The following is a 57,321-nucleotide window of genomic DNA, read 5'->3' as shown; positions in this document are numbered from 1 at the left end:
GTTCCACCCGCCGCGCCCGGCCGCCCGCCAAGATCGCCAGCGGCCGGGCCGCCACCCGCAGGGCAACGCCACCCGGCGAGGCCCGGCCACCAGCCGGGCCGTCAGCCGGCCGGATCGCCATCGGGCCGGCCGTCGGCCGGTGGGGCCACCACCGGTCGGGCCGTGGGCTCCTCCGCGTCGGCCGGCGGCCAGGCGAGGCTCAGCGTCACCTCCGGCGGACGGGGCAGCCGTTCCGGCTCGTCAAGGTCGGCGAGGGTGGCCGGGCGGGCACCGATCGCCGACCGGGACCGCTCCGCCGCCCCGGCACCGACCGGGGTGAGCTGACGTACCGGCAACGGCTCGGCCGGCTCGGGTTTCCGGGGGCCCAGGCCACTGAGCGACGTGACCCCGAGGCGGCCGGCGAGCACCGGCACCTGGTCCGGCTCGACCACGAAGATCACCTCGCGTGGGCGCAGCGGTCGCAGCAGGAGCAGCACCGCGCCCACCACCAGCAGCACGCCGACCGCCAGCAGGCCCCAGGCGGCCGGACCGGTCCACCCGACCTGCAACTCCGCGCGCAGGTCCAGGGCCAGGTCGGCACCGCCGTCGGGGCGCATCACCACCAGGCTCATGGGTTCGCCGGCGAGGTCGTCAGCGCTCCACTCCAGCGAGCCGATTCCCTCGCGTACCCAGAAGGGCCGACCCAGCGGCGTGACCAGCCCGTCGGCCGTCGCGGTGCCCGGCGGGTCCGTGCGCGGGGTGTCGATGGCCGGTCCGGCCGGGTCGAGCCGGACCGGCAGCGGCCCCCGGGCCAGCGCCACCCGGCGGACCGTGGCGTGCGGCACCGCCGCCAGCCAGCCACGCACCTCGGCGGTGGGCGCCAGCCCGACGAACGCCGGCCCGCCGGTGGTGCGGGCGTCCAGGTGCAGCCGGGCCTGCGCGGTACGCGCGAAGGGCGCCTCCTGTCGCAGCAGCCGGTCGAGGTCGGTGACCACCACCGCGTGACCGGGCGTGCGGACCGTTTCGAAGCGGGCGGCGAAGACCCCGCCGGGGTCGGCGTGTCGGGTCACCAGCCACAGCCCGCCACCGGCGAACAGCGCCGGAATTCCCACAACCAACAGCAGCATCCCGGCGATCGCCCGCACGAACCGCATCCGCACCGTCCCCCTCCGTAGCCAAATACCCGGCCGACCTTACCGACGCAACCCGCCTGATCAGGGGATATCCACGGCACGGCCGACTCCGACTGCGGAAAGCACGCTGGCCCGCCGGATGATCCGGCGGGCCAGCGGTTGGGACAGGGGTCAAGCCTTGGCGACCGGCTCCCGGCGCGTCCGCGTGAACGCCAGCCCACCCAGCACCAGGCCGGCGAGGCCGGCGACGAGACCGGCCACACCGAGGCCGACAGCGAGCCCGTTGCCGTCGTCGTCATCAACGTCGGGCATCGCGACGGCGGTGCTCGGCGAGGCCGAGCCCGCCGGCGCGGCCGCGGCGGCCAGGGTGAGCACCGGAGCCGGGTGCTCCGGCTCCTCGGCACCCGCAGCCACCGGTTCGTCGATCCAGCGCGAGATGTTGCCGTCCGAGTAGGTCTGCAGGGTCTTGAAGATCATCGAGTCGACCTGCGGCAGCGGCCCCAGCGACACCGGGAACTCCTGGAACTGCCCCGGCTTCACCCCCGCGTCACCGGAAGCCGTCCAGGTGATCTTGGAGACCGCCTCGGTGAGCTGACTGCCGTGCACCTCGATCGGCGGGTCCACCTTGCGCTTCTCCGTGGTGACCGTCCAGCCGGGCACCGGCATCGTCGACACCGAGCCGACCGGGGCGTTCTCCGGCAACACGACCTCCAGCTTGGTGGTCGACGCGGTGTCGCTCTCGTTCGGCACCCGGAACGCCACCCGGGCGTAGCCGCCCTGGGTCGCCTCCTTCGGGTTCACCGTGACGTGCGCGGACGCCGGCCCGGCGAAGCCGAGCACAGCGGTGGCGGCGGCGGTGAACGCCAGGGCGGCAGCGGCGGTTGCGGTGCGCCGGAATCGGGTCATGGGTTTCGCGAACCTCTCTAACGGATGGGCACGGTGGCGGTCACCGTGGCCTGGTCGATGTCGGTCGTTCGGGCGGTGACCTTCAATTGCCACTCGCCGGCGGTCGGCAGGCTGATGTCGCCGTAGGCGTGACTGTCCGTCAACCGCAGCAACGGCACCTCGATCGGCTCGATCCCGGCCGAGGGCAGCGCGACTGTCGCCTTCCACTCCGCTACCAGCAGTGGCTGGTTGCTCTTGTCGTACGCGTACAGGTGCACCGAGTTGTTGCCCCGCTCGGCCGGGCTCACCTCGACCTCGACGGACACCAGCGGGTTGTCCAGCCTGGTGCTGAAGAAGCCGGACTCGGACCCGGCGGCCGGGCCGGCCACGGCGGTGCGGGCGGGCGTGGTCTGCACGAGCGTGGCGGACACCGCCAGCACCACCACGGTGACTGCCAACTCCACCAGGACCGCCCGGCGCACCGGCACCGGGCGTTGCGCCGCGACCCGGCTGCGCACCAACTGCCGGGAGTACGCGGCCACGGCGATGACAATCGCGAACAGCCCGATCTTGGCGAGCAGCAGACGCCCGTACGTGGTGTCGATCAGCGCCCGCGGGGTGGCCACCTCGATCAGCGCCTGGACGGTGCCGGCGAGCAGCAGCGCCGAGACGGCGAGCGCCGCCCAGCGCGACCAGATCGGCAGGATCGCGCCCAACTCCCGTTCGTCGGCCTGACGCAGCAGGAAGACGGCGAGCATGAGCAGACCGCCCAGCCAGACCGCCATGCTGCCCAGGTGGACCGCGTCGACCACCACCGACACCGCCGGCGCCGGGGAGGCCGCCGGGTGCCCGGCCAGCGGCCAGGTCAGCAGGGCGGCACCGCCGAGCACGGCCAGGATGATCGCGTCCGCCCGGCCGGCGGGCCGGGCCAGCAGCGGGCGGAGCAGGAAGACCGACGCCGCCAGCAGGCCGAGCCGGACCAGGTGGGCGGCGCCGAAGGCGCTGCCGAAGACACTGCCGAACCCCTCACCGGTGACGTCGAAGAGACCACCGCCGGCGGTGTAGGGCACCTGCAACCACAGGTCGGCGAGGGTGGCGAAGGCCACCAGACCGAGGCCGGTCCAGGCCAGCCGGGTCGGCCCCCGCCGGGAGAGCCGGCGCGGCCAGAGCGCGGCGAGCACCAGCGCCGGCCCGACCAGCAGCACCAGACCCGCGTAGCCGAGGAAACGGGCCACCTTCACCGCCGTCCCCACCACCGGGTTCGCGCGGCTGTCCGTGCCGGAGTCGACGGGCGGGGTCGAGGCGGCGCCGACCGAGTAGGTGAACGCCCCGGAGACCGGGTGACTGTCGGCAGAGATCACCCGGAAGCTGACCAGATAGGTGCCGCGCGCGCCGCCCGGGTCCACCGGGATGGTCACCACGCCGCCGCTGAACGACGGTTCCCCCCGGTCGGCCCGGGACCCGTCCGGCGCGATGACCCGGATCTTGCCGGGCACCTTGCGGACCGACTCACTGAACGTGAGGACCACCTCGGACGGCCCGCTCGGCACGACGGATGAGGCAGCCGGACTGCTGCTCTGCAGCACCGCGTGGGCGCTGGCGGAGGTGGCTGGCGCGATCAACAAGGCGACGACGGTGACCAGGAGGCCGGCGACGGCGGCCAGCCGGGCGGCCCAGCGGCGGGGGGCGACAGTCATGCCGGCCATGGTCGCCGATCGGTGTCCCGTTCGGCGACCCGAGGGGGGTGGCCGCGTCGGAGATCGCACGTCATGAACGGGTAGTCGGCCCGGGTCGGGGAAAAGTTCCCGACGTGGCGCAGACCATCCAAGGGCCGAACGACCCTGACGCGTCGCCCGGTGCCGCGTAACCTGGTGTGTCGTGATCCCTGTCCCGCGTGACTCCGGTGCCGCCGGTCCGGCGGTCCCGGTCGACGACGTCGCCCGGGACCCGGCAACCGGGTGGGCGTTGACCGCCCGCGACGGTGACCCCACCGCCCAGGCGGCGTTCGTCCGGCTGACCCAGGCCGACGTCTGGCGGTTCGCCGCCGCCCTGGTCGACCCGGACAGCGCCGACGACCTGACCCAGGAGACCTACCTGCGGGCGTTTCGGGCGCTGCCCGCGTTCGAGGGTCGCTCCAGCGCGCGCACCTGGCTGCTCGGCATCGCCCGGCGGGCCTGCGCCGACCACCTGCGCACGGTCATCCGACGTCGGCGGCTCGACGAGCGCCTGGCGGCGAACGCGTACACCGACCGACCGCACCCGGACCCGGCCGGCCAGCTCGGCGCCGCCGACCTGGTCCGCCGCCTCGGCCCCGAGCGGCGCTCCGCGTTCGTGCTCACCCAACTGCTCGGCCTGTCGTACGCCGAGGCCGCCGCCGTCGAAGGGGTGCCGGTGGGCACCATCCGTTCCCGGGTCGCCCGGGCCCGCGACGACCTGGTCGAGGCGGTCGGCGACGCCCTGACCGGCTGACAGTGGAACTTCCGGCGCGGACGGGACGACAAATGAGCGTGACACCTTCCACCCGGGGCGGCCGGTGGCCAGTGGTCCGCCCCTGGCTCGGCATCGCCGCCCGACTCGGCCTCGCCGCCGTCTGGTTGGTCGCCGGCGCGTCGAAGGTCAGCGATCTCGCCGCCTCCGGACGGGCGGTCAACGCCTACCAGGTGCTGCCGTACGACGTGGCGACAGTGATCGGCGCGGCCCTGCCCTTCGTCGAGCTGGCACTGGGCGTGCTGCTGCTGCTCGGGCTGGCCACCCGGCTCGTCGCCGGGGTCTCCGCCGCGCTGCTGGTGGTCTTCATCGCGGGGATCGCCTCGGCCTGGTCGCGGGGGCTGGCCATCGACTGCGGCTGCTTCGGCAGCGGCGGGCAGCTGGCGGCCGGGCAGGCACCCAGTTACCTCCCGGAGATCCTCCGGGACCTGGGATTCTTGGTTCTAGCCGGATTTCTGCTGATCTGGCCGCGTACGCCGGTATCGGTGGACGGGTGGTTGTCCGGCGAACCCGTTGTGGAGGACGAGGATGAGTAGTCGCAAGGGGCAGCGGGACGCCGCCCGGGTGGTCCGCGAGCAACTGGCCCGCGAACGGCGTCGCCGCCGCACGATCTGGGTCTCCGCCGCCGCAGTCGTCGTCCTGGTCATCGCCGGCGTCGTCGGCTGGGCCGTCTGGTCCAACCAGCGCTCCGACGACTTCACCACCCCGCCCGGCGCCAACAGCGCCGGCACCGGCATCGTCACCGGCAACGGCCCGGTCACCGTCGACGTCTACGAGGACTTCCTCTGCCCGGCCTGCAAGCAGTTCGAGCAGACCAGCGGGTCGACGCTCGAACAGCTGGTGGCCGAGAACAAGGCGACTGTCGTCTACCACCCGGTCGCGTTCCTCAACCGCTTCTCCACCACCGAGTACTCCACCCGCTCCTCGGCCGCCTCCGGCTGCGCCGCGGCCGGCGGCAAGTACCACGAGTACGCCAAGGCGCTCTTCGCCCAGCAACCACCCGAGGGCAGCGCCGGGCTCACCGATGACCAGCTGATCGACATCGGCACCAGCGTGGGCCTCGACCGGGGCTCCTTCGGCACCTGCGTGAAGGACCAGACGTACCGGACGTGGACCGAACACGTCACCGACGACGCCGGCCGGAACAAGGTCACCGGCACGCCGACCGTCAGGGTCAACGGCCAGCCCGTCGAGAACCCCACCCCGGACGCGCTCACCGCAGCCGTGGCGGCGGCCGGCAAGTGATCCGTACCCTGCTGGGCCGCGCCGGCCTGGTCGCGGCCGCAGCCGGCCTGGCGACAGTGATCAGCGCGGCGCCCGCCGCCGCGCACGGCGCGGACGCCCCGGACGGCACCGACTACCGCACCCGGACCACCGGCGTCGCACCGGCGCGGCCAGGACTTGAGGTACGCGTCATCGAGGCGGGTGCCCGACTGGAGCTGACCAACCACACCGGCCGCACCATCGAGGTCATCGGCTACTCCGGCGAGCCCTACCTGCGCGTCGGCCCGGACGGGGTCTTCGAGAACAGCCACTCCCCCGCCACGTACCTCAACAGCACCATCACCGGGGAGACCGCGCTCCCGGCCGAGGCCGACCCGGCCGCCGCACCGGTCTGGCGGCGGATCGCCGACGGCACCACGGCACGATGGCACGACCAGCGCGCGCTGTGGCAGGAGTCCGCTCCACCGGCCGCCGTCCGCGCCGCACCGGAGCGCGAACACCGGGTCCGGAACTGGAGCATCCCGCTGCGCGACGGCACCGACCCGGTGGCGATCGGCGGCACGCTGGACTGGGTGCCGCCACCGGACGCGTACACCTGGTGGGCGGTGACCATCGTGGGACTGCTCGCGGTGGGCGCGCTCGGCCTGCTCCCCGCCGCCGGCCCGGCCGGCGCCCGCGCGCTGTCCGCGCTGGGCGTGCTGCTGATGGTCGGCGGCGCGCTGGCCGTCGGCTACCCGGTGGGACGCGAGTTGGACGCCGGCGCCCAGGGCGTGGGCGGGGTGCTGGTCGGGCTGCTGTCCGGGCAGATCTGGTCCCTGCTCACCGGCCTCGGCGCGATCGCCGCCGGCTGGTACGCGCTACGCCGCCGCCCGGCCGCCGACTTCGTGGTCGCGCTCGCCGGGGCCTGCCTGGCGCTCTTCGCCGGAGCGGCGAACGCCGCCGTGTTCGCCCGCGCCATCGCCCCGGTTCCCTGGCCGCCGACAACCGCCCGCGTGCTGGTGGCGCTCTTCCTGATCACCGGCGCCGGCGCGACAGCCGCCGGCATCCTGCGCCTGCACGCCGCCTCCCGCGACACTGCGGCCGCAGCGCGGGTCGAGCCCGCCGAGAGTGGGTCTACGGCTGCGGGGTGAACCCGTAGGGCAGTTCCAGGCGGTGCCGTGCCAGCAGGGTGGGATCGTTGAGCAGGGTGTTGGTGGGGGCGTCGGCGACGATCCGGCCGCCGTCCAGGATCACCGAGCGCTCACACAGCTCCGCCGCGTACGGCAGGTCGTGCGTGACCATCAGCAGGGTCACCGGCAGGCCGCGCAGGATCTCGGCCAGCTCACGACGGGCCGCCGGGTCCAGGTTCGACGACGGCTCGTCGAGCACCAGGATCTCCGGGTGCATGGCGAGCACCGTGGCCACCGCCACCCGGCGGCGCTGCCCGAACGACAGGTGCTGCGGGGCCCGGTCCCGGTGCTCACCCATCCCCACCGCGGCGAGGGCCTCGTCCACCCGGGCGGCCAACTCGGCCCCCCGCAGACCCAGGTTCGCCGGCCCGAACGCCACGTCCTCCGCCACCGTGGGCAGGAACAACTGGTCGTCCGGGTCCTGGAAGACGATGCCCACCCGGCGACGCACCTCGGCCAGGGTGGCCCGATCCGGTGTCACAGTCAGCCCGCCGACGCTCACGCTCCCCTCGGTCGGGCTGAGGATGCCGTTGAGGTGCAGCACCAGCGTGGTCTTGCCGGCGCCGTTGGGCCCGAGCAGCGCCACCCGGTCGCCGCGCGGCACGACCAGGTCAACCCCCTGCAGGGCGACGTGCCCGTCCGGGTACGCGTAGCGGACACCCCGAACGTCCAGCGAGACAGCGGTCTGCACGACACCGATCATGACAGGACGACGGCGGTGGCGGCGATGGAGGCCGCCACCACCGGCACGGTAGCCGCGACCAGCCACTGACCGGCGCTCGCCGCACCCTCGCCCTGCCACACGGCCGGCATCCGCCCGGTGTAACCCCGGGACAGCATCGCCAGATAGACCCGCTCGCCGCGCTCGAAGGCGCGCAGGAACAACGCCCCGATCCCGGCGGCGAAGCCACGCAACTGCCACAGGAAGCGCGGGTCGTCGCCCCGGGAGATCCGGGCCACCCGCATCCGCCGCGCCTCGCCCACCAACACGTCCAGGTAGCGCAGCATGAACGTGGCGATCTGGGTGAGCACCTGCGGGCAGTGCAGCCGGTCCAGCCCCACGATCAGATCCCGGGTGGTGGTGGTCGCCGCGAGCAGCAGCGAGGCGAGCACCCCCAGGGTGCCCTTGGCCAGAATGTTCCACGCGCCGTGCAGCCCGTCCTCGGACAGCCGCAGACCCAGCACCTCGACCCGGTCGCCGCTGCCGAGGAACGGCAGGGCCACGGCGAACAGCACGAACGGCAGCTCGATCAACGCTCGGCTGAGCAACCACCGTGGCCCCACCCGGGCCAGCGCCGCCACCACGGCCACCAGCACCGCGTACGCGCCGAAGGCCCAGAACGCCTCGCGCGGGGTGGCCACCACGGCGATGGTGAAAACCACCATCGCCACGATCTTGACCTCGGGCGGGAGCCGGTGCACCGGCGAGTCCGACTCGCGGTACAGCACGTGCCCGTGACCGGCACCCATCCGCGTACCCCTGCTCAGCTGGCCGTGCCGGCGCGCGACGCCGTCGCGTCACCGTCGGTGGGCGTAGGCACCGTCGCCTCATCGTCGGTGGGCGTGGACGTCGGCGCGGCACCGTCGGTCGGCGTGGTGCCCCGGCGGCGGAGCAGCCAGAACCCGCCGGCGCCGATCGCGAAGGTCACCAGCACACCGAGCACCCCGGACAGGCCGGTGGAGACGAAGCTGTTCTGCACGCCGCGGACGCCGTAGTCGGCGAGCGGGCTGTCGGCCAACTCGTGGTCGCGGGCCTGCTGCGCCGGGCAGCTCCCGCCGACGATGGTGTCGTCGGCGTCGACGGTGCAGCCCTTGAGCAGTGACGAGTCCAACCCGTCCGGGTGGGACGAGGCGTAGTTGCTGACCACACCGGCGAGCAGCAGGGCGACCAGCAGGCCGCCGGCCAGGAAGGCCCAGGAGCGGTTCTTCATCGGACACCTCCGGCGACCGGGACGACGGGGACAGCGGGCGTACGCAGGGAACGCAACGCGTACACCAGGTCGGGGCGCACCTTCGCGACGGTGAGCACGGTGGTCGCCGTGATCAGGCCCTCGCCGATGCCGATGAGCAGGTGGACGCCGGCCATTGTGCCGGCCAGCCCGGCCAGGTTGCCGCCGAGGTCGGTGGTGCCGCCGAGCCAGTACTGCAGGACGAAGCCCTGCGAGGCGACGACCACGCTGAGCATCGCGGCGACGAACGCGGTCACGGCCAGGCCGGCCCGCGTGCGGGGCAGCACCCGCAACAGCAGCGCGATCAGCGCGTACGCAGCGGCGGTGCCGAGCAACGCCATGTTCGTGATGTTGAGGCCGAGCATCGCCACGCCGCCGTCGCCGAAGATCAGCGCCTGCACGACGAGCACCACTGCCACACAGAGCGCGCCGACCCACGGGCCGACCAGCATGGCGGCGAGTGCGCCGCCGAGCAGGTGCCCGCTGACACCGGCCGTGAAGATCGGGAAGTTGAGCATCTGGACGGCGAAGATGAACGCCGCCACCAGGCCGGCCATCGGGGCCAGTCGGTCGTCCAGGTCGCGTCGGCCGCGCAGAACGCAGACGGTGAGCGCGGCCAGAGAGAGCGCAGCGAAGACCGCTGCCACGGGACCGTCGATGATCCCGTTCGAGATGTGCATCGCCAGTGTCTCCACGCGACCTCCCACGCCTGAGCGGACCCGACCGGGCCGGCAGGGGTCAGCCTATTTCCCAAGCCTCGTTGTTGCCAGACTCTGGCAACAAGGCATGGGCTTGATCACCTTTCCAGGTCAGGTTTTCCCGACCGCCTGCTGCTGGTCGCCGGCGCGGCACCCCCCGGCACGGCGGTAGGGTCGGGGCCATGACCGCGCCCGACCGCCTCTCCCCCGGTGACCCCGCCCCCGAGTTCACCCTCGGCACCGACACCGGCGACCAGCTCTCCCTCAGCGACCTGCGAGGCCGCAAGGTCGTCCTGTACGCCTACCCGGCCGCGATGACCCCCGGCTGCACCAAGCAGGCCTGCGACTTCCGCGACTCGCTCGCCTCGCTCCAGGCCGCCGGCTACGAGGTCATCGGCATCTCCCCGGACAAGCCGGAGAAGCTGGCGAAGTTCCGCGAGCGCGACGCGATCACCTTCCCGCTGGTGTCGGACCCGGACAAGGCGGTGCTGATCGCCTACGGCGCGTACGGCGAGAAGCAGCTGTACGGCAAGACCGTCACCGGCGTGATCCGCTCTACCTTCGTGATCGACGCCGACGGCAAGATCGAACGGGCGCTCTACAACGTCAAGGCCACCGGGCACGTCGCCAAACTCCGCCGCGACCTCGGCCTGGACTGACCTGTCGTACCGGTTCGCTACGGTCCGTCAGTGGTTCGATACAAGTACACGCCGAAGCGCTGGCCGCCGCTGCTGCCGCCGCCGCCCGCAACATCACCGAGGTGATGCGGCTGCTCGGCGTACGCGTCAGCGGCGGCTCGCACGCACACATCAGCCGCCAGCTCAAGCGGTTTGGCATCGACACGTCACACTTCACCAGGCAGGCACACAACAAGGGCCGCAGTGGTCAACGGCGCACCACCTCAGCCCAGCTTCTGGTGATGCTGACCGAAGGGTCCCGCCGGACGCCGGGCGTGCGACTGAAGTGGGCGCTGGGCACACTCGGCGTACCGGAGGAGTGCGAGGAGTGTGGGATCGGCCCGGTGTGGCGAGGCGCGCCGCTCATCCTGCACGTCGACCACATCAACGGGAACTTCCTCGACAACCGGCCACCGAATCTTCGGCTCCTCTGCCCGAACTGCCACAGCCAGACCGCCACCTACGCCGGCCGGCGGAACCGGGCCCGTGACCTCACCGTTCCCGTGGGAACGGCGGCAGGCAGCGAGGAGCACTCGTACGAGGCAGCGGGTTCCGACCGCAAACCAGCAACGCGGGGAGAACTCCTCGACCTGTTCGGTCGAGTCGACGCGCAACAGATGACAGCCCTCGATGCCGCACGACACCTGGGCTGCCACCCGGCATACCTGTACGAGGTTCGGCGCAGCCTTGAGCAGGAAGGCGTGCTGACACCGCGCCCGGACCGCAGTTGGCGTTCAAGGGCTCATCGCGACACGGTGATCGAACAGGCGCTGGCCAATCCGGATGCCGGGCCGAAGCGGCTGTCGGGGATCCTCCGCAACCTGCCTGACGGGCCGTGCAAGGTAAGTCACGGCACGATCTCGACGATTCTCAAGGAGGCCGGGCTCAACACCGTCGGAGCGAGACGTTCTAGACTCAGCGGGTTGGCGGGAGTGGCGTAACGGCAGCCGCGATAGGTTTAGGTCCTATTGTCCGAAAGGGCGTAGGGGTTCGAATCCCCTCTCCCGCACAAATCAACGCATTGCACGGGCTGTCGGGCGCGTCACTGTCGGGGGTTGCAAGCCTGGTCGTGGGGTCAGGATGGCGGGCGTGAGTCTGCGCTTCGTCCTCGACCCCGACCTGACCCCGCAGCTGCGCGCCGAGATCGTCGACCTCTGGGTGGACGTCAGCAACGCCGGCGGCGCCGTCGGTTTCGTGCCACCGGTCAGCGCCGCCGACGTGCACGTCATCGCCGAGCCGACCTTCGCCGGCATCACCGACGGGCCGGACCGGCTGCTGGTTGGCTACGCCGGTGACCGGCTGGCGGCGATGCTGATCTTCAGCGACAACCGGTTCCCGCTCAAGGCGCACTGGTGTGTGGTGAAGCGGGTGATGGTCCACCCGGACACCCAGGGCGCCGGCTACGGCGCGGCGCTGATGACGGAGGCGGCCCGGCTGGGCAGGGCGTTCGGCCACGAGGCGCTGCATGTCACGGTGCGCGACGGGCTGGGGTTGGACAGGTTCTACGCCCGCCTCGGGTATCGGGAGATCGGCAGGCTGCCGGGCGCGTTGCGGGTGGCCCCCGATGACGACCGGGACGAGATCCTGATGTGGCTCGATCTGGCTGTGGCCGACTGAGTGGTCAGCCGGCGCACCGACGGGCGTTCGCCTGGGCCGAACTGGTGATCGGGGCGTCGGTGGCCGGCGGGCTGGCCTTCGCGACCTCGACCGGGCGACGGGTCGGCGTCGGCGTGGCGGCGGGTCGGTTGCTCGGCGGTCGGGTCGACGCGGCGGGACGCCGGGTGGCCGCCGCCGCGCCGCCGGGTGCGTACATCCGGACCGTGCTGTTCTGCACCTGGCCCGGGACCATCCGGATGCCGCCGACGGTGACCCGGTTGCCGTACACGTCGCTGACCCGGAGGGTGAACGGACCCGGCCCGACGCCGGAGGCGATCAACCAGTAGTTGTAGTCCTGCCTTGCGGCCGGCTGCCAGGGGTCGCTGTCTCTCTGCCGGACCTCGACGGACCGCAGCGGGTTGCCGTGGTTGCCGACCCGGACGGCGAACCACCACTGCGACGCGCCCTCCTTGATCCGGAAGGTGAGTGGTCCGGGCAGCGGCGGGTTGACGACCGCGCGGTAGGTGACCGGAACGACGCCCTGGACCGGGTCGGCGATCCGGGCGAACGCCTCACGGGACAGGTCGAGGTGGCCGGGCTGGCACTCCGGGCACTGGTCCATGATGAGCACCCGGACGGTGCCCTTCGGGCCGACGACGTCGAGGAATCCGCCGCAGGCGGCACCGGCGGAGTATTCCGTCGGCCCGAGCGCGACGTAGAGCCGGTTGGCCGGGGCGGCGGGGTTCGAGCAGTTGCCGCCGGCTCCCTTGGAGTCGTAGAAGGTCGCCTTTCCGGTGTGCGTGGTGTTGCCGGTGGGCGGCGCGGCGGCGAGCGTCCGGCCGGCGGCGCAGGCCGGGGTGGATCCGGAGCGTAGGGCGAGGGTGAGCCCGAGCGTCGCCGCGAGGACGGTGACGCCGGTGGCGACCAGCCAGGGCTTCGCGCCGGACGACGGTGCCGGCCGGTCCGCTGGGGGATGGTCCAGGTCGATGGTGATGTCGACAACGCTTCCGTCCGGCACGACGGCGATGCTGCCGGATTCTGGCGGGTAGCGACAAGCGGGCTAAGCCAAAGCTAAGACAGCATCGACGGACGGTGATGAGAGGGTGCAGATTGCCGGTTGGCGGCGGGGTCAGGGCGCGACGACGATCGGGGCGCCCACGGCCAGGGGTCCACTGCCGAGCGGCACCAGGTTGAGTCCGAAGAGGAGTTTCTGTTTGACGTTGCGGTGCCGCCCGAGGGTGCGCAGCGGCTCCTTCGTGCGTACCCCGGTCTCCTGGTCGGTGGTGGTCACCACGCACCGGTCGCACGGCCCGGCGGCCCGGAACAGTCGGTCGCCGATGCGCAGTGGCCGACCGACCCAGTCGTCCTCGGCCCAGGCCGGCGCGCCGCTGACCACCAGGTTGGGTCGGAACCGGGTCATCGGCACCGGTTCCTCCCCCGCCTCGGCGAGCCAGTCGTTGAGGCCGTCGAGGGAGGCGGTGTTCGCCAGCAGCACCGGGTAGGCGTCGGCGAAACTGACCTGGTCACCGGTGTCGTGTTCGCGGGTCCCGGCGGCCAGGTGGCGGGTCGGCTGGGCCAGCCAGACCAACCGGACGGGTCGGCCGAGCAGGGCGTTGAGCCAGTCGTCGGCCTGCTGGCCGGCCGGCAGCGCGGGGACCGGGAAGGCGCGGCTGCGGAAGGTGCGCACCGGTACCGGTTCACCGCCGGCGGGCTCGGGCACGTCGAGGTCGGGCTGTCCGTCGGCGCGTAGCGACAGACCTCCGGGGCGCACCGAGGCGCGCAGGCCGACGAGGCGGGTGGTGTCCCGCTGGGTGACGCCGACGCCGTCGGCGTCCACGACCATCCAGCGCCGGTCGCCGGCCAGCCCCCACTGGTGCACGAACGCACCGTCGTGGTCGAGCCGGTGACAACCCTTGATCGGGTACGTGTGAATGGAGGTCAGCCGCACCCGCTCACCATGCCACGCCGATCCCGTCGCCCGGGTACCAGTGGTTGACCGGGCTCTCCCGGTAGGCGAGGAACCGGCGGCCGGTGCGTTCGGCGTGCTCGGCGAGCACGTTGGTGCTGGTGACGTTGTCGGTGAGCAGGATCGCGCCGGGGGCGAGCTTGGGCTCCACGGCGTCGAACTCACGCTTCTCGTGGGCGCGGCTGTGGTCGCTGTCGTGCAGGAACAGGTCCACCGGGCGGTCCAGCGCGCCGATCGAGGCGATCGAGTCGCCGATCACCAGGTCGACGACCTCGGACCAGGGCGCGACCCGGGCAAGGTAGCCAGCCTCCGGGTTGATGTCCAGGGAGGTGACCCGGCCGGGGTGCCCCTCCTGCGCGTTGCGCAACAGGGCGGACGCCAGGACGCAGGTGCCCAACCCCTTGTCGACGCCGGTCTCCACCACGTGTGCGGGGTGGGTGGCCCGGACGATCGCGTACCAGCCGACGCGTCGGGCGTAGCGGACCTTCCGGTCGGCGAGGCCGCGGCGGGCTGCGGTGGCGGTGGCGTGCTCGATGTGGTGGCGCAGCGTGTCGTCGGACTCGATCTCGGCGACGTAGGCGCGGACCTGCTGCACGGGGATGTCGCAGACGACGCTGACGAACCAGGTCAGGTGGTGGCGGCTCAGCTTGGTCAGCTCGTAGGTGTAGTTGTGATGCTCACGGGAGGTGACCAGCCACCGGGCCGAGGCGCGCAGCACCTTGGCGTCGTGTCGGGCGACCCGGGCGAACCGCTTGGGGAAGGCGGCGACGGGTGCGAGCGGGGTGCGGGCGATGGCTCGGCGGAGCTTCGTTGCGTCCACCGAAGGTTCATACCACTTCCCCGGGAGCGCCGGCAGAGGGAAACGGCGGATGGTGCGCCGCCCGATTTGGGACTCACGTCGCACGATGTTGTCCGGACGAGGGTACGCGCTGAGAAACCACGTTCAGTAGCATCGCGCCCATGCCACGTCGTGAACATACAGCGGAGCACTGGGCGGAACCGAGTTACGGCGCCGCCGGCGGGCCTCAACCGACCGAGGACATTCCGCCGGCCGCCGCACCGCCGCGCCGCCGCCGCTGGCGCCGGATCGCCCTGTTCAGCCTGCTGATCTTGCTGGTGCTGGGGGGCAGCGGCATGGTGGCCGGCGGTCTCTACCTGCGGTCGGTCGAGTCGGGTATCGAGCGGGTCGACGCCTTCGACGGCGTGCCCGAGGAGTCGCGCCCCCAGGCGGCCGTCGACGGCGCGATGAACATCATGATTCTGGGCAGCGACTCCCGCGACCCGGAGAAGACGAGCGGCTCGCGTACCGACACGATCATCCTGGCGCACCTGCCGAAGGACCGGAAGAGCGCCCAGCTGATCTCGATTCCCCGCGACACCTGGGTTTCGGTGCCGAAGTCGGCGGACGGCAACAACGGTGGCCGGGACGCCAAGGTGAACGCCGCGTACGCCTGGGGTGGGGTGCCGCTGATGGTGCAGACGGTGGAGAAGTTCACCGGGGTCCGGGTGGACCATGTGACGCTGATCGACTTCGCTGGTTTCAAGGAGATCATCGACGCGCTGGGCGGCGTGGACATCGACTCGGAGAAGAGCTTCACCTCGATCCACGAGCCGTTCCGCACCTTCAAGAAGGGTGTGCAGCGGATGGACGGTGAGGCGGCTCTGGACTACTCCCGCCAGCGCAAGCAGTTCGCCGACGGTGACTTCGCCCGGATCCGCCACCAGCAGCAGGTGATTCGCGCCATCATCGACAAGGCCTCCTCCGGCGGCATCCTCACCAACCCCGGCAAGTTGAACAATTTCCTCAAGGCCACCTCGAACTCCGTCTCGGTGGACAAGGAGCTGTCGCTGTTCGACATGGCGACGCAGATGCGTGGCGTTCGCGGCGGGAACATGACCTTCGTGACCAGCCCCACCAAGGGCACCGGCCGGATCGGCTCGGAGAGCGTGGTGTTGGCCGACAACGCCCGAGTCAAGACGTTCTACGACGCGGTCCGCCGGGACTCGGTCGCCGAGATCGTCAGCCTCGGCAAGAAGTGACCTGGGGCCGGCGCGGGACCCGCCGGCAGTCGAGACAACAGACGGGCGGCGGCCTCCCGGCCGCCGCCCGTCGCTGTGTGTCTGTGGTCCTTCCGGAAACCCCGGTGTGACCGGGTCGGTCAGTATGCCCCGCGCCGGGCCAGCACCACGCTGGCCGTCTTCCAGAGGATGGCGAGGTCGTACACCAGCGACCAGTTGTCCACGTAGTGCAGGTCCAGCCGGACCGCGTCGTCCCAGGTGAGGTTGGAGCGGCCGGAGATCTGCCAGAGGCCGGTGATGCCCGGCCGCACCAGCAGCCGCCGACGGACGTCACCGCGGTAGTCGTCGTCCTCGGTGGGCAGTGGACGCGGCCCGACCAGCGACATCTGCCCGCGCAGCACGTTGATCAGCTGGGGCAGTTCGTCCAGGGAGAGCGCCCGCAGGTGCCGGCCGATCGGGGTGACCCGGGGGTCGTCCTTCATCTTGAAGAGCAAGCCGTCGCTCTCGTTGCGATCTTTCAAGGTCGCCAGCCGCTGCTCGGCGTCGGTGTACATGGTCCGGAACTTCCAGACCTTGAAGGCGCGTCCCTCGTGGCCGATGCGGGTCTGCCGGAACATCACCGGCCCGGGATCGTTGATCTTGATGGCCAGCGCGATGGCGAACAGCACCGGGCTCAGCAGCACCAGCCCGACCAGCGCGGTCACCCGGTCCAGCACGCTCTTGGCCAGCAGCGAGAGACCGGAGATGGTCGGCTCGTCCACGTTGAGCAGGGGAAGGCCCTCGATGGGCCGGACGTGGATGCGGGGACCGGTGACGTCGGTGACCTGGGGGACCACCACCAGGTTGAGGCCGGTGCCCTCCAACTGCCAGGCGAGCTTGCGAAGCTCGTACGACTCCAGGCTGGCCGGGCCGCAGACCGCGATGGTGTCCGCGCCGAGTTGTTGGACCAGCGGCACCAGGTCCCAGCCCACGTACACCGGCACCGGGGCGTTCACCCGCTCGCCCGGACGGGGATGGTGTGGCAGGTGGATGGCGACCGGGTGCAGCCCGGCCCCGTAGTTGCGGGTCACCACCTCGTGCACCGCGAGGGCGTCGACGAGACGGCCGACCAGCAGCACCTTCTGCGATGCCCGCCCGGTACGCCGGATCCGCCGCAGCACTACCCGTGCGGCGAACCGAACCACCAGCGTGTAGAGCAGCAGGCAGACGATGATGGCAGCGACAGTCGCCCGGGACAGGTCCTTCTTGAAGCCGAGCGCCAGGAACGAGACACCGGCGGCCATCGCGAGGCTGGCCCGCGCAACCCGTTTGAGTTCTTCGGTGCCCAACCCGAGTGCCCGCTGGTCATACGCCCCGGAGGCGACGAGCATGATCAGCCAGCCCACCGGAACGCCGACGAAGGCCGCGAGGCTGAAGGAACTGACGTTCCCGAGCACCCGCTGGTCCCAGAAACCGGCGTCGGCGTCGGCCAGCAGGGTGACGACCGTCCGGCTGGCGGCCAGGGCCGCGAGGACGTCGAGCAGGACCAGCCAGGCCACGTAGCGGCGGCGCCAGTTGGCCCGAGGCGCGACCGGACGTGCGAACACCGATCGCGGCATGCCGTTGGAGGGTGGCGTGATCACCCCCAGGTCCGGGTCGAAACTCGGTCTTTGCTGCGACGAGACAGCCGTGAGGAATTGCGTCTGTGCGGACACGACCTTCCTTTCCCATGTCGCCCCCGTCGGGAGATCGCGACGTGCACCCTATGCGTCGGCAGGAGGTCCTGCCTAGTGGCGGTTCGGGTGCTCCTGCTATCGCCCGATCAGTTCCTTTGACGCGTCGCAACGGGCCTGAAACTCCTGCCTCGCCGCCTCAGAACCCCGCTTCGGTCCCTGGGCCTGGGGCCAAGAAGGCAAAGCGTCCTGAGTGGATGGTGTCAGTCCGGCGAGCCACTCCGCTTCGGCTCGCCGCGCGTGGGTCACCGCCCGGCGGCGGTGACCGCCCATTTGCCGAGCTCACTCACCGCACGCACCGTCACGACGCACAGCGCGAGGCCCGGAACACGTGGGCGGATGTACCTCTTGATCATTTTGCGCCAGGCGAGGAGGCCGGCGATGCGCCGCCGGCTGATGCTGCCACTGTGCCGGTGGAATCGAACGATCGGGTCGTCGAGTCGCTGCAGGTGCACCCCGTTACTGAGGGCGCGCAGCACCAACTCGACATCAACCTTGATCGACATTTGCTCGTCGTACCCGCCGAGCTCAAGCAGCAGCAGGCGGTCCATGGTCATGCCGGAGTGCTTGAAGGGCAGCCGGGGCCGGGTCAGCACGGACCAGAGCATCCGACGGGCATCGGGGAACGAGGGGAGCCTGATCACCTTTGCCGAGTCGCCGACGATCTCCTCGTAGTCGGTGTAGACCCAACGTGCGCCCGTCTGAGCAAGGAATTCGTGCAGCTTGGCCAGGCCGTCGGGTGCCAACTCGTCGTCCGAGTCGAGCACGGTGACCACTCTGCCGCGCGCGACGCGCAGGGCAGCGTTGCGCGCCGCGCTGATCCCCGTCGGATTTTGGCGGACGACACGGATCCGACGGTCGGAGAGCAGACCCGCCGCAGCCAACCCATCGCGTACGGCAACCGCCGAGCCGTCGTCGACAACGATGAGCTCGAAGTCGCTGAAAGTGCCGGCAAGCACACTCCGGATAGACTTCACCAGGAGCTCGGGCCGGTCCCGGACGGCGATGCACACCGAGAAGGCGGGGGTTACCTGCTCTACCGCCCGCATCATCGGGAGGGTCGCAGCGTCGACAACCGGCATCGCCGGCACCGTCGGCCCGTCGATCATCGAAGGCTTGGTGTCCTGTTCGGAGGACAACGTGTTGCCAGCAGGGTCATGCCGCGAGGAAGGGTGCGAGTATGCGGGGTGGTTCCTCACGGAAGGAAGCCGCATCGTAGCCCACCAGAACCGCCTAGGCCCTCCACCAGACCATCCCCGTCGGCCCACGTGACACGACGATTCAACACGCCCATCTTCGCCACCCCCATGAAAAGCCACCATTCGCAGCGATTTTCAGCGACGCGTTCGCGGGACCGTTCCCTTGATCGACGACAATGAAGATCCATCGCGCAACAAGTCGGAGTATAGCCCTCGCCGCACCAGCGCACCATCACCTGGCGACGCCCGCCATGTCGACCGAAAATGCTGACTCAGTAAGCGGATTCGCTGGCCAGCGCCAGGGCCGACACGGGGCGAACGCTCCGCCGCAGCCGGCATCCCGACCAGCACTGGCCGGTGGAATCGGCTCAACCGAACATCCACTCTTTCTCCCCGGTACGGATTGTTTGTTGTGGGTGAATGACCAATGAGGGCGATCACCAACGGGGAAACTTGGCGCCTATATTCCGATGTGTCCGATCCGCGAGAATTGGTGACCAGTGGTCACCGGTCGCGTCGACGGATGAGCAGCACGGCGAGGATCACGAGGGCGACGAGCAGCACGCCGGCGCATCCGACCAACACGAGCACGAGGGTGCTCGACTGCTCCCGCGACGCACTCTCCAATCGCTGACGCTCGGTGGCGTTCTGCCGGTAGGCCGGCGCGAGAAGGTTGTCGGGCGTCGCGGCGGCTGCCTTCTCGAGCTGGGCGACGGCATCAGAGGAGTCACCGCGGAAGTACGCGTCCAGCCCGCTGCGGTAAACCTTGTCGGTATCGCCGAGCGTGTTGGCGACACCGGCCTCGTCCAGCAGCGCGCTGATCGTCGACGCCGGCAGGATCGCTCGATTCGCGCGGTCCGGCGCTGCCTGGTCCTGATAGATGAGGCCAGCGACCCGGCCGGTGGCATCGAGGGCGATTCCCCCGTGTGAGGCGGGGCCGAGGTCCGCGTTGACGAGGTAGATAGAGACCGGCCCTCGCTGGCTCGTTCCGGTGATCGTCACCGTCCTCGACTGAGGACGGTACGTAGCGTTACGAAAGACGACGTCAGAGGTCGCGTAGGCGAGAATGCGCACCGGGGGACCCTCTGCGAGGCTCGCCGACGGGTTGAGCTCCACCGCAGGTAGGTTGCCCCGAGCGAGCTTGAGCAGCGCGGTGTTGCCGTTGTCTTCGGACAGGCTCCGGACGACCTCGGCCTTGATGGCCGGCTCCTCCACCACGTTTCCCTTTGCCCTGTTGAGCTGGCCGTAGACCGCACTCGTCGGCTCGGTTCCCGGCTCGACGCCCGTGAAGCGCACCTTCGGGAGGTTGGCCGCGACATACGCGGAGATCTGCCCGGCGGGAAGTTGCTTTCCCTGCACGAGCGTCCTGGCCAACGCGTCAACGGCGAGCCAACGGGCATGAGCCTCGGCAGGCTTGACGCAGGATCCGTTGGTGACAGCGTGGCCGTCCGGAGTCACCAGGAAACCACTGCACCGACGGATGAAGGAGACGGGCTGGGGGTGCACCAGGGCGTTCGTCCTGGCGTCGCGGACGTACCCGGTGAAGACCGCTTCGACGAAGACCAGCGATGGCGCGGCGACGGCGAGGGCCTTCTCCTCCGGGCTGTACAGGGAGGCCTGCGCCCACGGTTTCAACGCCGGCTCGATCGGAGCGGCGGTAGAGGACCCCGTGGTGGAGGCGCCGGTCGGCGGAACGTACGGATCGGGCTGCTCGCTGCCGGCGATCGCCCAGATGCCCACGCCGCTCACCACGGCCACCAGAAGCACAACCGCGGCGAGCCCTACCCAGAGCCCGGTACGTCGCGGGGGCGGCTCCGACGGCTTGATCCGTCGGACCGAGGCGCGGAACGGATCAGAGGGCGATGGATCCGCCGGAGCAGCGGACACCGGTGCGGGTGACTGGGGCGCGTCGTCGCCCGGCGGCGGGATCGGGGCGGGCGGCACGGTGGGCAGCGCGCCGGAATGCAGCGCCCATGGCGCGATCGGTGCTCCGGAGATTGGCTGCGGCGTACCAGAAACGGGCTGCGGTGCACCGGAGACCGGCTGCGGTGGCGCGGAGACCGGATGCGGTGGGCCGGACACCGACTGTGGGGGCCCGGACGGCTGGCGCGGCACCCCGCTGACCGGCGTCGGAGAGTCGTCCTGCTTCGGCGTGCCAGCCTCTTCGGTCGGTACCGGGTGATATTCCTGTCCCAGCGCGCGGAACAACTTCTCGGCCCCGGGGCCCGCCTCAGCCGGGTAGGCCGCCCACGGCTCGTCGGCGAAGAAATCAGCGTACGTGAAGGCCTGGCCGCCCGGCCGCTGCGACATGGCGTTGGCAGTTCCGGTGAAGGCTTCCCGCCAGCCGGGTGTGTTCGCCGCCACGGCGTCCAGCACGGCGACTGTCACGAACCGGCCCTGTTCATCGATGGCGGCCCAGGCCTTGCCCACGGGGCAGGTGCCCAACATGTGGGTGAACCGGTACGGGCCAACCGATTGCATGCGTACTCCTCTGCTTGACCGCCGTGCGGATCCTACAGAGGGAACGCTCGCCTGGCCCGCCGCCGGTCGACCAACCGACCACTCTGCGGATCGGGTAACCCGGGGCGAACGGTTGCCCTGTGAAAGTTTTCATGCATAGAGTCACCATGTGAATGAAGGAGCTGTCGGGGCGCCGGCCGAGCAGGTGCTCGACCTGTTCCAGGGGGTGCGGCTCACCCCCACCCAGCGCCGGATCGCGCACTGTCTGGTGCAGCACGCGCCCACCGTGGCCTACCTGTCCGCCGCCGAGGTGGCCGAGTTGGCCGGGGTCAGTCAGCCGTCGGTCACCCGGTTCGCCGTCGCGCTCGGCCACGACGGCTACCCGGCGCTGCGCCGCCGGCTGCGCGACCTCACCGCCACTGCACCGGGCGGGTCGGCGGACGCCGGCAACGAGCTCCAGCAGGCGGTCCGCGCCGAGATGGACAACCTGGACCGACTGGCCGGTCAGCTCGCCGACCGGGACCGGATCGCCGAGACCGGGCGGTTGCTCGCCGCGAGTCGTCCGCTGCCGGTGCTCGGCCTGCGCGCCGCCGCACCGCTGGCCGCGTACTTCGCCTACTTCGCGGCCAAGGTGCACCCGGACGTGCGGGTCCTCGACGACGGGGGCAGCCTGCTCACCGACCGCCTGGAGCAGGCCGCCGAGGCCGGGGCGAGCGCCGTGCTCGCCTTCGTGCTGCCCCGCTACCCCCGGGAAACCCTGGACGCGTTGCGCGACGCCCGCGACGCCGGGTTGACAGTGGTGGCGATCACCGACTCGCCGGTCAGCCCGGCCACCGAGCACGCCGACGTGGTGCTCGCCGCCGCCGTGGGCGCGCAGCTCGTCTTCGACCTGCACACCGCCCCGATGACCCTGGCCATGGTGCTGCTGCAGGCGATCTGCGATGCCGCGCCGGCCGACACCCAGCGCCGACTGGAGGCGTTCGAAGCCTCGGCGGCCCGCCGACAGTTGTTCCTCGGTTGACCGGAGGAGACCAGAGATGACCCAGCCCATTCGTGCCGCACGGGGCAGCCAGCTCACCACCCGCGGGTGGCAGCAGGAGGCCGCCCTACGGATGTTGATGAACAACCTCGACCCCGAGGTGGCCGAGCGCCCCGACGACCTGGTGGTCTACGGCGGCACCGGCAAGGCGGCACGCGACTGGCCGTCGTACCACGCGTTGGTCCGCACCCTGACCGACCTGCGCGAGGACGAGACGATGCTGGTGCAGTCGGGCCGCCCGGTCGGGGTCATGCGCACCCACGAGTGGGCGCCCCGGGTGCTGCTGGCCAACTCGAACCTGGTCGGCGACTGGGCGACCTGGCCGGAGTTCCGCCGCCTCGAACAGCTCGGGCTGACCATGTACGGGCAGATGACCGCCGGTTCGTGGATCTACATCGGCACCCAGGGCATCCTCCAGGGCACCTACGAGACGTTCGCGGCGGTGGCCGCCAAGCTCGCCGACGCCCACGGCGACGGGCAGGGGCAGAGCGCGGGCACTCTCGCCGGCACGCTGACGTTGACCGCCGGCTGCGGCGGAATGGGCGGCGCGCAGCCACTCGCGGTCACCATGAACGGCGGCGTCTGCCTGATCGTGGACGTGGACCGCAGCCGGCTCGACCGCCGGGTGCACGACCGTTACCTGGACGAGGTGGCCGACTCGCTCGACGACGCGGTGCGGCGGGTGCTCGCCGCGAAGCGGGACCGGCGCGCGCTCTCCGTCGGCGTGGTCGGCAACGCGGCGGTGGTCTTCCCCGAACTCCTGGTGCGGGGCGTGGAGATCGACATCGTGACCGACCAGACCAGCGCGCACGACCCGCTGTCGTACCTTCCGGTGGGGGTGGAGCTGGCCGACGCCCGGGAGTACGCGGCGGCCAAGCCGGCCGAGTTCACCGAGCGCGCCCGGGCGTCGATGGCCCGGCACGTGGCGGCGATGGTCGGTTTCCTCGACGCCGGCGCCGAGGTGTTCGACTACGGCAACTCGATCCGGGGCGAGGCGCAGCTCGCCGGCTACCAGCGCGCCTTCGACTTCCCGGGTTTCGTGCCCGCGTACATCCGGCCGTTGTTCTGTGAGGGTAGGGGTCCGTTCCGGTGGGCGGCGCTCTCCGGCGACCCGGCCGACATCGCTGCCACCGACCGGGCCGTCCTCGACCTGTTCCCGGAGAACGAGTCGCTGGCCCGCTGGATCAGGCTGGCCGGTGAGCGGGTCGCCTTCCAGGGCCTGCCGGCCCGGATCTGTTGGCTGGGCCAGGGCGAACGGGACCTGGCGGGCGTGCGGTTCAACGACATGGTCGCCTCCGGCGAACTCTCCGCCCCGGTGGTGATCGGCCGGGACCACCTGGACACCGGCAGCGTCGCCAGCCCCTACCGGGAGACCGAGGGAATGGCCGACGGTTCCGACGCCATCGCCGACTGGCCGCTGCTCAACGCCCTGGTCAACACGGCCAGTGGCGCATCCTGGGTGTCCATTCACCACGGCGGTGGGGTGGGCATCGGCCGGTCCATCCACGCCGGGCAGGTGTGCGTGGCGGACGGCACCGCCCTGGCCGGTCAGAAGATCGAGCGGGTGCTCACCAACGACCCGGCGATGGGGGTCATCCGGCACGTCGACGCCGGCTACGAGAGCGCCCGCGAGGTCGCCGACCGCACCGGCGTCCGGGTGCCGATGACCGAGGGCGGGCCCGCATGAGCGCGAGGAGTGCAGCGCAGCGGAGCCCCGCAGTCGCGAATAACAGAGGTGCCGCATGAGCGACGACCTTTCGGCCCGGTTCCGGGCGCTGTGGGACGAGATCGCGCCGGTCGGGCGGGACGCCGACAGCGGCGGTTACCTGCGGTACGCGTTGACCGAACCGGAGCGGGAGCTGCGCGCCTGGTTCCGCGCGCAGGCCGAGCGTCGGGACATGCCGGTCACCGAGGACGGCAACGGCAACCTCTTCGCCCACTGGGGCGACCCGGAGGCGTCGGACGCGGTGCTCACCGGCAGCCACTTCGACTCGGTGCCGCACGGCGGGGCGTACGACGGGCCGCTCGGCATCGTCAGCGCGTTCCTCGCCGTGGACGAGCTGCGCGCCGCCGGCGTCACCCCCGGCCGGCCGCTGGTGCTGGGTGCCTTCGTCGAGGAGGAGGGGGCGCGCTTCGGCGTACCGTGTCTGGGGTCGCGGCTGCTCACCGGCGCGCTGTCGGCCGAGCGCGCGGCCGGCCTGCGCGACGCGGCCGGGGTGAGCTTCGCCGAGGCGCTCGGCGATCGGCCGGCGGGTGCCCGGCCGGAGCTGCTGGGCCGGTTCGGCGCCTTCGTGGAGTTGCACGTCGAGCAGGGCCGTGCGTTGGTCGACACGGACGCGCCGGTCGCGGTGGCCAGCGCGATCTGGCCGCACGGCAGGTGGCGCTTCGACGTCGTCGGCGAGGGCAACCACGCGGGTACCACCCGGATGGCCGACCGGCGCGACCCGATGCTGACCTACGCGTTCACGGTGCTGGCCGCCAACAAGGAGGCCCGGCTGCGCGGCGCGCACGCCACGGTGGGCCGGGTCGCCGTCGAGCCCAACGCCACCAACGCGATCCCGTCGAAGGTGACCGGCTGGTTGGACGCCCGGGCCGCCGACCCGCAGACGCTGACCGGGCTGATCGACGCGGTGCGCGGCAAGCTCGCCGAGCGCGCCCGCCGCGACGGTACGGAGGTGACAGTCACCGAGGAGTCGGCCACCCCGCTGGTCGCCTTCGACGGTGGGCTGGCCAAACGGCTGGCCACGTTGCTCGACGCCCCGGTGCTGCCCACCGGGGCGGGCCACGACGCCGGGGTGCTCGCCGCGCACCTGCCCACCGCGATGCTCTTCGTGCGCAATCCGACCGGGATTTCGCACTCCCCCGCCGAGGCCGCGACGGACGATGACTGCGCGGCCGGGGTACGGGCGCTGGCCCGGGTGCTGGAGGAGCTGACATGCGCGTGAACGGGTCGACGGGCCAGCCGGAGAGATCGCCTGAACCGCTGAGGTCACCCGAACCGCCGACATCGCCCCGGCCGTTGATGTCGCAGACGATTCAGCTCCAAAGGAAGCGAGGAGCATGACCACCGCCCGCTGGCTCGCCCAGTACGCCTGGCTGCCCGAGCACGCCGAACCCACACCCGACGTGCTCATCGAGGTCGAAGCCGGCCGGATCTCCGCGCTCACGCCACTGGTCGGCGGCGAAGGCCCCGCCGCCGGTGTCGAGGTGCTGCGGGACGCCACCCGGCTGCCCGGCCTGACAGTGCCCGGTCTCGCCAACGCGCACTCGCATGCCTTCCACCGGGCGCTGCGTGGGCGCACCCACGGCGGCCGGGGTGACTTCTGGACCTGGCGGGACCAGATGTACGCCATCGCGGACCGGCTGGATCCGGACACCCATCTCGCCCTGGCCCGCGCTGTCTACGCGGAGATGGCGCTCGCCGGCGTCACCTGTGTGGGCGAGTTCCACTACCTGCACCACCGGCCCGGCGGCGGCGCGTACGACGACCCGAACGAGATGGGCGCGGCGCTGGTCGAGGCCGCCGCGCACGCCGGGATCCGGCTCACCCTGCTGGACACCGCCTACCTCACCTCCACTGTGGATGGCCAGGCGCTGGCCGGGCCGCAGCGCCGTTTCGGCGACGGGGACGCGGCCCGCTGGGCACAACGGGCCGGGGCGTTCCAGCCGGCGGACCCGCACGTCCGGGTCGGCGCGGCTGTGCACTCGGTGCGGGCGGTCCCGGCCGACCAGCTCCGCGCTGTCGCCGAGTGGGCCGGGGAGCGGCAGGCGCCGCTGCACGTGCACCTCTCCGAGCAGCCGGCCGAGAACGACGAGTGCCGGGCGGTGCACGGGCGCTCGCCGACCGCGCTGCTCGCCGAGCACGGCGTGCTCGGGCCGAACACCACAGCCGTCCACGCCACCCACCCGACCAGCGCGGACCTCGCCCTGCTCGCCGACAGCCGGACCGGCGTGTGCCTCTGCCCCACCACGGAGCGGGATCTCGCCGACGGGATCGGCCCGGCCCGGCTGATGGCCGAGGCGGGCATCCGGCTCAGCCTGGGCAGCGACAGTCACGCGGTGATCGACCTGTTCGAGGAGGCCCGGGCGGTGGAGTTGGACGAGCGGCTGCGTACCCGCCGGCGCGGCCACTTCGCGCCGCTCGACCTGCTGACGGCGGCCACCGCCGCCGGGCACACCGCGCTGGGCTGGGCCGACGCCGGGAGGATCGCCGTGGGTGCCCGCGCCGACCTGGTGACGGTACGCCTGGACAGCGCCCGCACCGCCGGGGTGCCGCCGGTGGGCGTGTTCTTCGCGGCCGGCGCGGCGGACGTCGAGCAGGTCATGGTGGACGGCCGGGTGGTGGTGGCCGAGGGCCGGCACCTGACCGTCGACGTGCCGGCCGAGCTGGCGGCGGCCATCGAGGCGGTGAACCCCACATGAGCAGCCTGCTGGTCGACAATATCGGGGAGCTGGTCACCAACGGTGCCGGTGAGGGCCCGCTCGGCATCCGCCGCGACGCCGCCGTGCTGGTCGAGGAGGGCCGGGTGGCCTGGGTCGGGTCGTCCGCGTACGCGCCGGCCGCTGACCATCACGTGGACGCCGGTGGGGCCGCCGTGCTGCCCGGTTTCGTGGACAGCCACGCCCACCTGGTCTTCGCCGGGGACCGGGCCGCCGAGTTCGCCGCCCGGATGGCCGGTCAGCCCTACACCGGCGGCGGCATCCGGACCACTGTCGGCGCGACCCGGGCCGCGACCGACGAGGAACTGCGGGCCACCGTGCGTCGGCTCCGCGGGGAAGCGCTGCGCCAGGGCACCACGACCATGGAGATCAAGAGTGGGTACGGCCTGACCGTCGCCGACGAGGCCCGCTCGCTGCGGATCGCCGCTGAGACCAGCACCGAGACCACCTTCCTGGGCGCGCACGTGGTGCCCGCCGAGTACGCCGACCGCCCCGACGACTACGTCGGACTGGTCTGCGGGCCGATGCTGGCCGCCGCCGCTCCGTACGCGAAGTGGATCGACGTGTTCTGCGAGCGGGGCGCCTTCGACGTGGACCACGCCCGCGCCATCCTGGCCTGCGGTCAGGCCGCCGGGCTGGGCGTACGGCTGCACGCCAACCAGCTCGGCCCCGGCCCCGGCGTTCAGCTCGGGGTGGAGCTGGACGCGGCCAGCGTCGACCACTGCACCCACCTCAGCGACGCCGACGTGGCCGCGTTGGCCGACACCGCTCACAGCGACGGGTCGGGCACCCGCACGGTGGCGACACTGCTGCCCGGCGCGGAGTTCTCCACCCGCTCGCCGTACCCGGACGCGCGCCGGCTGCTCGACGCCGGTGTCACGGTGGCGCTGGCGACGGACTGCAACCCCGGCTCGTCGTACACCTCGTCGATGCCGTTCTGCGTCGCCCTCGCGGTCCGCGAGATGCGGATGACCCCGGCGGAGGCGGTCTGGGCCGCCACCGCCGGTGGCGCGCGGGCGCTGCGCCGCGACGACATCGGTGTCCTCACCCCCGGCGCGCGGGCCGACCTCGTCGTCCTCGACGCGCCGTCACACCTGCACCTGGCCTACCGGCCCGGTGTCCCCCTGATCCGCCAGGTAATACGCAACGGAGTTCCGCAATGACGAACGTGACCATCCAGCCCACCGGGATCACCGCCGACGACGTGCTCGCGGTGGCCCGCGGCACCGCCACGGTCGTTCTCGCCCCCGCCACCATCGAGGCGATGGCGACCAGCCGGGCCATCGTGGACGGCATCGAGTCGTCGGGTCGCCCCGTCTACGGGGTCTCGACCGGGTTCGGGGCGTTGGCCAACACCTTCATCGCCCCGGAGCGACGGGCCGAGCTGCAACACGCGCTGATCCGCTCGCACGCCGCCGGGGTGGGCGCTCCGATGCCGCGCGAGGTGGTCCGGGCCATGATGCTGCTGCGGGTCCGGTCCCTCGCCCTGGGCCGTTCCGGGGTCCGACCGCTGGTCGCCGAGGCCCTGGTCGACCTGCTCAACCACGACATCACCCCGTGGGTGCCGGAGCACGGCTCGCTGGGCGCCTCCGGTGACCTGGCACCGTTGGCGCACTGCGCGCTGGTGCTGCTCGGTGAGGGCTGGGTGCTCGGCCCGGCCGGTGAGCGGCGGGACGCGGCCGAGGCGTTGGCCGCCGCCGGGCTGAAGCCGATCGAGTTGGCCGCCAAGGAGGGGCTGGCGCTGATCAACGGCACCGACGGCATGCTCGGCATGCTGTTGCTGGCGATCCACGACGCGGCCCACCTGTTCGCGATGGCGGACGTGACGGCCGCGCTGGCCATCGAGGCCATGCTCGGCTCGGAGCGGCCGTTCCTGCCCGAGCTGCACGCGATCCGGCCGCACCCCGGTCAGGCGGCGTCGGCGGCGAACATCCACCGGCTGTTGCAGGACTCCCGGGTGATGGACTCACACCGCGACGACCTGGCGCACGCCGTGCAGGACGCGTACTCGATGCGGTGCGCGCCGCAGGTGGCCGGCGCGGCCCGCGACACCCTGGACTTCGTGCGCACCGTCGCCGCCCGGGAGCTGGTGTCCGTGGTGGACAACCCGGTGGTGCTGCCGGACGGCCGGGTCGAGTCGACCGGGAACTTCCACGGCGCGCCGCTCGGCTTCGCCGCGGACTTCCTCGCCATCGCCGCCGCCGAGGTGGGCGCGATCGCCGAACGGCGGGTGGACCGGCTGCTCGACGTCACCCGCTCCCGGGAACTGCCGGCGTTCCTCTCTCCCGACGCCGGGGTCAACTCCGGGCTGATGATCGCCCAGTACACGGCGGCCGGGATCGTCGCCGAGAACCGTCGGCTGGCCGCCCCCGCCTCGGTGGACTCGTTGCCCACCAGCGGAATGCAGGAGGATCACGTCTCGATGGGCTGGGCCGCGGCCAAGAAGCTGCGTACCGTGCTGGACAACCTGACCAGCCTGCTCGCCGTGGAGTTGTTGGCCGGCGTGCGCGGCCTTCAACTGCGGGCCCCGCTGGAGCCGTCACCGGCCGGCCGGGCCGCGGTGGAGGCGCTCGCCGACGTGATCGGTGAGCCCGGGCCCGACGTGTTCCTCGCCCCGGTGATGGAGGCGGCCCGCCGTGCGGTGTCCGAGCGTGACCTACGCATCGCTGTCGAACGCGAGATCGGTCCGCTGGCCTGACCATCGGCGGCCCCGGCGCAACCGCGTCGGGGCCGCCGCACGGCCGTCGACGTGGGCTAGTTCTTGAGGACCATCCGTCGGATCTCCGCCCAGGAAGGCAGGTCGGCACCCGCGACGACGTCACGCTTCGCTCGGGACCAGAAGAGGACGAGGATGATCGCCTCGGACAGCACCGTCGCCCAGGCAGCGCCAGCCACACCGAACAGTGGGATCGCGGTGGCCAACCCGGCCAGGTAGGCGAGTGAGCCCAAGCCCTGGTACAGCACCTTCTGCCGCACCAGGCCGCCGCTCATCAGCAGCGACTCCACACTGGCCGAACCGAAGCGCAGGGGGATCGCCAGCGCGAGGATGGCCATCACCGGAACGGACGTCCGGTACTCCGCACCGAAGATCAGCGGAATGGCGTAACGGCCGACAATCGCGACGATGCCGCCGAGGAGCAGCCCGAGGCTGATCATCCCAACCGTGCCGGCGCGGTACGCGATGAGAACCGCGCTGCGGTTGGAGCGGGACCACCGGTGCAGTTTCGCCAGGAAGTACTGCTGGTAGACGATGCGCGGCAGAAGGTAGATCGCGGTCAGCAGCGTCATGGGCACGGCGAGCACCGCGGCGGACTCCGCGCTCAGGAACTCCGCCGAGACGACGACGCCCAGCTGCATGCCGAGTTGGTAGAACAGGCTGCCCAGCAGGAACAGCCACGTCGCGGCGACGAGATGGCGCGCCCGGGGTGGCCGTGTCGACCGGCGGAGCACCCTCGGGTGACCCTCCAGCGTCGCTCGGCCGTACCAGAACGGCGCGATCACCACGACACTCATGGCAACCGTGACGGCTGCCACGAGCGCGTACCCGAGCACCACCATGAGCGCCGACAGCCCGAAGGCCAGAGTCAGGAGGGCTACGAGGAGCCGACCCACCTGCGGCGCCAACTGCAGCGCCGCGAGCCGGCCGTAGGCACCCTGTAGTTGGAGAGCCGACCCGGACAGCGCCATGGCGACGAGCGACAGGATGATCGGGGCGAGCCCGATCCGCAGGTCGCCGCCGTGGGGGTCATGCCGGTCGAGCAACCCCCAGACGACGAGCGCGGCGACCAGCACACCAGACGTGACGACGACCAGTGCGATGGACGGGCGCACCCAACGGAACGCCCGTTCGCCCTCGCGCCCGAACCGTTGCAGCCAGAACTCGGCGACCCCGAAGATGGCCAGCGGCCCGGCCAGCGTCACCAGGGAGATGACCGCCATGAAGGCACCGAAGTCGGCCTTGGGCAGGCTACGGGCAAGCAGCACCTGGGTGAGGAACGCGAGCACGGTGACGCCAGCCTGGCTGACCCCGAGCAGTCCCAGCTGACGAAGGCGGCGGGCCATACCGCCGCCGGACCGGCCGGCGGCCGCCGTTTCGGTCTGCACCTGGACTCGGGTCATCGTCCGACCGTCACGCTGTCGCTCTGGCCGGCACGTGCGACCGCAACGTCTCCAACTCGGCATCCGTGCGCCGCATCCACGCCTCGCGGGCCGTCGAGATCCGCCTGGCCGCAGCCGGGTCCTCGGCGGTGGCCCGCCGGACGCCCTCGATCAGAGCGTCGCTCTGGTTGGCGACGAGCGTGGCGAAGCTTCCGAACAGGGCCTCGGTCGTCTGGGTGCGGGACAGGACCAGCGGCCGACCCGCGCTCAGGGCCTCACAGGCGCCACTGGGCTGGGTGGCGTCCCGGTCGGTCAGTACGACGACCGCGCGCGCGGCGGCGACAGCCGCCTCGTAGTCGGGGAGGTCGAGGAAGCCCAGGGAGGTGAGGTTGGGCAGGCGCTCCGCGCGCTCACGCAGCGGCGGCGGCAACCGGTGCAGTGGCGCGGTGGTCGCGAAGGGGATGTCGGGCATGGCCTCGATCGCGTCGATGAGGACGTCCATCGGCTCGTCCGGGGCGACGGTGGCCACGACGAACACCCAGCCCCGTGGCTGTGCCGGTGGGATCTCCCGAAGTGGGTCGTGCACGACGAGCGTGCGCAGGCCCGGGAACTCCGCGCGGGCGATGGCATCTGCCTCCGCGGTGTGGGTCAGGACCAACTTCGCGCCGCGCAGGATCGAGGCGGTGCTCGGTACCCGGCGCCACCACGACTGGAACTGCCCATTGTGCGCGTCGACGATGTACGGAACCCGGCCCAGGTAGGGCGCCAGTGCGGACAGGTGCGGCTGCGCCTGCGCGACCACGAACGATGGACGACGTGAGCGGATCAGCTTGAGGTCGTTCCTCGTGTGGGCCACGTAGTCGAAGGGCCGAAGGGCCTTCGGTGTCGCCTTGGACGGCCGCCAGGCCACCTCCGCGCCCAACGCCTCCGCAAGCACGTCGGAACGACGCTGATAACGCTTCCACGAAATGAATAGGGGGGCACTCATCTGGGATCACCACTAGCATCGTTGGGCGCACCGACCGGCGCGCTCGGAACGGGGAAGAACCTGACCAGAAGCAGGAGGGAAAGGAAGAACAACCACATGAAGTACGAGTATGAGGTTGGCTTCTGCGTCAGGGCGGAGACGATCGTCAGAACGTAGAGAACCGTGAGCATCCATCGAGCTTCGACCGCGATGGCCCGTTTCGTCACGCGCCAGAGGTTGATGAAGATGATCGCCATCAGGGCGAGCCCGAGCAGTCCCCACACCACAAATATCCGCAACGGGTCGGCGTGGGTGTTCCATGGTTCGTAGCCGAGTCCGATGAGCCAGACGTCCCACGGCGCGTCCTGCCACACATCCGCAACGCGGAACCAGATCTGCCCGCGACCGTGCAGGAACTCATCGTTTGTGGGGTTGAGCGAACCGACCTGCGTGAGCAGGAACAGCGCTCGATCCCACAGATAGGCTCCCCAGCGGATCGCCGCCAGGACCAATAGAACGACGAAGACGGCGGCCCCCCAGACGGCCGTGCGAAACGGCAGGTCGGAGATCTGCCGGAGGAGTTCGGGGAGGCGGCGCAGTTCGAACGCGACGATCACCAACACCACACAGAGGATGGTGATGCGGTGCGTGCTGACGACCGCGGTCGCGGCCAGGAAGGCGATGATGCCGTACCGGGCCAGTGTGCTGAGCCGTAGACGGTTACCCGCGGCGTAGAGGATGAACACCGCGAAGATGAGGAGCCGACCGAGCGAGGCGGGATGGAAGTAGCCTCCCGACGCGCGCCCGACCCGGCCGCTCATGAGGTTGAAGAAGTAGGTGTATGGAACGACGCCGACGACCTGCAGCCAGGCGATCACCGAGTGCGCGACGGCACCGAGAATCACGGCCAGGAGCACCCACCGCAGGCTTTCGAGGGTGAACCAGTCCGGCTTGTAGAACATGACCGCCAACAACGCGATCGGCGCGAACCCGACCGCGAGTTGGGCGCCCTGTGTGATGACCCCACTCTTCGGCGCGACGTGTGGCCCGAAGATCTCGCGTACGTGGGCGGTGGCGAAGACCTGGACGAAGTCCTCCCGTGCGGGTATCGCCAGGAGGCCGATGATGGAGAACAGGCCGATGATCAGCACTGCGATGAGGGATGGCGCCAGAGTGGTCGGAAATCGTTTCGCCGCGATTGTCAGGGCCACAAAAGAGCCAACCATAAAAATGGCGCCAATGACCGTGACGATCATTCCGGCGTCCACGGTGTCCGCCGCGACCTTCTCGCCGAAGATATCGAAGAATGACTTCACGCCGACAACCGCCATAGCCAGTGCTGCCATGATTCGGGCGGCGACCCACGGATAACGCCCGCGTCGACGGTCACTGCCCTCGGTCGGGGCAGTGGCCGCCTTTCGAGGCATTATGTCCATTTCGCGATCCTCTCAGCGCTATCCCTCGGGGCACTATACGCGAGCGTCATAACCGATAGAGGCCGCCTCGGTCGGCGGCGAACCCGCCCGTTGATCGTCCCGACAGCAGGCGGATTTCCCCTCTTTCGCCTACCCTGCGCGGGCAGTCGAGCGACCGTGGCCGATCGTTCCGGCCCATTGGGGCGCAACGTGCGGTGCGCGGGTCGCAGGCTGGCCGTCAGGGTGTGAGACGTGCAGCGACACGCTCGACGAGTTGGGGCCCCAGGGTGCGCGCGTAGGTTGCCGTGATGTGATGCGCGTCGCGGTAGACGATGACGTTACCGATCACCAACGGACACTCGGTAGCGCTGCAGAACAGATCGGTCAGATCGACCATCTGCACCTTGCCGTCGGTCCGCTTCGCGGCCTCCGCAAGGGCGTCCCCGCTGCCGAGCGCGCCCTTCCGGTCGACCGCGCACCGCGTCGGATCCCCGCCGTTGGCCGTGTCGTCCACCAGGCAGCCGAGGTCCGTCGCACCGAGGGACGGGTTGTCCACCACCACCACGATCCTGGTTCCCCGCTCCAGCACCGGACCCCACGCCTCGACGTACCTGCGAATCTGGCCGGCCGCCGCCTGGGGGTTGGAGCTCATGTTGCGCTTGCCGGTCAGGATGACGAGGTCGTACTTCGGTCCGCCGCCGAGCCGCTCCGTCATCGCGTGCCGTCGCGCGTAGCACGAGTCGGACTGGTCTGCCGCATCCACCTGCGCCCAGATGCAGCCACGGGCTACGTAGGTGTCGACCGCCCAGTTCCGGGAGTCGAGCTGCCCCTCGATGGCGGGGATGAGCATGGCGGCGTGCGAGTCGCCCACGAGCGCGACGCGGGTCGCGTCGGCCCGTTGCGAACCGACCCGACACGACGTGAGCGTCGCACCCGGCTCCTGGTCATAACATTCGTAAGCGGAACCCGTGTCCTTCGTGAGCATCGACATCTCGGGGAACAACTCCTGGCCGAGGGCACCGTCCTCGCACCGCTGCGCCTCGACCATCGCGTTCGCACCGAGGCACGGCGTACCCGTGGCCATCAACTGCTCGAGACGTGATCTGTTCGCCTGACTGCTCTGTTCGAGCAGCTGGTTACCGACGACGACGACGGACAGCACCAGCACCATCGACATCGCGGCTGCCGCGTACTGCGGCCACAGCCGCCGTCCGCCGCTGAACAGGCCGAACCGCACCGGGTCCTCGACGAGACGCTTGGTCAGTGCGGCCAACAGCACCACACCGGTGATGACGGCGAGCTTCACCGGCCAGGTCATCTTGTCGCCGGTCGCCAGCTCGAAGATCACGATTGGCGGCCAGTGCCAGAGGTAGATGGAGTACGACCAGTCGCCGAGCTTCTGCACCGGCGTCGACGCCATCGGCCGCAGCGGAGACCAGCTCGGGCTGGGAGCGCCGGCCCAGATGGCGGCGAGGGCACCGACGACGGGAAGCGCCGCAGCGTAGCCCGGGAACGGTGTCCCGGAATGGAGGACGAAGGCGGCGACGCCGATCAGGAGCAGCCCCAGCCAGGAAACCGCCGCCCGAGTGCGGTCGCTCGCCGACCGTCCGAGCCCCGGCAGGGTCGCCAGCATCGCGCCGGCCCCGAACTCCCAGGCCCGGGTGGGCGTCACGAAGTAGGCTGCGGCGCTGTTCGCGGACGTCTCGTAGACGGAGTAGGCGAAGGAGGCCACCAGAATCAGGCCAAGCGTGACCCGGATCGCGCCGATCGGGTTCGTCTGCCGGACCCGGCGGGCGACAAGGACGGCGAGGACGATCAGGAGGGGCCAGACCAGGTAGAACTGCTCCTCCACCGAGAGCGACCAGTAGTGCTGCACCGGCGACCGGACGTTCTCCGCGGCGAGGTAGTCCACGGCGTCGTGCGCCAGCTGCCAGTTCTCGACGTAGACCGTCGCTGCCGCGATCTCCCGGAGTATCTGTGGCCAGTAGAGCTGCGGCACCCAGATGAAGACGGCCCCCGCGGTGGCGACGAGCACGAGCAGAGAGGCCGGCAGCAGACGCCGGATGCGGCGCGCCCAGAAGGTGCGGAGGCGGACCGAGCCGTTCTTCTCCACCTCGCGCACGAGGTGGGCGGTGATGAGGAAGCCACTGATCGCGAAGAAGACGTCGACGCCGACGTATCCACCCGGGATCCGGTGCGGCCAGAAGTGGAACAGCAGCACCAGGAGCACCGCGAGCGCCCGCAATGCCTGGATCTCCGGTCGCAGAAGCCCACGGGAGGTCTGCTTCGAATCCGTCATTGTGCCTCACCACGGCGGTAGGGGTAGAGGTGGCGCGGGGCAGCCACACCGCCACAGAGTGGTGGCGACGGCGAGGGTATACGGCTGACCGGCCGGCCCTCTATCCGGGGAGCGTCGGTCCGACGTGCGCTGGGCGTCCCCTCCGGACACACTGTCGCCGACCGTGGTCGGGCGCGTGCCTTGAGCAGCCGGAGCGACGCCGTGACTTCGCCGAGCTGAACCACCCGGGCCTGCTCGAAGCCGGCAAATTGCGGCTTGAGGGACGGCCAGCAGGGTGAGGAGCACGTACCGGTGGATGAGCTGGCCGATGCGCGTTGACGGAGTCACAGCGATCCGCGCTGGTCGCGGTGGCCGGGTTCGCGGTGCGGTCAGTTCGGGTTCCCGGCATGGGTCAGTGTCTCCCAGGCGAAGAAGTAGGCCGGAGGCCCGGCGGGCCGGTCCGCCTCCACCAGCCGCCTGGTGTTCGGTAGGTCGAGCCCCACCCTCGTGGTGTAGTGGTTGAAGGCGATTTCGGGCGAGGGCGCCAAGCCGGTTACGAGCCGACCGCCGCACAGCCAGGGCGGCACCGACTCGCCCAGCTCGAGCCCGGCGTGGAACTCCAAAGCACGGGTCAACCGCTCGCGCGCCTCGGCATACAGGTCCCGGCCCTGGATCCACGCCGTCTCGGCAACGTGCGCCGCCGCCGCGAGACCCCAACCGGTGTGCAGGAAGTCTCGGCAGGTCTCCTGGGCTAGCCCGTCGACGAGCACTGCCTGCCCGCCCCAGTAATCGGTGAGCTGTGCCTTCGTGAAGACACCATCGGGTGGCACGTACGGGGTAGGCCCGTCGCCGCGCAGATAGACGTACGCCCGCAGACGCAGCCGCCACTTCTCAACCGCCTTCAGGAAGGACGTCCGATCGTCGAGGAACACCGAGATGCCGACCGCCGCATCGAGCATGATCAGCCCCCAGTTCCCCGCCCTGACGCCATCAGGGCTGCCGAGTACCACCGGCAGGTAGACCTTCCGGAGCATCCGTTCGGTACGGGTCAACCAGGCGGGATCCCAGCCGGTGTAGGTGTGTTTGATCAGCTCTGCGGTTCGCGCGAAGGTCGCCCCGGTCCATCCGGCCTGCAGCGGCGCGTTGGAGTTGGTGTGCTTCTTGAGCACACCGGACCAGGCGTCCAGGATGTCGATGGCCTTCTCGGCGTACCGGCGGTCCCGAGTGAAGCACCACATCAACGCGTGCGTGTACGCGGCCACCGCGTCCTCGGCCTCAGCGGTGCAACCGGCGTCCGGCTGGGAGTAGTAACCGCAGTTCACAGTGGACACCGGTCGAGGACGCCAGGAAAGCTCGGCGTACTGACTGCGCTGCATGGCGAGCCAGGCCGATCGCCAGGGCTCCTCACCGGCTCGGACCTTGCCACTCACGAAGTTCAACTGCGCGCTGTTGACCAGGACACCCGGGTGGACGAAACCGCTGCGGGGGTCACGCGATTCGGTCAACGATGGCGCTGGCGGGATGGGGTCGACGACCCACGCGCCAGTCTTCTTTCCCTCCGGCTCGTTGGACGAGAATGCCAGGAGACCAGCACTGGCGGCCAGGAGGCCGAGACCCATCAGTGCCGCCAGCACGCCTCGCCTACCGGCCAATGCCATCCCGTCTCCCCGACAACCTGCCAACCCGGATGCCCCGGACTTCCGAGATCAGTACATGTCATCGACCGATCGCTCCGCCACCCGTAGGTGTCAATCGGACAAGCTGGTCTCAGCTTGCGGACGGCGGCAGCACCTTGGCGACCAGCTTGGCCAGCTCACGCAACGCCTTGCCCCGGTGGCTGATGGCGTCCTTCTCCGCCGGGGTCAGCTCGGCGTTGGTCCGGTCCTGCCCGTCGCCCAGGAAGATCGGGTCGTAGCCGAAGCCGCCGTCACCGCGCGGTGCGCGCAGCACCCGCCCGGGCTGCCGGCCGTCGACGAGGTGCTCCTTGCCGCCGGGCAGCACCAACGCCACGGTGCAGACGAACGAGGCGGCCCGCTGCTCGTCGGGCACGTCGGCGATCTGGTCCAGCACCAGCTGAAGGTTGGCCCGGTCGTCGCCGTGCTTGCCGGACCAGCGGGCGCTGAACACGCCCGGCATCCCGTTGAGCGCGTCGACAGCGAGCCCGGAGTCGTCGGCGATGGTCGGCAGTCCGCTCTGCCGACACCCCTCCCGCGCCTTGATCAGCGCGTTCTCGCCGAAGGTCAGGCCGGTCTCCGGCAGTTCGGCGTACTGCTCGACGTCGTCCAGCCCGAGCAGGGCGATCCGGTGCGCGCCGAGCGCGCCGTCCAGGATCCGCTGCAGCTCGACGAGCTTCTTGCGGTTACGCGTGGCGAGCAGGACCTTGTTCATGCTGAATCACCTTTGTTCGCGACTGCGGGGCTCGCAAGCTCACTCCTCGCGCTCACGGGGAGGTAAGTGCCTTTCGCTGGGCTTCGGCCAACTCGGCGCAGCCGGCGACGGCCAGGTCGAGCAGGGCGTCGAGCTGGTCGCGGGCGAACACGCCCGCCTCGCCGGTGCCCTGCACCTCGACGAAGTCACCAGCGCCGGTGCACACCACGTTCATGTCCACCTCGGCGGCGACGTCCTCCTCGTAGCAGAGGTCGAGCCGGGCCTCCCCCGCGATGATGCCCACGCTGACCGCGGCCACCGACCGGTGCATCACCTTCTCCGGCTTGCCGGCCAACGCCTTGCGGGCGGCAAGCCAGCCCACCGCGTCGTGCAACGCGACGTACGCGCCGGTGATCGCTGCGGTGCGGGTGCCGCCGTCGGCCTGGAGCACGTCGCAGTCGAGCACGATCGAGTTCTCGCCGAGCGCCTTGAGGTCGATGCTGGCCCGCAGGCTACGGCCGATCAGCCGGGAGATCTCGTGGGTGCGGCCACCGACCCGACCCTTGATGCTCTCCCGGTCGGAGCGGGTGTTGGTGGCCCGGGGCAGCATCGCGTACTCGGCGGTCACCCAGCCGAGCCCGGAGCCCTTGCGCCAGCGGGGCACGCCCTCGGTGACGCTCGCCGTGCAGAGCACCCGGGTGCCACCGAACTCGACGAGCACCGAGCCCTCCGGGTGGGTGCTCCAGCCACGGGTCAGAGTCACCGGTCGGAGTTGAGAGGGCCCTCGCCCGTCAGGTCGCGCCATGCCTGCACCTTATGTGGTGCGGTGATCCGCCGCGCTCGGGGTGCCCCGGGGAACGTCGGCGCCGTGCACACCGAGGAACCCGTCGACAGCGGCCGGCCAGCCGAACTCCTCGGCTCGCGCCCTGGCGGCCCGCCGCCGTTGCGCCTGCGGCCGGGCCGCGAGGCGGCGCACCGCCGCCGCCATCGACACCCCTGAGCCGTACGCCGCCAGCCCGGCCTCACCGACCACCTCGGGGAGCGCGCTGGCCTCGTTGACCACCACCGGGGTGCCGCAGGCCAACGCCTCCAGGCCGGCCAGACCGAAGGTCTCCACCGGGCCCGGCGCGAGCACCACGTCGGCGCTGGCCAGCAGCGCGGCCACCGCGGCGCGGTCCGGCAGGAAGCCGGTGAACGTGACCGGCAGCCCCGCCGCCCGTCGGGCCAGCGCGTCGCGCAGCGGTCCGTCCCCGACCATCACCAACACCGCCGGTACGCCCGCCCGGCGCAGCTCGGCGAGGGTCTGCACGGCCAACTCCGGACGTTTCTCCGGGGAGAGCCGGGCGCAGTGCACCACCAGCAACTCGGTGTCGTCGGCGTAGCGCTCGCGCACCCGTGGGTCGGCCCGGTGCGGGGCGAAGGTGTCCAGGTCCACCCCGAGCGGCACCAGGCTCACGTTGTCGGCGCCGATGCGGTCGAACTCCTCGGCAGCCCACCGGGTCGTGCAGACGATCCGGTCGTACGCCTGACTGGTCGCCCGGTTGAGCCGGTCGGCGGTCGGGCGGCGCAGCGCGTCCGGTACGCCCCACTGGCCGAGCAGCCCGGTCAGCGACTCGTGCGACACCATCACCGACGGCACCCCGTGCGCCCGCGCCCACCGGCCCGTCCAGCGCAGCGACGACCGGTCGGAGACCTCCAACCGGTCCGGTGCCAGGTCGGCGAGGAGCCGGGCCAGCCGGCCCCGGCCGGCCAGCAGCCGGTAACCGCCACTGGCCGGCAGCCGTGGGCCGGGCACCGTGAGCACCCGTCCCCACGGGAACGTTTCGTCGGCGGCCCGCTGACCGGGTATCACCAGCACCGGGTCGTGCCCGGCCGCCCGGTAGCCCGCGCCGAGATGCCGCAGCGCGGTCCGCAGGCCGCCGGAGCGGTCCGTGACGAAGTTGGCGAGCCGCACGATCCGCAGTCCGCCGGCCGCCCCGCTCACGACGCCGCCGGCAGGCCGGCGGTGGCGGCGACGGCGCGTACCGCGTGGTAGTGCCCGATCAGCTCGTCGCCGACCACCGCCCAGCTGCGGCGACTGACCGCGACCCGGGCGGCCCGCCCGTAGGCCCGCCGCCGGTCGGCGTCGCCGGTCAGCTCGGCCACCGCCGCGGCGAGCGCGTCGCCGTCGTTCGGCGCCACCAGCAGTCCGGTCACGCCCGGCTCGACGAGGTCGACCGGGCCACCGCTGGCCGGCGCCACGACCGGCACCCCGGAGGCCAGCGCCTCCTGGATGGTCTGCCCGAAGGTCTCGTGCGGTCCGGTGTGCACGAACAGGTCCAGGCTGGCGTAGAGCCGCGCCAGGTCCTCGCCCTGCTGGACGCCGAGGAACGTCACAGCTGGCAGCTGTCGGGCCAACTGTCGGCGGGTCGGGCCGTCGCCCGCAACCACCACCCGTACGCCGGGAAGTCGGGACGTCGCCGCCAGCAACTCCACCCGCTTCTCCGGGGCGAGCCGTCCGACGTAGCCAACCAGCAGCTCACCGCCGGGTGCCAGCCGGTCCCGCAGCGCCGCGCACCGCTTGGCCGGATCGAAGCGGACGGCGTCCACACCGCGCCGCCACAGCCAGATCCGCTGTACCCCGTTGGCGATCAGATCGGCGGCGGCCCGGGTGGAGGGCGCGAGGGTTCGGTGCGCCGAATTGTGGATCTCGCGGATCCGCCGCCACGCGGCCGCCTCGCCCCAACTCACCCGGTACGCCCGGGCGTACGCCGCCACATCGGTCTGGTAGACCGCCACCGTGGGCAGCCCGTGCCGGCTGGCCAGGGTGGCCGCCCGTGCGCCCAGGACGAACGGACTGGCCAGGTGCACCACGTCCGGCTCGGCGGACAGCAGCGCCCCCGCGAGCCGGGCGTTGGTCGGCACACCCAGCCGGAACCCCTGGTAACGGGGCAGCGGCACGCTCGGGATGCGCACCAACGGGTACGGCAGCCGGTCGATGCCCTGGCGGCCGGCGCCGGGCGGGGCGGGCGCGATGACCACCGGCTCATGGCCCTGGTCGAGCAGGTGCTCCGCCGTCCGCACCACGGAGTGCGCGACGCCGTTCACATCAGGTGGGAACGACTCGGTCACGATGGCGATCCGCATGCCCACACCGTGCGGGTGCCACGGGTGCGCCAGACGACCTGCCGCTGACCGGCCGGCGAACAGTACGGCACAACACCGCGGCCCGGCGTCGGAAAGCGGACCTGCCGGATCAGACGTCGTAGCTGGCGCCGGGCCGGACCACCTCGAGCGGCCCGGTGTACGCGGAGGCGGCCGACTCCAGGGTGTGCGCCTCGCTGCCCCAGGCGGGCACCAGGTGGGTCAGCAGCAGCCGGCCCACAGCGGCCTTGGTCGCCGCCTCACCGGCCTCCCGACCGGTGAGGTGCAGATCCGGTGGATTGTCCATCCCGTCGAGGTAACTGGCCTCGCAGAGGAAGACGTCGGCGTTCTGCGCCAGCCGCAGCAGCGCCTCGCACGGCGCCGTGTCCGACGAGTAGCACAGCGACCGGCCGTCGTGCTCCAGCCGCACGCCGTACGTCTCGACGGGGTGGTTGACCCGGTCGACGGTGACGGCGAACGGGCCGATCGGGAAGGTGCCCGGCTGGAGCGCGTAGAACTGGTACACGTCCTCCACCGAACCGTCGTCGCCGTACGCGGCGCTGAGCCGGTCCGGGGCGCCGGCGGGCGCGTACACCGGCAGGGCTGGGTAGGGGCCGTCCGGGGCGTAGCGGCGCACCACCACGTAGAGCACGGCGTCGAACATGTGGTCGCAGTGCAGGTGGGTCAGCAGGATCGCGTCCGGGGCGTGCAGCCCCGCGTACCGCTGGAGACTGGACAGCGACCCCGAGCCGAAGTCGACCAGGAGCCGGAAGCCGTCAGCCTCGACGAGATAGGCCGAGCAGGGCGACTCGGGGCCAGGAAAACTGCCGGCGCTCCCCAGGACGGTCAGTCGCATCGAGTGGTCTCACTGTCACTATCAGTAGCACCCGTGCCGGCGATCGTCCCGGCCATGATCTCTACCGACGCGTACGCCACGCTGCGCAGCCTACGCTGACACGCCCGGCAGCAAGAATCATCCAACGGAAGTTGTCACGAACGTGACACCGGCTCGCGGTACGCCGGGCAGCCAGCGGGCCGTCGACGGATGTCGACGGCCCGTAGTCGGCAGACCAGATCGGTCAGGCCCAGAGCTGCCCCTCCAGGGCGTCCTCGGCATCGGCGAGCGTGCCGCCGTACGCGCCGGTGGACAGGTACTTCCACCCGCCGTCGCAGACCACGAAGGCCACGTCGGCCCGCCGGCCGTCGCGAACCGCCTCGTGCGCCACCGCCAGCGCGGCATGCAGGATGGCACCGGTGGAGAACCCGGCGAAGATGCCCTCCACCTCCACCAGCTGGCGGGTGCGCAACACCGCGTCGCGGGTGCCGACCGAGAAGCGCCGGGAGAGCACCGAGGCGTCGTAGAGCTCCGGCACGTAACCCTCGTCGATGTTGCGCAGGCCGTAGACCAGCTCGCCATAGCGCGGCTCGGCGGCCACCACCTGAATGCCCTCGACCTTCTCCCGCAGGTACCGCCCGGTGCCCATCAGGGTGCCGGTGGTGCCCAGCCCGGCCACGAAGTGCGTGATGCTGGGCAGGTCGTGCAGCAGCTCCGGGCCGGTCGTCTCGTAGTGCGCCCGCGCGTTCGCCTCGTTGCCGTACTGGTAGAGCATCACCCAGTCCGGGTGCTCGGCGGCGATCTGCTTGGCGGTGGCGACCGCCTGGTTGGAACCGCCCGCCGCCGGCGAGAAGATGATCTCGGCCCCGTACATCCGGAGCAACTGGACCCGCTCGGTGGAGACGTTCTCGGGCATCACGCAGACCAGCCGGTAGCCGCGCAGCTTGGCCACCATCGCCAGCGAGATGCCGGTGTTGCCACTCGTCGGTTCGAGGATGGTGTCACCGGCGCGGAGCCGGCCGGCCTCCTCCGCCGCCCGGACCATGAACAGCGCCGCGCGGTCCTTGATGCTGCCGGTGGGGTTGCGGTCCTCCAGCTTGGCCCAGAGCCGCACCGGAGGGGCACCGTCGGGCACCGTCGGGGAGAGCCGGGGCAGGCCGACGAGCGGCGTGCCCCCGCAGGCGTCGAGCAGGCTGTCGTACCGCGCCATGGCGGCCGACCTCAGCGAGCCGCGACGGCGTCGCCGACCACCACGGCCGCCGCGCTGTGCGAACTGATCGCCGCTGCCGCAGCGCTGTGCGAACTGATCGCCGCTGCCGCAGCGAAGCCGAACGCGCCGCCGGCCACGGCCGGCAGGATGGTGACGCTGTCGCCGTCGGAGAGCTTCGCGTCCAGCGCGCCGAGGAAACGGACGTCCTCGTCGTTGACGTAGACGTTGACGAAACGGTGCAGCGTGCCGGCGTCGGTGATCAGCCGGCCGCGCAGACCGCCGTGCCGGGAATCCAGGTCGGTGAGCAGGTCGGCGAGCGTGTCGCCGGTGCCCTCGACGACCTTGGCGCCGCCGGTGTAGCTGCGCAGGATGGTGGGGATGCGAACCTCGATAGCCATGATGTCGAACTCCTCGATCGGGTGTGCCTACGGTGACGGGACGAGACGGTTGCGGCGCTGACGGGTCAGCGGCCGGAACACTCGTAATCGACCGTCGCCGGGCTCTGCCCGAACATGTAGGACTGCACGGCGTGCGGGTCGACGCCGGCCTCCACGACACGGACCGGCTCCTCGGTGACCACACCGTCGACGATCCGGAACGACCGGATCTCCTCCGAGTCCGGCTCACGGGTCGAGACGAGCAGGTAGTGCGCCCCCGGCTCACCGGCGAAGGCGACATCCGTCCGCGACGGGTACGCCTCGGTGGCGGTGTGCGAGTGGTAGATGACGACGGGCTCCTCGTCCCGGTCGTCCATCTCCCGCCACACGCGCAGGTGCTCCATCGAGTCGAACTCGTAGAAGGTCATCGAGCGGGCGGCATTGTCCATCGGGATGTGCCGGGTCGGGGTGTCGCTGCCGACGGGACCGGCGACGACGCCGCACGCCTCGTCGGGGTGGTCCCGCCGCGCGTGGGCGACGATCGCGTCGATGATCGACCGGTCGATGCTCAGCACGTGCACCAGCCTAACGCCTGTCGAGCACAGGCCGAAGTGGTGCCGGTCACCCCTAGTCGATCAAGGCGTTGAGCAGCGACTCCTGTAGATATCCGAGATACGCGTAGACCGAAAGCTGGAACACCCTGCTGGAACCCGGGTCCTCGGCGACCGCGTCGTCCAACTCCTCGCCCAGATCCGTGCCGTCCTTGATCTCCAGGCGGACACCCATCGCGAGCCGGGCGTCGTTCAGCGCCCGCAACCACGCCTCAGCGGCCTCGGCGTCCAGCCGCACCTCGCCACCGGCGTCGTCCGGCAACGCGGCCAGGATCGCCCCCGCCTGATCGATCTTCGCGGTCTTCAGGTCACCCTCGGTGTAGCGGCGGAATTCGGCGGTGCCCGGAGCGTCCTGCGGGTAGACCGCCGGGAAGAGCCGCCCGACGACCGGGTCGGTGTGGTCGAAGCCGTCGGTGAGCAGACCCACCACCTCGGAGGCGACCTTCCGCAGCACCCGCACCTCGTCGACGGCGAAGACGGCCACGTAGTGACCGGCCTGGCGACGGAACATGCTCATGATCTGTCCACCGTCGCCCAGAGCCCGTACGCGTGCAGTTGCGACGCGTCGTGCTCCATCCGCTCGCGGGCGCCGGTGGAGACCACGGCACGCCCCTTGTGGTGCACGTCCAGCATCAGCTGTTCGGCCCTCTCCCGGCTGTAGCCGAAAAGCTTCTGGAAAACCCAGGTCACGTACGTCATCAGGTTGACCGGGTCGTCCCACACGATCGTCACCCACTGCCGGTCGGACGCCGGCACCTCGTCAGTGTCCGGCGTCTCGACCGGTACAACCTGCGGAGCCGCCATGCCCCCCATCGTGCCACCGGTTTCCCGGAACCGAGGAACCGGAACGCCGGCCCGGCGCGGATCACCCACCCCGGGCACTCCCGACCCGCTCTGGACGCCACCGAACGCGGGGTCGGGCCCGGACCCGGGCCAACCGGCGGGCGCGCCGTCAGGCGAGCAGGATGCCGTGATCAACTGCATCGGAGAGCACCACGCCCAGCGAGAGGCGGATCACCTCGAACCGTCGGGAGATCTCCCTGGACAACCCCAGCTCGACCTCGCGCACCGCCCGCTGGGACCAGGCCCGCGCCGCGCTGTGGTTGTCGTTGCCGGGGGTACGCCACTGCTGCCAGCACCCGCCGGAGAGCGCCACCGCGACCGGTGGGAGCACCTCGTCACGGGACGCCACCGGATAGCTGGCGGCGGCGTCGATCGCCTCCGGGCCGGTCAACTCGGCCACCCCGGCCGTACTGGTGATCAACAGCACCTTGTCCAACTCCTGGCCGGGCCGGTGATCGGCCAGGCCGTACTGCACAGCGGCGTTGATCCGACGTCGCACGCCTTCGCTCGGCGGCGCGGCCAGCACCCGGGACGCGACGTCGGTCACGATGCCGCGCACCGCCTGATCGCACTGCGCGGTGGCCAACAGCGACAACGCCGCCATCTCCCGGTCGAGCAGATCCGGCAGGCCGGCACAGCCGACTCCGAACACGATCTCCTGAACGGCCCGCAGGTGGATGTTCGCCAACTCCAGGGCGAGGTGCTGGCGGATCCGCTGGGCACACGAGCGGGCGTGCCGGTCGAGCCGTTCGGACCAGTCACCCGGATCGGCGGCCACGGCGACGCGACCCTGCTGGCCCGGCACCACCGGTGGATCGACGCTGGCCCGCTGCAAACCCTCACGCGACGCCCAACCCACCAGCGCCCGCCGCAGGTCGGCGGCGGAGGCGGCGTCGTCGACCGGGAACCACCGCGCGCCGGCCAAGGCCGGCACGGCGGCCAGCAGCGCGGCCCGATGCGCCTCCACCGTCACCGCCACCGCGTCCACCTCGGTCTGCGCACCCCCGACCGGCGGGACGGACGCCCCCGCGCCCTCCGTAGTCGCCGTGCCGTCGGCCAGCGGAGCCCAACCCGCCGTGCCGGGGGTGACCGCGAAGACGACCTCCACCGAGGTCGAGGCGACTTCGGCGAGCAGGTTCAACTCGGCGGCGGTGAAAGCCTGGTCGGCGGCGATCACGAAGAGCAGCGCCCCGGCCCGGCCCGCCGCTTCGAGCAGCACCTGGGTGCCGGCCACGCCGAGGGTGGCGGTGTCCGGAACGTCGACCAGGGCGAAGTGCCGCAGCAGTGGCTCGGGCACCGTCAGCTCGACCCGCCGGGGCGGGCGGGCCAACGCCGGACCGGCGGCGTCCCGGTCCGCGCCGTACGAGTGCGGCTGGCGGTAACCGGGCACGAACGCCGCCCGGGTGGGCACCCGGGCGTTGCGCACCACCAACCAGCTGCCGGCGGGCACGGTGAGCATGACCGGGTCGAGCCCGAGCAGTGTGGCGAGCACGGCACGCCGCTCGGCACCGGCCGGGCCGACGGCGACCACACCGAGCGGCTCGTCCGGGGCGGGGCCCGCCACGCCGATCCGGGTGGGGAGCGGGCCGCAGGTGGGTAGGTCGGTTGGGCCGGTCATGTCGTCCGACGAGTCGACCGAGGGGAGAGGGCCCTGCTTCATCAGGTGCCTCCCGTTGCAGGTGGTCGGAGGTCCGGTCGCGAAATTTCCGGTACGTCAACCCCGGATGTCGGAAGACTACGGGCGGGCCGACGACCGGGCAGAACACCCCGAATACTCACCGGTAATTGTGCGCTTACTCAACTTCGCACCGTGACGGTGCGGGCGCGGACGGATTCCGATCGATATGCTGCGCGGATGAGTCGGTGGGAGTTCGTCGGCCGCACGGATGAGCTCAACCGCCTGCTGGAGGCGGTGACCGGTGAGGCCGGCCGGGGGCTCTTCTTCAGCGGCAGCGCTGGCATCGGCAAGAGTCGGTTGCTGCGCGAGGGCGTGGGCGCCCTGCCCACCGACCGGTTCGCGATCTGGTCCATCGCCGCGAGCGCCACCACCGCCGCGCTGCCGTTCGGCGGCCTGGTCCAGGTCCTCCCCGCCGAGCAGCCCCAGGGTCTCTCCCCCGCCGGCGTCCTGCGCTGGGCGCTCAACGTGCTGCAACAGCAGGCGGCCGGCCGACGGATCGTGCTCGCCATCGACGACGCCCACCTACTCGACCCACCCTCGGCCGCACTGGTGCACCTGGTCGCCCGCGCCGAGAACGCCACAGTGGTCGGCACCCTGCGCGACGGCGAGCAGATCCCGCTGCCGATCCGCGCGCTCTGGACCGACGACCTGGTCGAGCACGTGGAGCTGACCCCGATGCCGCAGGCGGAGACCGCTGGCCTGCTGGCGGCGATCCTGGGCGGCCCGGTCGACGCCGGCTCCGCCGACCGGCTCGGCCGCTTGTCGTCCGGCAACCCGCTGCTGCTGCGCGAGCTGGTGCACGCCGCCAACGGCAGCGCCGAGCTGAAGCAGACGTACGGGATCTGGAAGTGGACCGGGCGGTTGGAGCTGGCGCCCAACCTGACCGACCTCATCGACACCCGGGTCGGAAAGCTCACCGACGGCGTCCGCGCGGTGGTCGAGCTCGTCGCGTTCGGCGAGCCACTCGGCCTGCAGCTGCTCAGGCAGGCCGCCGATCAGAAGGACGTGGAGACCGCCGAGGAGCGCGGGCTGATCACCGTGGACCAGCACGACCGGCGCACCAACGTCCGGCTGGCCCACCCGCTCTACGGCGAGGTGATGCGCCGGCGCTGTCCGGTCAGCCGCACCCGCCGGCTTCAGGCACACCTCGCCGAGCTGATCGAGCAGGCCGGCAAGCGCCGCCGCGACGACCTGCTGCGGGTGGCCGTCTGGCGACTCGACTCGGGCACCGCACAGGACCCGGCCCTGCTGCTGGACGCCGCGGTGCAGGCATTCACCCGCTACGACGTACCGCTGGCGACCCGCCTGGCGCGGGCCGCGCTGAACGCCGACGGCGGCTCCGACGCGGCGGAGCTGCTGGCCACCATCCTGATGTTCGCCGACCGGCCCGGCGAGGCGATCGCTGTCCTCGACGCGGTGCCCCCGGAGCCCGGCGACGAGCGACGACTCTGCCGCTGGCTGACAGTACGCGGCATGGTCAGCTACTGGGGGTTGAGCCAGGAGTCCACGGTGGAGGAGATCGCCGGCCGGGTCGAGCAGCTCAGTGACTCCGCCGACCGGGCCCGGGTGCACGCCTTCGAGGCGATCATGCGCCTGCACCGGCTGGACACCGCCGCCGCGGTGCGGCTCAGCCAACGTGTCCTGGACCGGCCGGCGGCCGGCGTCGCCGCCCGCGAGCTGGCCCGCTCCACGATCGCGTACGTCCAGGCCGCACAGGGCGAGCTGACCCGCAGCGGTACGGCGATCGCCCAGGTGCACTCGGCCGCGGCCAACTGGCGCACCGACATGCCGTACCTTCAACTGGCCCTGGAGTTGGCCCGTGGCACCCGGCTGATGCTCACCGGGGACCTGGCCGGAATCGACGCGATCGTCGCCGACGAGTTCGCCGATCTCGCCGGGGAGGGTGACTTCCGCCTCGGCACCGGCTACCTGGCCATCCTGCAGGCGTACGCGTTCCGGCTGCGCGGGCAGAGCGGCGCCGCCATGCGGACCTCCCTGAGTGCCTGCGCGGTGCTGGCCACGAGTCGGGTCTACGCCGGTCTGGCCCAGGCCGAGCGCGCCCAGTCGGCGGCGCTGCGCGGTGACGCCGTGCAGGCGGCCGCGGCGATGGCCGAGGCCGACCGCACCCACGCGCCGGGAATGGCGGTGCTCTACCCGTGGCTGGAGCAGGCCCGGGGCGCGTCGCTGGCCGCTGGCGGCGACCTGCCGGGCGCGGTCAAGCACCTCGGCGACCTGGTGGATCGGCTGCGCTCGGACGGCTTCGCCGGGCACGAGGTGCACGTTCTGCACGACCTGGTCCGACTGGACCAGGCGGGGATGGCGGTCGGGCCCACCTGCTCCGACGGTGGTCGACGCACCGTCGCGCAGCGCCTCGCCGAGCTCTCCGAGCGGGTCGACGGGGTGCTGCCGCCGCTGTTGGCCCGGCATGCCCGCGCCGCGGTGACCGATTCCCCCGCTGATCTGCTGGCGGTCGCCGACGACTACGCCGCACTGGAGTTGACCGTGTACGCGGCCGAGGCCACCTCCCAGGCCGTTCAGCGGCTGCGCCAGCGGCAGTCGGCGCCGGCCAACGAGGCCCGGGAGCGTCTCGCCGGGTTGCTCGGGCGCTGCGATCTGATCCGGACCCCGGCGCTCCAGGCCGGCGCGCCGGTGCTCACCGAGCGGGAGTGGCAGGTGGCTCGCCTCGCCGCGCACGGTGCGGCCAGCCGGGCCATCGCCGAACGGCTCTACCTGTCGGCGCGCACTGTGGAGAACCACCTCCAGCGGATCTACGCCAAGCTCGGCGTGACCAGCCGGGCCGAGCTGTGGGCGGCGTTACGTTCGATCCCGGGCCACGACGGCGGCGACGCGAGCTGAACCTTAGGCTGGGGCGGTGAGCATCCACCGCCCCGCGCTGCTGACCGACCACTACGAGCTGACGATGGTCAGTGCGGCCCTGAAGGACGGCACCGCAGACCGCCGGTGTGTCTTCGAGGTGTTCAGTCGCCGGTTGCCGAGTGGCCGCCGGTACGGCGTGGTCGCCGGGACGGCCCGGCTGATCGAGCTGATCCGCGACTTCCGGTTCGATCCCAGCGAGGTGGAGTTCCTGCTGCGGACCGGGGTGGTCGACGAGATGGCGGCGGCCTGGCTCACCGACTACCGCTTCACCGGGGACGTCGACGGCTACGCCGAGGGCGAGCTGTTCTTCCCCGGTTCACCGATCCTCACCGTCTCCGGCGGTTTCGCCGAGTGTGTGGTGCTGGAGACGCTGGTGCTGTCCGTGCTCAACCACGACAGCGCGGTGGCCGCCGCGGCGGCGCGGATGGTGACCGCGGCGCGCGGCCGGGCGCTCATCGAGATGGGGTCGCGGCGGGCGCACGAGGAGGCGGCGGTGGCCGCGGCGCGGGCCGCGTACCTGGCCGGTTTCCGGTTCACGTCCAACCTCGCCGCCGGTGCGCTCTACGGTATTCCGACGGCGGGCACGGCGGCGCACGCCTTCACCCTGCTGCACGACGACGAGCGGGCGGCGTTCGCCTCGCAGGTCGCCACGCTGGGCAAGGACACCACGCTGCTGGTCGACACGTACGACATCAGCCAGGGCATCCGCAACGCGATAGCGGTGGCCGGACCGGAGCTGCGGGCGGTACGCATCGACTCCGGCGACCTCGCGGTGATCGCTCAGCAGTCCCGGGAGCTGCTCGACTCGTTGGGCGCCACCGAAACCAAGATCATCGTTTCGGGTGACCTGGACGAGTACGCGATCGCCGCGCTGGCCGCCGAGCCGGTCGACATGTACGGCGCCGGCACGGCTGTGGTCACAGGTTCCGGGGCACCGACCGCCGGGTTGGTGTACAAGCTGGTCGAGGTCGAGGGACGACCGGTGGTGAAGCGCTCCGAGCACAAGGCCACGATCGGCGGCCGGAAGGTCGCGGTCCGCCGGCACAAGCCGACCGGTACCGCCACCGAGGAGATCATCGTCCCTCAGGGTGTTCCGGACCGGCAGCCCAACGACCGCCTGCTCCAGCGGTCGTTCGTGGTCGCCGGTGAGGCGGTGCCGCTGCCGACACTCGACGAGTCACGGGAGCACCTGCGGGAGTGCCTGATCTCCATCCCGTGGGAGGGGCTGAAGCTCTCGGCCGGCGACCCGGCCGTGCCGGTCACCGTCGTACCCGCCGGTTGAGCCTTCCGCCGATCCGATCTCGAAGGGGAACCTCTGATGGCCAACGCGCTGATCATCGTGGACGTGCAGAACGACTTCTGCGAGGGCGGCTCGCTGGCCGTCGCCGGTGGGGCCGGGGTGGCCGCCGGGATCTCCCGGCTCCTCGCCGCCGAGCCGGACCGGTGGACGCACGTGGTCGCCACCAAGGACTACCACGTCGACCCGGGGGCCCACTTCGGCGATCCGCCGGACTTCGTGGAGTCCTGGCCCCGGCACTGCGTGGTCGGCACCAGCGGTTCGGAGTTCCACAGCGAGCTGGACACCACCCGGATCGAGGCGATCTTCCACAAGGGCGAACACGCGGCGGCGTACTCCGGTTTCGAGGGGCATGCCGACGACGGCGAGTGCCTGGCCGACTGGCTGCGCCGACACGACGTGGACCGGGTCGACCTGGTCGGCATCGCCACGGACCACTGCGTACGGGCGACCGCGCTGGACGCCGCCCGGGAGGGTTTCGCCACCACCGTGCTGCTCGAGTTGACCGCCGCCGTCGCCCCGGCGACCACCGATGTGGCTCTGCGCGCGATGGACGGCGCCGGAGTGATCATGCACGGGCAGCCTGTGATCAGGGCCGCATGAGCCGCTAATTGGTTGGCCAAGGGGCCGCCGCCGGTCGAGGATGTCGCCGGAGGTACGGACCCACGTGAACATGAAGCCTTACCGGCGGGCACTCGCCCTGCCCGGCCTGCGATCGCTGCTGGTGGTCGCCGTCCTCGCCCGCATCCCGCTCACCGCGACCGGGGTGACGCTGACCTTCCACGTGGTGTTCGACCTTGACCGCGGTTACGGGGCCGCCGGCCTGGTCGGCGCGGCGGTCACCGTGGGCGCGGCGATCGGCGGGCCGATCCTCGGCCGGCTGGTGGACCACCGGGGTCTCCGCCCGGTCCTGGTGCTCACCGGCATCGCGGAGGCGATCTTCTGGTCCACCGCGCCCACGCTGCCGTACCCAGTGCTCCTGCCGGCCGCGTTCGTGGCCGGCTCGCTGGCCCTGCCGATCTTCTCGGTGGTTCGTCAGTCGATCGCCGCGCTGGTCCCGGAGGACCAGCGCCGCCCGGCGTACGCGTTGGACTCGATGTCGGTGGAGCTGTCGTTCATGATCGGCCCGGCGTTGGCCGTCGCGCTGGTCACCGCGATCTCCGCGCAGACCACCATGTACCTGGTCGGCGGCGGCATCGTGGCCGCCGGCATCGCCCTGTGGCTGGTCAACCCGCCGATCCGCGAAGCCACCACCGGGGAGCCCAGCGGGCCGGCCCAGCGGGTGCCTCGCCGGCAGTGGCTGACGCCCCGGCTGCTCGCCGTACTGGCCCTCAGCACCGCGGCGACACTGGTGCTCGGCGGCACCGACGTGGCGGTGGTCGCGGTGCTCCGGGCCAGCGGTGAGGTCGGCTGGACCGGCGCGGTGCTGGCCATCTGGGCGGTCGCCTCGCTGGCCGGCGGGTTCGCCTACGGGGCCGTGCACCGTTCGTTCTCGCCACTGGCGTTGACCGCCGCACTCGCCCTGTGCACCATCCCGGTCGGGTTGGGCGGCGCGCACTGGTGGCTGCTGTGCCTGGCGCTGATCCCGGCCGGTGCGCTCTGCGCGCCGACCATCGCGGCCAGTTCGGACGCGGTCAGCAGCCTGGTCCCGCCCCAGGTACGCGGTGAGGCGATGGGGCTGCACGGCTCGGCGGTCACCGTGGGCATCGCGATCGGAGCGCCGCTCGCCGGAGCGGTGATCGACGCCAGCTCGCCGGCCTGGGGTTTCGTGGTCACCGGGGCACTCGGCGCGCTGGTCACGGTGGTGGTGCTCCCGATCGAGCTGCGCCGCCGCCGCGCCGCCGCGACCACCCCACCGCCCGTCGAGGCGGACCTCACCCCCGCCGCCCGCTGACCCAGTCCCGCCTCGCCGCGCCCCCCGCGCGGAACCGGCCCTGCGGCGCGCGGCCCGCGCCCTGCGGCCCGCGCGCCCTGCGCACCTCGCCGCCCACCCCTCGCCGGCCGCCCCTCGCCCTGCGCGCCTCGCCCCGCACGCCAAGATCCGCGCGCCCCGCCCCGCACGCCCCGCCCCGCACGCCAAGATCCGAGCAACTTCCCTGATGTTGCTGCCTGCGGCGGTCGGGAGGCAGCAACATCAGGGAAGTTGCTCGGATCTCCGGGGCAGGCGCGCTCGCGAGTAGACAGCACGACGTCAGCGGGCGAGCAGCACCGAGTCCAGCCAACGGCAGGACCCACGCGGCACCGTTCCCCACCTCACCCACGACGCGCCCCGTCTCACCCTGCGCCGATCTTGCACTTTCTGTGGCGACAAAAGGTGCCGAAGTCCGCAGATCGGCTACACAAAGTGCAAGATCGGCGGAGCGCGGACGCGTGGGGGCGGGGCAGCGCGGGGCAGCGCGGGGCAGCGCGGGGCAGCGCGGGCCGGGCATGGCGACGGGCGCCGCTCCCGGTGTCCCCGGGGGCGGCGCCCGTCGTACTGCTGCGGTTGAGCGTCAGTTCCTGTCGATGTCGCCGGCGGTGTCCTCGCGGTAGCTCGCGCCACCGTCGGACTCGCTGGTGAGCGGCTTGGCGCCACCCTCCGGCGGGCCGGCCACGCTCTGGCCGGCGGCCAGCTCGGGGAACTTCGCGTCGAACGCCGGCCGCTCGGAGCGGATGCGCGGCATGCGGTCGAAGTTGCGCAGCGGCGGCGGGCTGCTGGTCGCCCACTCCAGCGAGTTGCCGTGACCCCAGGGGTCGTTCACCTCGACCACCGGGCCGGTCTTGTACGACTTCCAGCAGTTGTAGATGAACGGCAGCGTGGAGATACCGGTGATGAACGCGCCGATCGTGGAGATCATGTTCAGCGTGGTGAAGCCGTCGCTGGGCAGGTAGTCGGCGTAGCGGCGGGGCATGCCCTCGTTGCCGAGCCAGTGCTGCACCAGGAACGTGGTGTGGAACCCGATCATGGTGAGCCAGAAGTGCACCTTGCCCAGGCGTTCGTCGAGCATCCGGCCGAACATCTTCGGGAACCAGAAGTAGATGCCGGCGAAGACCGCGAACACGATGGTGCCGAAGAGCACGTAGTGGAAGTGCGCCACCACGAAGTACGAGTCCGACACGTGGAAGTCGATCGGCGGGCTGGCCAGCAGCACACCGGTGAGACCACCGAAGAGGAACGTGACCAGGAAGCCGACCGCCCAGAGCATGGGCGTCTCGAAGCTGATCTGGCCCCGCCACATGGTGCCGATCCAGTTGAAGAACTTCATACCGGTCGGCACGGCGATCAGGTAGCTCAGGAAGCTGAAGAACGGCAGCAGCACCTGGCCGGTGGCGAACATGTGGTGCGCCCAGACGCTCATGGAGAGCGCGGCGATCGCGACGGTCGCGGCGACCAGACCCTTGTAGCCGAAGATCGGCTTGCGGGAGAAGACCGGGATGACCTCGCTGATGATGCCGAAGAACGGCAACGCCACGATGTAGACCTCGGGGTGCCCGAAGAACCAGAACAGGTGCTGCCAGAGCATTGGCCCACCGGTTGCCGGGTCGTACACGTGCGCGCCGAGGATGCGGTCCGCGGCCAGCGCGAAGAGCGCGGCGGCGAGCAGCGGGAAGACCAGGATCACCAGAAGGCTGGTGACCAGGATGTTCCACGTGAAGATCGGCATCCGGAACATGGTCATGCCGGGCGCGCGCAGGGTCAGCACCGTGGTGATCATGTTCACGGCGCCGAGGATGGTGCCCAGACCGGAGATGGCCAGACCCATGATCCACATGTTGGCGCCGACGCCGGGCGAGTGCTCGACGCTGCTCAGCGGCGCGTACGCGAACCAACCGAAGTCGGCGGCGCCACCCGGGGTGATGAACCCGGCCGTCGCCATCGTCCCGCCGAACAGGTACAGCCAGTAGGCGAAGCTGTTCAGCCGGGGGAAGGAGACGTCGGGCGCGCCGATCTGGATCGGCACGATGTAGTTGGCGAAGGCGAACACGATCGGCGTCGCGAAGAACAGCAACATGATCGTGCCGTGCATGGTGAAGAGCTGGTTGTACTGCTCGGGCGACAGGAACTGCAGCCCTGGCCGGGCCAGCTCAGCCCGCATGATCAGCGCCATCAGGCCGCCGATCATGAAGAACACGAACGCGGTGACCATGTACATGATCCCGATTTGCTTCGCGTCCGTGGTTCGCAGCAGCCGCGCGATGGCCGACCCCTTGACCGGCTCCCGGACCGGCCAGGGCCGGGTCACGACCGGCTTGGGTGCGACGGTGGTCACGAGTGGCCTCCGGTTCTCGGTTGTCCCGCTCGGCACACGCTGGTTATCGGCGGGCCGTCATCCGCAAGGAGGATAGTCCCCGGCAGGTCGCAGCGCCGCGTGGGGTGGCGTGACACGATCTACAACGGGCCTACAGCGGGCCGAGCAGGAGCCGGTAGTGCTCCCCGAAGATCCGGTCGCCGCGTCCGCGCAGCAGCGGGTCGCGCAGCGCCGGCGGCACGTCCCTGGTCCGGTTGCGGTCCCGGGTCCGGTCCCGCACCCATCGGGTACGCGGGCGGCGACGGCTCTCGTACGCCACCAGCGCCGCCTCCACACTGTTGGCGGCGCGCAGCGACTCGGCCAGCACCACGGCGTCCTCCAACGCCATGGCCGCGCCCTGCGACAGCGTCGGCGCGGTGGCGTGCGCCGCGTCGCCGACCAGCAGGACGCGCCCCCGGTGCCAACGGCCCAGCTCCACCTCGTCGGTGATCCCGACGTGCACCTCGTCGAGCGCCGCCAGCACCTCGGGCACCGGGCCGCGGTAGTCGGCGAAGAGGTCCCGCAGCCGCGCGAGGGGGTCGGCGGGTTCCTCGGTGCTGGCCTCGTCGGCGTAGAGGTGCAGTCGCCCGGCACCGATCGGGACCATCAGGAACCCGGAGCGCTGGCCGAGCAGTGCGGTCCACTCGGTGACCGGTGGGCCGTCGCGCAGGACGGCCCGGTAGACCACCTGCCCGACCGGGCGCGGCGGCCCACCGAGCGCGGCCAGCGCACGGACCGAGGAGCGTGGCCCGTCGGCGCCAATGACCAGGTCGTACTCACCGGTGGTGCCGTCGGTGAAGGTGACGCCGACGGCACCGGGGAGCAGGTCCAGGGTGCGGACCTCGGCGCCGTGCCGGACGGCGCCGCCGGCACCGCTGAGCAGCACCCGGTGCAGGTCGGCGCGGGGTAGCGCCCGGCACTCGCCGACGCCGGCCCAGAGGGCGTCGAGGTCGACCTCGCAGAGTTGCGCGCCCGCGGCGTCGAAGAACCGCTGCCGGTGGATCACCTGCCCGACCGGCCGGACCGGGTCGTGCAGGTCGAGCCGGTGCAGCGCGCGGGCGGCGTTGCCGGGCAGGTAGAGACCGGTCTCGGTGGACTCCCCCGGTGGCAGCTTGTCGGTGACGTCGGGCCGGAAGCCCGCCAGGCGCAGCGCCCGGGCTACGGACAGGCCGGCGATGCCCGCGCCGACGACGAGGATGCGCAGGGGGGAGCCACCCATGGTGGTGTACGCCTCCGGAGGGGGAGCGGCACGCGTTGGAGGCAACACGCTACTCGGAGCGATCGGCGCACACCAGGCCCAATCGGCCCGCACCCCACCGCTCGTCGGCGACCCGTGCCGCTTGGCCGGCCGTCCGTCGCCGGCCGTAAGGCGGGGATGGCAATCCTCACAATTTGCCAGTTCAATCCCGACGGTTGCGCGTCAGTTTCAGGCATGTAAATGTGTCGTTGAGCGTGGGAGCGCTCCCGCACGACCCACCACATCCGGCGCCCGGCACGCGCCGAGTCAAGGAGCGTCATGAAACGTCAACTTCGGGCCCTGGCCGTCGCCGGGGTGCTGGTCGCCAGTTCCCTGGTGGCCGTGACCTTCGGCGGCAGCGCCTCCGCCGACACCCTGATCTGCGAACAGTACGGCTCGACCACCATCCAGGGCCGCTACGTCGTGCAGAACAACCGCTGGGGCACCACCGCCCAGCAGTGCATCAACGTCACCAGCAGCGGCTTCGAGATCACCACCCTGAACGGCAGCAGCCCCACCAACGGCGCGCCCACCGCGTACCCCTCGGTGTTCTTCGGCTGCCACTACACCAACTGCTCCCCCGGCACGAACCTGCCGATCCAGGTGAGCCAGATCAGCAGCGCCACCAGCAGCATCTCCTACCGCTACGTCAGCGGCGCCACCTACAACGCGTCGTACGACATCTGGCTGGACCCGTCGCCCAAGCGGGACGGGGTGAACCAGATGGAGATCATGATCTGGCTCAACCGGCAGGGCCCGATCCAGCCCATCGGCTCGGTGGTCGGCACGACGAACCTGGCCGGCCGCACCTGGGAGGTCTGGCGGGGCAGCAACGGCTCCAACAACGTCATCTCCTACGTGGCGCAGTCGGCGATCTCCAGCCTGAACTTCAGCGTGCTGGACTTCATCAACGACACCCGCAACCGGGGCGCGATCACCAACTCCTGGTACCTGACCAGCATCCAGGCCGGCTTCGAGCCGTGGCAGGGCGGCGTCGGCCTGGCCGTGACGTCGTTCTCGGCCAACGTCAACGGCGGCGGCAACCCCACCAACCCGCCGCCGACCAACCCGCCGCCGGGTGGTGGCGCGAGCTGCGCGGTGAAGTACACGGCGAACTCGTGGAACAACGGCTTCACCGCCGACGTGCAGATCACCAACACCGGGTCCAGCGCGATCAACGGCTGGACGATGAACTACAACCTGCCCAG

Annotated in this window: 49 protein-coding genes, 1 tRNA gene and 1 pseudogene (1 of these 51 cut by a window edge); 20 read left to right on the top strand and 31 right to left on the bottom strand. The window is 71.4% G+C overall.

The annotated features are described in order from the left end of the window. Window positions 1–362: 362 nt before the first annotated feature. The 3 genes and pseudogenes from QCZ28_RS14755 to QCZ28_RS14745 form a co-directional block, all read right to left on the bottom strand. Window positions 363–581 (bottom strand): annotated as a pseudogene (locus QCZ28_RS14755) (hypothetical protein); the annotation flags it as partial. A gap of 702 nt (window positions 582–1,283) precedes the next feature. Next, complete coding sequence (locus tag QCZ28_RS14750; RefSeq protein WP_279517192.1) at window positions 1,284–2,018, bottom strand: YcnI family protein; 735 nt, start codon at window positions 2,016–2,018, stop codon at window positions 1,284–1,286. A 17-nt stretch (window positions 2,019–2,035) separates the two neighbouring features. Then, entirely contained in the window at window positions 2,036–3,703 is a 1,668-nt protein-coding gene (locus QCZ28_RS14745) for a copper resistance protein CopC (RefSeq protein WP_279517191.1), read from the bottom strand. A 172-nt stretch (window positions 3,704–3,875) separates the two neighbouring features. Here QCZ28_RS14745 and QCZ28_RS14740 point away from each other — a divergent pair, with 172 nt between their 5' ends. From QCZ28_RS14740 to QCZ28_RS14725, 4 genes are read left to right on the top strand one after another with little or no spacing between them, the layout of a single operon-like run. Next, window positions 3,876–4,466 carry a sigma-70 family RNA polymerase sigma factor gene (locus tag QCZ28_RS14740; protein WP_279517190.1) on the top strand — a complete coding sequence of 197 codons (591 nt, stop codon included), beginning with the start codon at window positions 3,876–3,878 and terminating at the stop codon, window positions 4,464–4,466. A 32-nt stretch (window positions 4,467–4,498) separates the two neighbouring features. Continuing rightward, a complete protein-coding gene (locus tag QCZ28_RS14735; RefSeq protein ID WP_030331212.1) occupies window positions 4,499–5,020 on the top strand; it encodes a MauE/DoxX family redox-associated membrane protein in 522 nt (173 codons plus the stop codon). Beyond that, the gene (locus QCZ28_RS14730) at window positions 5,013–5,729 is read left to right on the top strand and encodes a thioredoxin domain-containing protein (RefSeq protein ID WP_279517189.1); all 717 of its coding nucleotides are present in this window, start codon (window positions 5,013–5,015) and stop codon (window positions 5,727–5,729) included. The genes QCZ28_RS14735 and QCZ28_RS14730 overlap by 8 nt, the downstream gene beginning before the upstream one ends. After that, a complete protein-coding gene (locus QCZ28_RS14725; RefSeq protein WP_279517188.1) occupies window positions 5,726–6,838 on the top strand; it encodes a hypothetical protein in 1,113 nt (370 codons plus the stop codon). Before QCZ28_RS14730 ends, QCZ28_RS14725 begins: the two co-directional genes overlap by 4 nt. On the opposite strand, the gene QCZ28_RS14720 is transcribed toward QCZ28_RS14725, so the two are convergent. The 4 genes from QCZ28_RS14720 to QCZ28_RS14705 are packed head-to-tail and all read right to left on the bottom strand — an operon-like array spanning window position 6,822 to window position 9,521. After that, a complete protein-coding gene (locus tag QCZ28_RS14720) occupies window positions 6,822–7,580 on the bottom strand; it encodes an ABC transporter ATP-binding protein (protein ID WP_030331215.1) in 759 nt (252 codons plus the stop codon). The two genes, QCZ28_RS14725 and QCZ28_RS14720, sit on opposite strands and share 17 nt — an antisense overlap. Further along, window positions 7,577–8,347, bottom strand: a complete 771-nt coding sequence (gene cbiQ / locus QCZ28_RS14715) for a cobalt ECF transporter T component CbiQ (RefSeq protein ID WP_210859349.1) — start codon at window positions 8,345–8,347, stop codon at window positions 7,577–7,579. The genes QCZ28_RS14720 and cbiQ overlap by 4 nt, the downstream gene beginning before the upstream one ends. Window positions 8,348–8,361: 14 nt before the next feature. After that, window positions 8,362–8,808 (bottom strand): PDGLE domain-containing protein, encoded by a 447-nt coding sequence (locus QCZ28_RS14710; RefSeq protein ID WP_279517187.1) that lies wholly within the window; start codon window positions 8,806–8,808, stop codon window positions 8,362–8,364. Next, the gene (locus QCZ28_RS14705; protein WP_279517186.1) at window positions 8,805–9,521 is read right to left on the bottom strand and encodes an energy-coupling factor ABC transporter permease; all 717 of its coding nucleotides are present in this window, start codon (window positions 9,519–9,521) and stop codon (window positions 8,805–8,807) included. Before QCZ28_RS14705 ends, QCZ28_RS14710 begins: the two co-directional genes overlap by 4 nt. Window positions 9,522–9,706: 185 nt before the next feature. On the opposite strand from QCZ28_RS14705, the gene bcp reads away from it, so the two are divergent. The 4 genes from bcp to QCZ28_RS14685 all read left to right on the top strand — a co-directional run bounded on the left by bcp (window position 9,707) and on the right by QCZ28_RS14685 (window position 11,818). Further along, window positions 9,707–10,183, top strand: coding sequence for a thioredoxin-dependent thiol peroxidase (gene bcp, locus QCZ28_RS14700; RefSeq protein ID WP_210859345.1), 477 nt, complete (start codon window positions 9,707–9,709; stop codon window positions 10,181–10,183). Between the two features lie 101 nt (window positions 10,184–10,284). Then, on the top strand, window positions 10,285–11,142 hold the full coding sequence (locus QCZ28_RS14695; protein ID WP_279517185.1) for an HNH endonuclease: 858 nt from the start codon (window positions 10,285–10,287) through the stop codon (window positions 11,140–11,142). Further along, a tRNA-Leu gene (locus QCZ28_RS14690) sits at window positions 11,128–11,210 on the top strand. Before QCZ28_RS14695 ends, QCZ28_RS14690 begins: the two co-directional genes overlap by 15 nt. 80 nt (window positions 11,211–11,290) lie before the next feature. Then, a complete protein-coding gene (locus QCZ28_RS14685) occupies window positions 11,291–11,818 on the top strand; it encodes a GNAT family N-acetyltransferase (RefSeq protein WP_279517184.1) in 528 nt (175 codons plus the stop codon). 4 nt (window positions 11,819–11,822) lie between these two features. On the opposite strand, the gene QCZ28_RS14680 is transcribed toward QCZ28_RS14685, so the two are convergent. The 3 genes from QCZ28_RS14680 to QCZ28_RS14670 all read right to left on the bottom strand — a co-directional run bounded on the left by QCZ28_RS14680 (window position 11,823) and on the right by QCZ28_RS14670 (window position 14,583). Next, window positions 11,823–12,815, bottom strand: coding sequence for an expansin EXLX1 family cellulose-binding protein (locus QCZ28_RS14680; protein WP_279517183.1), 993 nt, complete (start codon window positions 12,813–12,815; stop codon window positions 11,823–11,825). A 111-nt stretch (window positions 12,816–12,926) separates the two neighbouring features. Continuing rightward, window positions 12,927–13,745 carry an MOSC N-terminal beta barrel domain-containing protein gene (locus tag QCZ28_RS14675; protein ID WP_279517182.1) on the bottom strand — a complete coding sequence of 273 codons (819 nt, stop codon included), beginning with the start codon at window positions 13,743–13,745 and terminating at the stop codon, window positions 12,927–12,929. Between the two features lie 4 nt (window positions 13,746–13,749). Further along, window positions 13,750–14,583: a class I SAM-dependent methyltransferase gene (locus tag QCZ28_RS14670; protein ID WP_279517181.1), complete on the bottom strand. Its 834-nt coding sequence runs from the start codon at window positions 14,581–14,583 to the stop codon at window positions 13,750–13,752. Window positions 14,584–14,723: 140 nt separating this feature from the next. Here QCZ28_RS14670 and QCZ28_RS14665 point away from each other — a divergent pair, with 140 nt between their 5' ends. Continuing rightward, a complete protein-coding gene (locus QCZ28_RS14665) occupies window positions 14,724–15,803 on the top strand; it encodes an LCP family protein (RefSeq protein WP_279517180.1) in 1,080 nt (359 codons plus the stop codon). Between the two features lie 119 nt (window positions 15,804–15,922). On the opposite strand, the gene QCZ28_RS14660 is transcribed toward QCZ28_RS14665, so the two are convergent. From QCZ28_RS14660 to QCZ28_RS14650, 3 genes are all read right to left on the bottom strand, one after another. Further along, the gene (locus QCZ28_RS14660) at window positions 15,923–17,380 is read right to left on the bottom strand and encodes a sugar transferase (protein ID WP_279517179.1); all 1,458 of its coding nucleotides are present in this window, start codon (window positions 17,378–17,380) and stop codon (window positions 15,923–15,925) included. Between the two features lie 359 nt (window positions 17,381–17,739). Then, the gene (locus QCZ28_RS14655; RefSeq protein ID WP_279517178.1) at window positions 17,740–18,603 is read right to left on the bottom strand and encodes a glycosyltransferase; all 864 of its coding nucleotides are present in this window, start codon (window positions 18,601–18,603) and stop codon (window positions 17,740–17,742) included. A gap of 594 nt (window positions 18,604–19,197) precedes the next feature. Beyond that, window positions 19,198–21,069 carry a trypsin-like peptidase domain-containing protein gene (locus tag QCZ28_RS14650; RefSeq protein WP_279517177.1) on the bottom strand — a complete coding sequence of 624 codons (1,872 nt, stop codon included), beginning with the start codon at window positions 21,067–21,069 and terminating at the stop codon, window positions 19,198–19,200. Window positions 21,070–21,322: 253 nt separating this feature from the next. Here QCZ28_RS14650 and QCZ28_RS14645 point away from each other — a divergent pair, with 253 nt between their 5' ends. The 6 genes from QCZ28_RS14645 (at window position 21,323) to hutH (ending at window position 29,330) form a co-directional block, all read left to right on the top strand. Next, window positions 21,323–22,174: a MurR/RpiR family transcriptional regulator gene (locus QCZ28_RS14645; RefSeq protein WP_279517176.1), complete on the top strand. Its 852-nt coding sequence runs from the start codon at window positions 21,323–21,325 to the stop codon at window positions 22,172–22,174. Between the two features lie 16 nt (window positions 22,175–22,190). Further along, window positions 22,191–23,879: a urocanate hydratase gene (hutU, locus tag QCZ28_RS14640; protein ID WP_279517175.1), complete on the top strand. Its 1,689-nt coding sequence runs from the start codon at window positions 22,191–22,193 to the stop codon at window positions 23,877–23,879. Between the two features lie 55 nt (window positions 23,880–23,934). Further along, window positions 23,935–25,137: an allantoate amidohydrolase gene (locus QCZ28_RS14635; protein ID WP_279517174.1), complete on the top strand. Its 1,203-nt coding sequence runs from the start codon at window positions 23,935–23,937 to the stop codon at window positions 25,135–25,137. Window positions 25,138–25,252: 115 nt separating this feature from the next. Then, window positions 25,253–26,614, top strand: coding sequence for a formimidoylglutamate deiminase (locus QCZ28_RS14630; RefSeq protein WP_279517173.1), 1,362 nt, complete (start codon window positions 25,253–25,255; stop codon window positions 26,612–26,614). Further along, the gene (gene hutI / locus QCZ28_RS14625) at window positions 26,611–27,795 is read left to right on the top strand and encodes an imidazolonepropionase (RefSeq protein WP_279517172.1); all 1,185 of its coding nucleotides are present in this window, start codon (window positions 26,611–26,613) and stop codon (window positions 27,793–27,795) included. The genes QCZ28_RS14630 and hutI overlap by 4 nt, the downstream gene beginning before the upstream one ends. Next, entirely contained in the window at window positions 27,792–29,330 is a 1,539-nt protein-coding gene (gene hutH / locus QCZ28_RS14620; protein ID WP_279517171.1) for a histidine ammonia-lyase, read from the top strand. The genes hutI and hutH overlap by 4 nt, the downstream gene beginning before the upstream one ends. A gap of 56 nt (window positions 29,331–29,386) precedes the next feature. Here the strand turns inward: hutH and QCZ28_RS14615 are convergent, their stop codons facing one another. From QCZ28_RS14615 to QCZ28_RS14540, 16 genes are all read right to left on the bottom strand, one after another. Then, window positions 29,387–30,751 carry an oligosaccharide flippase family protein gene (locus QCZ28_RS14615; RefSeq protein WP_279517170.1) on the bottom strand — a complete coding sequence of 455 codons (1,365 nt, stop codon included), beginning with the start codon at window positions 30,749–30,751 and terminating at the stop codon, window positions 29,387–29,389. Window positions 30,752–30,761: 10 nt separating this feature from the next. After that, a complete protein-coding gene (locus QCZ28_RS14610) occupies window positions 30,762–31,718 on the bottom strand; it encodes a hypothetical protein (RefSeq protein ID WP_279517169.1) in 957 nt (318 codons plus the stop codon). Further along, complete coding sequence (locus tag QCZ28_RS14605; protein WP_279517168.1) at window positions 31,715–33,013, bottom strand: hypothetical protein; 1,299 nt, start codon at window positions 33,011–33,013, stop codon at window positions 31,715–31,717. Before QCZ28_RS14605 ends, QCZ28_RS14610 begins: the two co-directional genes overlap by 4 nt. 337 nt (window positions 33,014–33,350) lie before the next feature. Next, window positions 33,351–35,411 (bottom strand): acyltransferase family protein, encoded by a 2,061-nt coding sequence (locus QCZ28_RS14600; protein ID WP_279517167.1) that lies wholly within the window; start codon window positions 35,409–35,411, stop codon window positions 33,351–33,353. A gap of 368 nt (window positions 35,412–35,779) precedes the next feature. Next, window positions 35,780–37,048 (bottom strand): alginate lyase family protein, encoded by a 1,269-nt coding sequence (locus tag QCZ28_RS14595; protein WP_279517166.1) that lies wholly within the window; start codon window positions 37,046–37,048, stop codon window positions 35,780–35,782. A gap of 109 nt (window positions 37,049–37,157) precedes the next feature. After that, window positions 37,158–37,778 carry an RdgB/HAM1 family non-canonical purine NTP pyrophosphatase gene (rdgB, locus tag QCZ28_RS14590; protein ID WP_279517165.1) on the bottom strand — a complete coding sequence of 207 codons (621 nt, stop codon included), beginning with the start codon at window positions 37,776–37,778 and terminating at the stop codon, window positions 37,158–37,160. A gap of 52 nt (window positions 37,779–37,830) precedes the next feature. Further along, entirely contained in the window at window positions 37,831–38,562 is a 732-nt protein-coding gene (gene rph, locus QCZ28_RS14585; RefSeq protein WP_279517164.1) for a ribonuclease PH, read from the bottom strand. A 9-nt stretch (window positions 38,563–38,571) separates the two neighbouring features. Beyond that, window positions 38,572–39,741 carry a glycosyltransferase gene (locus QCZ28_RS14580; RefSeq protein ID WP_279517163.1) on the bottom strand — a complete coding sequence of 390 codons (1,170 nt, stop codon included), beginning with the start codon at window positions 39,739–39,741 and terminating at the stop codon, window positions 38,572–38,574. Further along, window positions 39,738–40,883: a glycosyltransferase family 1 protein gene (locus QCZ28_RS14575; protein ID WP_279517162.1), complete on the bottom strand. Its 1,146-nt coding sequence runs from the start codon at window positions 40,881–40,883 to the stop codon at window positions 39,738–39,740. The genes QCZ28_RS14580 and QCZ28_RS14575 overlap by 4 nt, the downstream gene beginning before the upstream one ends. Before the next feature lie 109 nt (window positions 40,884–40,992). Beyond that, window positions 40,993–41,736, bottom strand: coding sequence for an MBL fold metallo-hydrolase (locus QCZ28_RS14570; protein ID WP_030331266.1), 744 nt, complete (start codon window positions 41,734–41,736; stop codon window positions 40,993–40,995). Window positions 41,737–41,959: 223 nt separating this feature from the next. Beyond that, complete coding sequence (locus tag QCZ28_RS14565; protein ID WP_279517161.1) at window positions 41,960–42,925, bottom strand: cysteine synthase; 966 nt, start codon at window positions 42,923–42,925, stop codon at window positions 41,960–41,962. A gap of 11 nt (window positions 42,926–42,936) precedes the next feature. Continuing rightward, window positions 42,937–43,323, bottom strand: a complete 387-nt coding sequence (locus tag QCZ28_RS14560; protein ID WP_279517160.1) for a MoaD family protein — start codon at window positions 43,321–43,323, stop codon at window positions 42,937–42,939. A gap of 65 nt (window positions 43,324–43,388) precedes the next feature. Next, window positions 43,389–43,877 (bottom strand): M67 family metallopeptidase, encoded by a 489-nt coding sequence (locus tag QCZ28_RS14555; protein WP_030331272.1) that lies wholly within the window; start codon window positions 43,875–43,877, stop codon window positions 43,389–43,391. Between the two features lie 52 nt (window positions 43,878–43,929). Further along, entirely contained in the window at window positions 43,930–44,430 is a 501-nt protein-coding gene (locus QCZ28_RS14550; protein WP_030331274.1) for a DUF2017 domain-containing protein, read from the bottom strand. Beyond that, entirely contained in the window at window positions 44,427–44,717 is a 291-nt protein-coding gene (clpS, locus tag QCZ28_RS14545) for an ATP-dependent Clp protease adapter ClpS (RefSeq protein WP_030331276.1), read from the bottom strand. The genes QCZ28_RS14550 and clpS overlap by 4 nt, the downstream gene beginning before the upstream one ends. A 148-nt stretch (window positions 44,718–44,865) precedes the next feature. Beyond that, window positions 44,866–46,416, bottom strand: a complete 1,551-nt coding sequence (locus QCZ28_RS14540) for a hypothetical protein (protein WP_279517159.1) — start codon at window positions 46,414–46,416, stop codon at window positions 44,866–44,868. A gap of 195 nt (window positions 46,417–46,611) precedes the next feature. Between QCZ28_RS14540 and QCZ28_RS14535 the strand changes: the two genes are divergently transcribed. From QCZ28_RS14535 to QCZ28_RS14520, 4 genes are read left to right on the top strand one after another with little or no spacing between them, the layout of a single operon-like run. Beyond that, entirely contained in the window at window positions 46,612–49,290 is a 2,679-nt protein-coding gene (locus QCZ28_RS14535) for a LuxR family transcriptional regulator (protein WP_279517158.1), read from the top strand. A 16-nt stretch (window positions 49,291–49,306) separates the two neighbouring features. Next, window positions 49,307–50,593, top strand: a complete 1,287-nt coding sequence (locus QCZ28_RS14530; protein WP_279517157.1) for a nicotinate phosphoribosyltransferase — start codon at window positions 49,307–49,309, stop codon at window positions 50,591–50,593. Between the two features lie 36 nt (window positions 50,594–50,629). Further along, window positions 50,630–51,211 (top strand): isochorismatase family protein, encoded by a 582-nt coding sequence (locus tag QCZ28_RS14525; RefSeq protein WP_279517156.1) that lies wholly within the window; start codon window positions 50,630–50,632, stop codon window positions 51,209–51,211. A 40-nt stretch (window positions 51,212–51,251) separates the two neighbouring features. Further along, window positions 51,252–52,502 carry an MFS transporter gene (locus QCZ28_RS14520; protein ID WP_279517155.1) on the top strand — a complete coding sequence of 417 codons (1,251 nt, stop codon included), beginning with the start codon at window positions 51,252–51,254 and terminating at the stop codon, window positions 52,500–52,502. 598 nt (window positions 52,503–53,100) lie between these two features. Here QCZ28_RS14520 and ctaD read toward each other — a convergent pair. Next, a complete protein-coding gene (gene ctaD, locus QCZ28_RS14515; RefSeq protein WP_279517154.1) occupies window positions 53,101–54,858 on the bottom strand; it encodes a cytochrome c oxidase subunit I in 1,758 nt (585 codons plus the stop codon). A 130-nt stretch (window positions 54,859–54,988) separates the two neighbouring features. After that, on the bottom strand, window positions 54,989–56,095 hold the full coding sequence (locus QCZ28_RS14510) for an FAD-dependent monooxygenase (protein ID WP_279517153.1): 1,107 nt from the start codon (window positions 56,093–56,095) through the stop codon (window positions 54,989–54,991). A 297-nt stretch (window positions 56,096–56,392) separates the two neighbouring features. Here QCZ28_RS14510 and QCZ28_RS14505 point away from each other — a divergent pair, with 297 nt between their 5' ends. Next, a protein-coding gene (locus QCZ28_RS14505) for a cellulose binding domain-containing protein (protein ID WP_279517152.1) crosses the window boundary here: on the top strand, window positions 56,393–57,321 show its 5' portion. Its footprint extends 196 nt past the window's final position; only the first 929 of its 1,125 coding nucleotides appear in the window; it begins with the start codon at window positions 56,393–56,395; its stop codon lies beyond the right edge, outside the window.

Origin of the sequence: Micromonospora sp. DH14 (assembly GCF_029809455.1) — a bacterium.
Taxonomy (GTDB): Bacteria; Actinomycetota; Actinomycetes; order Mycobacteriales; family Micromonosporaceae; genus Micromonospora; species Micromonospora parva.
The sequence above is the reverse complement of the archived record's forward strand: the minus strand, read 5'-3'. Positions and strand labels throughout refer to the sequence as shown.

Bases quoted from the DNA above. Each gene is read 5' to 3' on its own strand.
- QCZ28_RS14540 (WP_279517159.1), bottom strand. From the start codon at position 46,416: ATGAAGCAGGGCCCTCTCCCCTCGGTCGACTCGTCGGACGACATGACC.
- QCZ28_RS14730 (WP_279517189.1), top strand. From the start codon at position 5,013: ATGAGTAGTCGCAAGGGGCAGCGGGACGCCGCCCGGGTGGTCCGCGAG.
- QCZ28_RS14610 (WP_279517169.1), bottom strand. From the start codon at position 31,718: ATGAGTGCCCCCCTATTCATTTCGTGGAAGCGTTATCAGCGTCGTTCC.
- QCZ28_RS14750 (WP_279517192.1), bottom strand. From the start codon at position 2,018: ATGACCCGATTCCGGCGCACCGCAACCGCCGCTGCCGCCCTGGCGTTC.
- QCZ28_RS14710 (WP_279517187.1), bottom strand. From the start codon at position 8,808: ATGAAGAACCGCTCCTGGGCCTTCCTGGCCGGCGGCCTGCTGGTCGCC.
- cbiQ (WP_210859349.1), bottom strand. From the start codon at position 8,347: ATGGGTGCCGGTCACGGGCACGTGCTGTACCGCGAGTCGGACTCGCCG.
- QCZ28_RS14575 (WP_279517162.1), bottom strand. From the start codon at position 40,883: ATGCGGATCGCCATCGTGACCGAGTCGTTCCCACCTGATGTGAACGGC.
- QCZ28_RS14595 (WP_279517166.1), bottom strand. From the start codon at position 37,048: ATGGCATTGGCCGGTAGGCGAGGCGTGCTGGCGGCACTGATGGGTCTC.
- rph (WP_279517164.1), bottom strand. From the start codon at position 38,562: ATGGCGCGACCTGACGGGCGAGGGCCCTCTCAACTCCGACCGGTGACT.
- QCZ28_RS14745 (WP_279517191.1), bottom strand. From the start codon at position 3,703: ATGGCCGGCATGACTGTCGCCCCCCGCCGCTGGGCCGCCCGGCTGGCC.
- QCZ28_RS14520 (WP_279517155.1), top strand. From the start codon at position 51,252: ATGTCGCCGGAGGTACGGACCCACGTGAACATGAAGCCTTACCGGCGG.
- QCZ28_RS14510 (WP_279517153.1), bottom strand. From the start codon at position 56,095: ATGGGTGGCTCCCCCCTGCGCATCCTCGTCGTCGGCGCGGGCATCGCC.
- QCZ28_RS14525 (WP_279517156.1), top strand. From the start codon at position 50,630: ATGGCCAACGCGCTGATCATCGTGGACGTGCAGAACGACTTCTGCGAG.
- QCZ28_RS14660 (WP_279517179.1), bottom strand. From the start codon at position 17,380: ATGCCGCGATCGGTGTTCGCACGTCCGGTCGCGCCTCGGGCCAACTGG.
- clpS (WP_030331276.1), bottom strand. From the start codon at position 44,717: ATGGCGGCTCCGCAGGTTGTACCGGTCGAGACGCCGGACACTGACGAG.
- rdgB (WP_279517165.1), bottom strand. From the start codon at position 37,778: ATGAACAAGGTCCTGCTCGCCACGCGTAACCGCAAGAAGCTCGTCGAG.
- hutI (WP_279517172.1), top strand. From the start codon at position 26,611: ATGAGCAGCCTGCTGGTCGACAATATCGGGGAGCTGGTCACCAACGGT.
- QCZ28_RS14550 (WP_030331274.1), bottom strand. From the start codon at position 44,430: ATGAGCATGTTCCGTCGCCAGGCCGGTCACTACGTGGCCGTCTTCGCC.
- QCZ28_RS14655 (WP_279517178.1), bottom strand. From the start codon at position 18,603: ATGATCGACGGGCCGACGGTGCCGGCGATGCCGGTTGTCGACGCTGCG.
- QCZ28_RS14535 (WP_279517158.1), top strand. From the start codon at position 46,612: ATGAGTCGGTGGGAGTTCGTCGGCCGCACGGATGAGCTCAACCGCCTG.
- QCZ28_RS14735 (WP_030331212.1), top strand. From the start codon at position 4,499: ATGAGCGTGACACCTTCCACCCGGGGCGGCCGGTGGCCAGTGGTCCGC.
- QCZ28_RS14630 (WP_279517173.1), top strand. From the start codon at position 25,253: ATGACCACCGCCCGCTGGCTCGCCCAGTACGCCTGGCTGCCCGAGCAC.
- bcp (WP_210859345.1), top strand. From the start codon at position 9,707: ATGACCGCGCCCGACCGCCTCTCCCCCGGTGACCCCGCCCCCGAGTTC.
- hutU (WP_279517175.1), top strand. From the start codon at position 22,191: ATGACCCAGCCCATTCGTGCCGCACGGGGCAGCCAGCTCACCACCCGC.
- QCZ28_RS14615 (WP_279517170.1), bottom strand. From the start codon at position 30,751: ATGACCCGAGTCCAGGTGCAGACCGAAACGGCGGCCGCCGGCCGGTCC.
- QCZ28_RS14635 (WP_279517174.1), top strand. From the start codon at position 23,935: ATGAGCGACGACCTTTCGGCCCGGTTCCGGGCGCTGTGGGACGAGATC.
- QCZ28_RS14665 (WP_279517180.1), top strand. From the start codon at position 14,724: ATGCCACGTCGTGAACATACAGCGGAGCACTGGGCGGAACCGAGTTAC.
- QCZ28_RS14560 (WP_279517160.1), bottom strand. From the start codon at position 43,323: ATGGCTATCGAGGTTCGCATCCCCACCATCCTGCGCAGCTACACCGGC.
- QCZ28_RS14720 (WP_030331215.1), bottom strand. From the start codon at position 7,580: ATGATCGGTGTCGTGCAGACCGCTGTCTCGCTGGACGTTCGGGGTGTC.
- QCZ28_RS14570 (WP_030331266.1), bottom strand. From the start codon at position 41,736: ATGCGACTGACCGTCCTGGGGAGCGCCGGCAGTTTTCCTGGCCCCGAG.
- hutH (WP_279517171.1), top strand. From the start codon at position 27,792: ATGACGAACGTGACCATCCAGCCCACCGGGATCACCGCCGACGACGTG.
- QCZ28_RS14600 (WP_279517167.1), bottom strand. From the start codon at position 35,411: ATGACGGATTCGAAGCAGACCTCCCGTGGGCTTCTGCGACCGGAGATC.
- QCZ28_RS14565 (WP_279517161.1), bottom strand. From the start codon at position 42,925: ATGGCGCGGTACGACAGCCTGCTCGACGCCTGCGGGGGCACGCCGCTC.